The following is a 48,789-nucleotide window of genomic DNA, read 5'->3' as shown; positions in this document are numbered from 1 at the left end:
CGCGCTCCAGCTGTTCAATCTCGCGCAGCACATCTTCCACCTGACGGCTGAGTTCGCGTTCGGCTTCCGCCGGACGATAGTGCACGTCCACCGGATAGGTGCGGCCAGACACTTCAATCACCGGGGCACCGGCAAAGTGTCGAGCGAAGCGTTCGTGATCGATGGTGGCGGAGGTGATGATAACTTTCAGGTCCGGCCGCTTGGGTAGCAGTTGCCGAATATAACCAAGCAGGAAGTCGATATTCAGACTGCGTTCGTGGGCTTCGTCGATAATCAGGGTGTCGTACTGGTCCAGAAAGCGATCGGACTGGATTTCCGACAACAACATGCCGTCTGTCATCAGCTTGATCATGCAGTCTTCGCCGACGTGATCGGTAAAACGCACCCGATAGCCCACCAGATCGCCGACGGAGGAGCCGATTTCTTCGGCAATACGGCTGGATACGGCGCGAGCGGCCAGTCGGCGCGGCTGGGTGTGGCCGATCATGCCTTCTACGCCGCGTCCGAGTTCAAGGCAGATTTTCGGCAGCTGAGTGGTTTTGCCTGAGCCGGTTTCGCCGGCCAGTACCACCACCTGATGATCGCGGATGGCATTACGGATGGTGTCGAGTTGCTCCACCACCGGCAGGTTCGGCCAGCTGAGTTTTGGCTGTCTTGCCGCTTTGCGGGCACGGCGGGTGCTCGAGCGCGCTATATCAGCGGCGATTTTTTCCAGGGCGTTGTCGTTGGGCTTTTGTTGCAGTTTTTCCAGACGGCGACGCAGGCGATAGCGATCGACGCGCAGGCAGTCGTTGAGTTGTTGTTTCAGTGTGGTGATCGAGTGTTCAGTCAAAACTTATTCAGTCCGGTTACGGTAAGCGGGTGCGGCAGTGGCTTCGTCGGTCAGTGTGTCTGTCAGGGGGTGCCGGGACACGCCGTAAACCCATCCGTGGGGGCTTGAGTTCGGCATCCATGCCTCACACAGTCCCGTCACCCCCTGACAGACACACTGACCTTGCATCCTGCTTCTTGCCAGGCCGCTGGCCTTAATTAATTTTCGCGGATACACATGCGATGTCTGGCCGCGAGCGGGAGTGTTGGCGTTTCCGGGACCATCGAAGCCAGGGATGGCTGAGATGAGCTACATGGATGTACTCGTGCGTGTCCCGGAAACGCCAGCACTCCCGCTCGCCGCACGATTTCAACACCACCCCACAACCCGCGGAACCACAAACTCACTTCCCCAACCAGCTCCGACCCACTTCAGTCAAACCACCAGCAGCAACGGTCAAGTAAGCTAAAGAAGCCTCCCCAACATCAAGTCGTACTTTTACCCGCATCAACTCATCACGCCGAAACGCATGGATCTCAACATCATCACCCGGTGAAAACTGCTGCAACTGATCATCCAGCTTCCTTGCATCCGTCCGCACACCGTTCAACGCAATGATGACATCCCCCGCCGACAATCCCGCCGCCATGGCCGCACCCTGCTCAAACGCCACCTGAATGCGCGCACCCAAGACATCATCAGCAATTCGCACACCAAGATTTACCGGCGACGCACCATTACCCGGCTTGCCGCCCATGTCCGCATGGCTGGTCGGCGCACGCCAGTGCAGTTCGACACCGGCCTCTGCCAGCATTTCTGCCAGCGGCAACGGCTCTGTGCTATACAACGCCAGATCAAAGAAATCCTGCAACGATTGACCAGCCACCTCTTCGGCCAGCAGTTGAATGCCCTGCTCCGGCACACCGACGCCGATCTTGCCGTAGCGCTGCCACAGCAGGCGCATCAAGTCATCCAGCGATTTTCCGCCATCGGTAACGCGGCGCAGGGTGAAATCCAGCGCCAGCGCCACCAGTGAACCCTTGGCGTAATAGCTGACGATGGCGTTGCTGGCATTTTCATCCTGCTTGTAAAAACGGGTCCAGGCATCAAAGCTGGATTCGGTAACGGTTTGCTTGTGGGTGCCGCGACCACGGGCTACCCGGCTAATAGCAGTGCCAAGCAACTCCAGATAACTTTCTGGGCTGATTTTGCCGCAACGCACCATGCCCAAATCATCGTAGTAGCTGGTGATACCTTCGAAGGCCCACAACAGTTCGGTGTAGTTTTCCTGACTGAGGTCGTATGGGGTGAATGCCTCGGGCTTGATGCGCTTGACCATCCAGCTATGGAAATACTCATGACTGCACAGGCCAAGATAGTTGCGATAGCTGTCGCGCTGCTTGTCCGGCGCATCACTGCGCCGTGGCAGATCGGCGCGGGCGCACATCAAGCTAGTGGAGTTCCGGTGCTCAAGGCCACCATATCCATCCGCCGTTACCAGAGTCATAAACAGGTAATCCTGCATCGGCGGCTGCTCGCCGAACAGGGCAATATGCTGCTCACAGATGGGCTTCAAATCGCGCACCAGTCGATCCAGATCGGTGCCACTGTGGCCGCTGATCACCACCTTGTGGACAATCCCTCCGGCTTCGAAACGGGCATCTTCGAAGTGCCCCATCTCCACCGGATAATCGATCAGGTCGTCATAGTTTTCCGCGCGGAAACGTCCGAAATCCCATGCACCGCCGGTCAACCGCGGCATGCCGGTTGCCACACGCCAGGTGGCGTAGGCAGTGCCTTCTGGCGGCAGCATGTCCACTTCACAGGGTTGGTCTTCATGGCCGATCGGCTGCAGGAATACGCAGGTGCCGTTGAAGTAGGCATGACGGGTATCCAGATGGGCGCCGCGTACCGACAGATCCCAGCCATAGACATCGATGGACACCTGCAACGGGCCGTCACAGGGGGCAACCTGCCAACTGTCCTTGTCGAGCTTGGCCACCGCCACCGGCTGACCAGCACTCTCGGCACGCAGAGACAGCACATGACGGGCAAAGTCGCGGATCATGTAGCTGCCGGGTATCCAGGCCGGCATGCGCAGCACCTGCCCCTCCGGGGTAGGCGTCTCAATGGTCAGAACAACGGTGAATTGATGAGCTTCCGGGCGGGACGGCTGGATGCAGTAATGAATCACGGGCTTCTCCGTAAAAACGAAGCCGCAGTATAGCAAACCCGCTGGCTGGCTTAGTAAATCACACCGTTAGTGAATGGTCTGCTTCACCCAGATCAGCTCCTCGGTATCAAAGCCAAGCTCATTCGCCTGCCGCACAAAGCGATCCTTGAGCTCAGCGGACACCATGGGATTGCGCGCCAGCATCCACAGATAGTTGCGGTTGTAGCTGGTTACGAAGGCATATTCATAGCCCTCATGGTCCAGCTCGTAGATCACATAGCCGCCATAAAAGGGGCCGAAGAAAGACACCTTGAGGTGCCCCACATCCTCTGCGCCAACAAACTTTGCCTTGCCAACGGCCTCTTTCCACTCTTCCCTGGTGTCCAGATAACCCCGGTTGGTGACTTTTACCGAACCATCCTCGTTGAGCTCATAGAGGGCCGTCACCTCAGACATATCCCGCTCAAACGAGTGATCCAGTCGAGCGATTTCATGCCAGGTGCCCAGATATCGGGGCAGCTCAAAGCCGGTCACCGGGCTGATGCCCTCCGGTGCACCTGTGCAGGCGGTAAGTAAAAGAGCAAGTAGTGCTATCCCGACACGGCCCATAGCCAATCCCTCAGTTATTGGTAAAGCATGGAGAGAAGACTACAGCTAGCAGGACCAGAAAAACATGAAAACGGAGCCGTGGGCAAAAAGCAGAAACATGCTGGCTACGAATATCTGTATCAGCCCCGGCATGATTGTTCTTGGGGAGTAAAAAAGCCCCCGGTAAACCGGGGGCGATTACTGAGCAATGTGCTATTTCCAGACTAGTGACTAATCATCCATGGACGCATGGAAGGGAACATTTTCTTCCCGTCTGCGGTATAGAGAAGCATGGACTTGCCGGGTTTCGGCGAGCCACAACCGCACTGGCGGCTATGCTCCTTGTCATACTCGCGGCGATCGGCGGTAGAGAATACCGGCTCATGGCGGGAGCGTTCATTCCGTTCATGAGCCGCTTTCGTTGCCGGGTCCATGTTTACTACTTTTTTTGGCAACACAATAACCCTCGGTGACAGGGCCTCGCAGGTGGGGCAAGCCACCGGCTTATCAGCGTCATCGATGGTTGCCAATGTGTTGAACAAACCATGTTCATTGCACTTGTAGTCATACACGGGCATGGCAATTACTCCTTGTCCTTCGACAGCGGTACGTCCATACCACCAGTGACTTTCTTCTGCGGTCCTTCTGCGGATGGATTGATGTCAAAGTCGAAGATCCCGGTGGGCAACCACAAGGTGGCACAGGCATTGGGAATATCGACGACACCGCTAATATGACCCTCCACCGGCGCACAACCCAGAATGGCGTAGGCCTGTGCCTTGGTGTAACCAAACTTGGTCATATATTCGATGGCATTCAGGCAGGCCTGGCGATAGGCCACATGGACGTCGAGGTAGTGCTGACCGCCGTGCTCGTCAACTGAAATACCCTCGAAGATGACATAGTCATCGTAACGCGGCTTGATCGGGCTGGGCTTAAACACCGGGTTCTTGATTCCGTACTTTTCCACGCCGCCCTTGATCAGGTTAACCCGCAGGTGGATCCAACCGGCCATTTCGATAGCACCACAAAAAGTGATTTCGCCATCGCCCTGGCTGAAGTGCAGATCACCTACAGACAAACCGGCACCCTTCACATAAACCGGGAAGTACACCTTGGAACCACGCGACAGGTCTTTGATATCGCAGTTACCGCCATGCTCACGGGGTGGAACTGTGCGCGCGGCTTCTGCGCCTGCTGCTTTTGCCGCTTCGCCGGTCATCTTGCCCATATGGGCGGTGTCGCCGTTCGGCAGTGTGGCCAATTCCGGCACCCGGTTCGGGTCAGTCTGTACCAGCCCGGCCTCACGCTTGTTCCAGATATCCAGCAATTCCTTGGAAGGCAGGCAACCAATCAGGCCCGGGTGAATCAGGCCGGCGAACTCCACATTCGGGACGTGACGCGACTTGGTGAACATGCCATTGAAATCCCAGATGCTCTTTTGCGCTTCCGGGAAATGTTCAGTCAGGAAACCACCACCGTTTTTCTTCGAGAAGAAGCCGTTAAAGCCCCACTGGCTCTCTTCGAATGTGCCGATATCCAGAATATCGACTTCCAGAAGATCACCCGGCTCTGCGCCCTCTACGCCAACGGGCCCAGACAGAAAATGTACCTGGCTGAGATCCACATCACGCACATCGTCGGCGCAGTCATCGTTCTTGATTTGGCCGCCGGTCCAGTCATAGCACTCAATGATAAAGTCATCACCAGGCTTGACCGTGGCCACCATGGGAATGTCCGGGTGCCAGCGGTTATGGATCTTTTCATTCTCATAAGCGGACTTGCTCAGGTCGATCTTGATGATTGTTTCAGCCATGACGGTCGCTCCTTGGTGTTTGTCGCATAAACGGTTAAGTCATGGCGTTACTATCTGAAATCATGGGGTTCCGGTGTATTGGCGAAATGCCCCCCGGGCATACGTCATTCAACGTATTGAAGCCCGTAGACAGCACAATGCGCGCCCTGCCCGCTGAGCACAGGCAGCCCCTGGGGCAGATGATGGTTTGGCTGTAATAAAAGAAGAGGAGAAGCTGGGAGGGTTGGTGCCTCCCTCAGAATACGTGGTCATTAGCATCCTGAGGGAGAAGCCCGACCGGGGTTGCCGGGCTGAGTTGCCGGACTGGAGTCAGACAGCGAGGAAGCTGGCAATCTTCTCCTGGTCGGCTTCCGCCCGGTTTTCTTCATGAACGATGGCCCCCTTTTCGATCACCAGAATCCGGTCGGCGGCATCCATAACAAAGCTGAGCACCTGCTCGGACACTACAATCGACAAGCCACGCTCATCACGGATACGCCTCAAGGTGACGGCAATCTCCTTGATAATGTTGGGCTGGATGCCCTCGGTGGGCTCATCCAGTAGCAACACCTTCGGCCGTGTAGCCAACGCTCTGGCAATGGCTAACTGCTGCTGCTGGCCACCGGACAGGTTGCCACCGCGTCGATTCTGCATTTCTTTTAGAACGGGAAACAGCTCATATAGATCTTCAGGAACACTCTTTTCCCCAATAGCAGCAAGTCCTGTCTCAATGTTCTCCCGCACCGTCAGTGTGGGAAAAATCATCCTTCCCTGAGGCACGAAGCCGATTCCTGCGCGAACACGCTGAAAACTCTTGAGCGACGTAAGATCCGTGCCGTCCAGAGTCACTTTGCCACCCTTGGTGGGAGTCATGCCCACCAGCGATTTCATCAGCGTTGTCTTGCCCATGCCATTACGGCCCACTACGGCAACTATCTCGTTCTTACTAACATCGAGGTTCATACCATCAATGATGGTGCTCTGGCCGTAGGCCACGGAGTGATTTATTACGCTCAGCATAATCAGTGCCCCAGATAGACTTCGATGACTTTTGGATCTGCCTTCACGTGATCTATGGATCCCTCGGAAAGAATTTTGCCCTGATGCATAACCGTCACACGGTCGGCGATATCACCGACAAACTGCATATCATGCTCCACCACTAACACTGTGTGGTTCTTGGTGATTACGCGGAGCAATTCTGCTGTTTTCTTACGCTCTGCAACCGACATGCCTGCCACCGGCTCGTCCAGCATGAGCAAGTCAGGCTTCTGAATCAGAAGCATTCCGATCTCCAGCCACTGCTTCTGACCATGACTCAGGGACGCCGCCGGCTCATTCAGGGCATCACTCAGAAAGATGGTTGCTGCCACCTCCTCCACTGCTTCAATCACCTTTGCATCGCGTTTGAAGGCCAGCGCCCCCATCACACTGTGACCTTTGGGATAAGACAGTTCCAGGTTCTCGAATACGGTAAGATCCTCGAACACTGATGGCGTCTGGAATTTCCGGCCGACACCGCAGTGAACGATCTGGTGCTCTTTTAACTTTGTCAGTTCCTTGCCAGCAAATTTGATGGAGCCGCTGGTTGCTTTGGTCTTGCCGCAAATAAGATCTAGCACCGTGGTTTTGCCCGCACCATTGGGGCCAATGATCACGCGTATTTCTTTCGGGTCGAGATAGAAGGACAGGTTATCTACCGCCTTGAAGCCATCAAATGATACGGTCAGGCCCTCAACTGCCAGCAGAAAATCGCCACCTTTTTTCTTGGCTGCATTCATCAGGATTTCTCCGCGCTGTAGTTATCCATGCTTGAATCATATCCGTCAGATTCTTCGGCCTTGCTGGGCTGGGAAATCGGCGCGCTGGACTGCGAACTAATCTCGGCTTGCTTGCCTTTAAACAAGCGATCTTCCAGCGGCTGAATGTAACTTTGGTAAAGTCCAGCCAGGCCATTAGGAAAGGCCATTACAACGCCAATAAACAGCGCGCCCATGGCAAAAGGCCAGAGCTCCGGGAATGACTCGGAAAGACCACTTTTGGCAGCATTAACAAGTAATGCTCCATAAACCGCACCAAGGATGGACAAACGTCCGCCCAGAGCACAGAAAATGACCATCTCGATAGAGGCGACAATGCCCACGAATGATGGCGACATAAAGCCCACGATCAGAGTAAACATGGCACCACCAATGCCAGCAAAGGCGGCGGCCAGACAGAATACGAAGATCTTGAAAGCAGCCACGTCATAGCCGGAAAAGCGTACCCGTGTCTCCTGTGCATTCATTGCCATAAGAATGCGACCGAGTTTTCGGTTTTGAACCATTCTGGCAATAAAAAGGCAGCCAAAAAGCAGCGCCACACAAATGAAGTAGAGCGTCATTTTGGCTTCATCTGTCCTGATATCCCAACCCATCAGCGTGCGCAGGTCTGTGATGCCGTTGACGCCACCCGTATAGCCCTGCTGGCCAATAATCAGAATGGTAAGAATGGCAGCTACGGCCTGAGTCATGATGGAGAAATAGACTCCACCAACGCGTCGGGTGAACATGGTAAAGCCAATGATCAACGCCAGCAGAACAGGCACACCAATGATAGCCAACAGCGTAAAGGGGAAGCTGTGGAACGGCTGCCAGAACCAGGGCAGTTCGGTAAGCTGGTTCCAGTCCATGAAATCCGGAATGCCCGGAGTGGACTGAATGGCCGTGGCCTCTGGCGTAGATGCTTCAAGCTTGAGGAACATGGCCATACAGTAGCCACCAAGGCCAAAGAAAATCCCCTGACCAAGACTCAGAATGCCGGCCTTACCCCAGCACATGACCAAACCAATAGCGACAAAGGCATAGGTCAAGTACTTTCCCGTCATACTGAGACGAAAAGGGTCGAGCGTGAGCGGCAAGATCACCACCAACAACAAGGCCAACAACATGTAGTAGATTCCCTCGCGGGTCTTGAACCACTGGATTGCAGACGGTGTAGTCATGACACGGGCCTCCTAGCGGCGAATCTTCAGAGCCATCAGACCTTCTGGGCGCAGCATCAAGATGCCAACGACAACTAGAAGGGTGAGGACCTTGGCCATGGACCCACTCAGGAAGAATTCCATGGTGGACTGAGCCTGGGAAATAGCGAAAGCGGAAACAATGGTGCCGATCAGGCTTTGCGCACCGCCGAACACAACCACGAGGAATGTGTCGACGATATAGGCTTGGCCAGAAGATGGACCGGTGGAGCCGATCATGGTGAAGGCACTGCCGGCAATTCCGGCGATACCGCAACCCAGAGCGAAGGTCATACGATCAACTGCGCCGCTATTGATACCAACGGCTTCTGCCATTGGCCGGTTTTGTACTACTGCCCGTACTTTCTTGCCCCATCCAGAGCGATACATCAGCAGATAAAGTCCAAGTGCGATAAGCAGCGCAATAATCATGACGAACAAGCCATTAATCGGCAGCTCAACCATGTCAGTAACCTGAATCGCGCCCATCATCCACTCTGGCAGCTCCACACCCACCTCGCGAGGGCCAAAAATGGATCGATAAGCTTGCTGCAGAATAAGACTGAGACCCCAGGTCGCCAACAGCGTATCCAGTGGCCTTCGATAAAGTCGTCGGATCATGGCCCATTCAATAAATGCACCAAATGCGGCGCATATTAGAAAAGCCATAATCATTGCTATGAAGAAGTAGCCCCCAAATAGACTGGGCATGTACGCCTGGAAAAATCCGGACGTCAAGTACGTGGTATAGGCGCCGAGAATCATAAACTCCCCATGCGCCATATTGATCACGCCCATCTGACCGAAGATGATAGCCAGACCGAGCGCCATCAGTACGAATACCGAAAACAGGGACAGACCGGCAAACCCCTGCATGGCAAATATCGACATCAATTCACTGGTGGTATAGCCGTCAAACATGGTCCTTGCTCCCGTATTTCAAAACGCTCTCACTTAGTGCCGTAAAAGGCTTCAGCACCTGAGGAGCCCAAGATGGACTCCTCCGATGCGGAAACTTCCTGCTTATTGATAACCTTCCGGGAACGGATCTGGTTCCATCAGCTCTTCAGTTTCGTGGACCAGCTTGTACTGACCGTCAGCCATGGCAAGGCCGATACGACCTTTGGACCAGAGGTGATGGTTCTCGTGGATACGCACATAGCCTTCGGGAGCACCAGTAAATTCGATACCCGGAGAAACCTCACGAATCTTGTCGATGTCGAAAGAACCGGCTTTTTCGACGGCCATTTTCCAAAGCCATGGGCCGAGATAGGCAGCCTGGGTGACATCACCAATTACCATGTCATCGCCATACTCTTTCTTGAAAGCCGCAACGAATGCCTTGTTGTTCTCGTTATCCAGACTTTGGAAGTACTTCATGGAGGCATAGATACCTTCAACGTTCTCCCCACCGATGCCACGGATTTCGTCTTCGGTCACGGAGATAGTCAACACCATCGGCTTTTCTTTGGTCGGATCGATGCCCGCAGCTTGAAGTTGCTTGTAGAACGCAACATTGGAGCCACCGACGACGATCGCAAAGATCACATCAGGCTTCTTCAACTTGATCTTGTTGATCACCGAGTTGAACTGGGTGTGGCCCAGCGGGTAGTACTCTTCCCCGGAAACAGTCAGGCCCAGCTTCTCAATGTGCTTGCGGGCGATCTTGTTAGATGTGCGTGGCCAGATGTAATCCGAACCCAGCAGGTAGAACGACTTGGCGCCCTTCTCCTTAACTGCCCAGTCGATGGCGGCAAGAATCTGTTGGGTAGCTTCCTGGCCGGTGTAGATGACGTTCGGTGATTGCTCAAGACCTTCATAGAAGGTCGGGTAATAGAGCATGCCATTAAGCTGCTCGAATACCGGCAATACCGCTTTACGCGAGGCGGAAGTCCAGCAGCCGAATACCGCAGCAACTTTGTCCTGACGCAGCAGCTTGCGCGATTTCTCGGCGAAGGTTGGCCAGTCACTGGCGCCATCTTCCTGAACATATTTAATCTGACGTCCAAGCACACCGCCGGCTTCGTTGATCTGCTTGATGGCAAGCTTTTCAGCCTGCACCGAGCCAATCTCACTAATCGACATGGTGCCGGTAATTGAGTGGAGAATACCAACGGTTACGGTGTCATCAGTGACAGCCAAGCCAGTTGTATTGACTTGCGATGTCGGCGGCGTTGCCGCATTGGCCGTCGCCGCTAGCACCATTGAAGCTGCCAGCAGTTTAAGCTTGCCGAGGCCCCACCGCCCGTTGGCGCCTCCTTTCTTCGATTGCTTATGCATTTTCATGGTTAGTCCTCGTGTTCATACCCAGTCAGAAGATTTCTGCTCAACGCACCACCAACACTTCGCAGTACGCCCTCGCAAACAATTCTGTCCGGCTGCCACTGACTAACCCATTAGGCAAACACTCCACCGACTTACGTCATTTAACGCATGGCCTGAAGGGCTTTCGGACTATAAACCGTTGGGGATAAACCCCTTTATGGCTACAAAAGCGTGCGTGGCACGGAATTTGATTGAAATAGGGGAACGGCAACCTCCAAAAGGTCACAACATGAGTGCCCGGCAAAGCATTTTCCGTGTCAGGCGGAACTACAACCAATGGGTCGCGAACCAGACTCTGGAAGACTATGCCCTGCGCTTTACAGCAAAGAGCGCTCGTCGCTGGTCCGCCAGTCGGGTCGCCAACACTGCGCTTGGGGCGATCTCCTTCCTCGCTCTGGAAGCCATTGGCGGGGCCATCACCATCCACTATGGCTTCGATAATGCGGTAGCAGCCATTTGTGCGGTTGCGCTGATCATCTTCCTGACGGCCATTCCCATCAGCTATTACGCCGCTCGCTATGGTGTAGATATCGACTTGTTAACCCGTGGAGCGGGCTTCGGCTACATCGGCTCAACCATCACCTCGCTGATCTATGCTTCCTTCACGTTTATCTTTTTCGCCATAGAAGCGGCCATTATGGCCATGGCACTGGAGCTGCTTTTCGATATTCCTTTGGTAATTGGCTATCTGATCTGCTCTGTAGTCATCATTCCGCTGGTGACGCACGGCATAACGGCTATCAGCAAGTTTCAACTTTGGACTCAGCCCGTCTGGGTCATTCTTCAGCTAATTCCCTTTATCGCCATCATCTATCTGGATGCAGGGTCGATTTCCGACTGGACACAGTTCGATGGCATTGAGTCTGGTCAAGGCGGCAGCTTTGACCTGCTTCTTTTTGGAGCAGCCGCAGCAGTGGTCTTTTCACTGATGGCGCAGATCGGCGAGCAGGTTGATTTCCTTCGCTTTATTCCCGAGCCGAAGCCCGGGAAGAAGCTGTACTGGTGGGCTGCGGTGATGGCCGGCGGGCCAGGCTGGATCGTTATTGGTGCGTTAAAAATACTGGCTGGTTCGTTCCTTGCCGTACTGGCGCTGAAACATGGTGTATCTGCTGCAGACGCCTCTGATCCCACAAGAATGTATATGGTGGCCTTCGGCTACATTACCTCCAGACCTGAAGTAGCAATGGCCGTTGCTGGTATTTTTGTCATTATTTGCCAGCTAAAAATCAACGTAACCAATGCCTACGCCGGCTCGATCGCGTGGTCAAACTTCTTTTCACGCCTGACCCATAGCCACCCCGGCCGAGTCGTCTGGCTGGTCTTCAATGTTGCCATTGCGCTGCTGGTGATGGAGCTGGGAGTCTACCGGGCGCTTGAGGAAACGCTTGGATACTACGGCATTGTTGCCGTGGCCTGGGTCGGTGCTCTGGTAGCAGATCTGGTTATCAACAAGCCGCTGGGACTGAGCCCCAAGCATATTGAATTTAAGCGTGCACACCTCTACGACATTAATCCGGTGGGTGTCGGCGCGATGATTCTCGCATCCGTCATCGGCATGACCAGCCATGGTGGCGTACTCGGTCCTGTACCCGGTGCGCTGTCTCACTTCATTACTCTGGGTGCAGCTTTGGTGATTGCTCCACTAATCGCCTGGCGAACCAAGGGCCGCTTTTACACTGCACGTCCATTCGTGCCCATCGCCACCGACAATCAGCTGGTCGCTTGCTGTATTTGTGAACACAAGTTTGAACCTGAGGATGTCACCGGTTGCCCAGCCTATGCCGGTAATATCTGTTCGCTGTGCTGCTCTCTGGATGCCCGTTGCGGTGATTTCTGCAAGCCTGGAGCCGGCTACAGAGAACAGCTGCGAAAATTCTTCGGGCTGGTTATTCCTGCATCTGCATTTGCTCGTCTCAACTCACGTATCGGCCACTTTCTTACTCTGCTGGTCCTGATTAACGGCCTGTCCGGTCTGCTGCTTGCCCTGATTTACGGCAAGACACCAGTCGCTTCGGCTGCTGAGGCTGCGCTCCTGTCAGCCACCCTGTGGAAAGTGTTTTTTGTTCTGATCATCATCACAGGCGTCGTATGCTGGCTATTCGTTCTTGCGCATGAAAGCCGCGTGGTAGCGGAGGAGGAATCCCGACGACAAACCCGGCTGCTAACAGAAGAGATAGTCGCCCATGACCGCACCGATCAAGCACTGCAGCAAGCCAAGGAACGGGCCGAAGCCGCCAACGGCGCTAAAAGCCGCTATCTGACCGGTATCAGCCATGAGCTTCGCTCACCACTTAACGCTATTCTGGGCTATGCCCAGTTAATGGAGAACGACGCTTCAGTTCCAAGTAATCGCAAGGAGGCCCTGGGAGTCATCCGGCGTAGTGGAGAATACTTGGCTGATCTGATTGAAGGCCTGCTGGATATCTCAAAGATCGAGGCCGGAAGACTTGACCTACACCGGGATACGGTACGAATCGGCCTACTCATGGAACAACTGGTTCATATGTTTCGGCTACAGGCTGAAGAGAAAGGTCTGTCGTTTGAATATCACTGCATTGGTAATTTGCCGGAGCTGGTTAACACAGATGAAAAAAGGCTGCGCCAGATTCTCATTAACCTGCTTTCCAACGCAATCAAGTACACAGAGCGAGGTCGCGTATCTCTCACCCTGAAGTATCGCAGTCAGGTGGCAGAGTTTATCGTCGAAGACACAGGAGAAGGTATTGCGCAAGAAAACATCGAGCGTGTTTTCCGACCCTTTGAACGCGTCACGGCAGGCATCGGCAGACCACGTCAGGCGGGTACCGGACTGGGGCTAACCATTACTCGCTTGCTAACAGAGATAATGGGCGGCGACCTGTCGGTAGAGAGCGTCCCCGATAAGGGCAGCACGTTCCGCGTCAGCCTGATGCTGTCCAGCCTGCATACACCAAGACCAGAATCCATGACCTCGCCGGCGCAACGTATCTATGGCTATGAAGGCCCACGCCGCAAAATAATGGTGGTGGACGACGAGACTTCGCACCGCCAGCTTATTCGTGCCATGTTGTCGCCTCTCGGCTTTGAGATAATCGATACCGGCAATTCACTGGCAGTTCTGGACATCGTAGAAGCCGAACTACCAGACCTGCTGTTGCTCGATATTTCCATGCCCGGTTACAACGGCTGGGAAGTCCTTTCCCAGATCCGATCCAGTCATCCACTACTGCCGGTGGTGATGGTCTCTGCAGATGCCAGCGAGGGTCGCAACCGGGAGGAATCGCCAGTCCTGCATAATGGCTATGTAATCAAACCTGTGCGGCTGAACCTGCTTCTCGACCATATAGCCCGTTTGGTGGCTCTGAAGTGGCGCTTTGAAAAGACCCCGGAGCCGCTCGCTCTCTCTCCCGCGACGACTTCAGAAGGATTGGAACTACCAGCTACCCGACATCGAGTAGCACTGGTAGCACTGGCCACCATTGGCCACCGTAAAGGGCTTCTGGAGGCCCTGCATGCATTGGCCCACAACGGCGATGCCTCCCCCGTGTTTGTTGCAGAGATGGTTAGGCTGGCAAGCGACTTTCAATTCGAAAAAATCATCGATCTAATCAAGGTAACCGACCATGAACACTCCTGAGCTGCACAAGACAGTGGTGATGGTCGTCGACGACGCCATCGACTCAATACGCATGATCAGCGACGGTCTGGAGGAAGCTGGCATGACGGTTTTGGTGGCGCTGGAGGGCAGTCAGGCCCTGACCATCAGCCAGAACATTACCCCGGATATCGTGCTAATGGACGCCATCATGCCCAACATGGATGGCTTCGAGACCTGCCGGCGCTTGAAGGAAAACCCCCAATTCATTGATACGCCGATCATATTCATGACTGGTCTGAGCGACACTGAGCACGTGGTCATGGGCCTAAACTCCGGTGGCGTCGATTACGTCACAAAGCCCATCAACCCGACGGAACTGCTGGCCCGCATGCAGGTACACCTGGCTAATGCCCGTTTGGCGCGTAGCGCCCGAGCTGCTCTGGATACTGCCGGTCAAAACCTGTTTGCAGTCAATCGTGATGGCGAAATTTCGTGGGCTACCCCGCAAGTGCATCAACGCCTGATCGCTGGCTATGACAGCAAGCCAGATCAGCTCCGCAAGCTACTTGCCGAGTGGCTTGGTCATAATCCGGAGAGCGGCCATAGCCTGACTCTGGACTTTCTGCCGCAGCCTCATACCGTGGAGTTTTTGACCATCGTGGACGGCCGGGAGTACCTGCTTCGTTTGCACGAGGTCCAGCAAACCAGCGTCGCCACGGGAGTCCTGAAAGAGCGTTTCAAACTCACGGGCCGGGAGTCTGACGTGTTGCTGTGGATCGCTAAAGGCAAGACCAACCGTGAAATAGGCCAGATATTGGACGTAAGCCCGCGCACAGTGAATAAGCATCTGGAGCAAGTCTTCCGCAAACTGAATGTAGAAAACCGGACCTCAGCGGCAGCAGTGGCTATCAAGTATCTGGCACGCGCCTGAAACCAAAACCGAACAACAACAAAAAAGGCGGGGCTTGCGCCCCGCCTTTTCCTCACACCGTTAAACCTTATCGAGAGATTAAACGTTCTCGAACTGGCCCATGGTGTTGTCTTTACCGCCAGCTTTCAGAGCTGCTTCACCAGCGAAGTACTCTTTGTGGTCATCACCGATGTTGGAACCGGCCATGTCCTGGTGCTTCACAGTAGCGATGCCCTGACGGATTTCCTTGCGCTGAACGCCTGCAACGTAAGCCAGCATGCCTTCTTCACCGAAGTAACCCTTGGCAAGGTTGTCAGTGGACAGAGCGGCAGTGTGGTAGGTCGGCAGAGTGATCAGGTGGTGGAAAATACCTGCTTCACGGGATGCGTCGCGCTGGAACGATGCGGTGCGCTTATCAGCTTCAATGCCCAGCTCGGTGTTGTCGTAATCAGCGCTCATCAGCTTGGCGCGATCGTACGCAGACACGTCCTTGCCTTCTTTCTGCATGGCATCAAATACCTGCTGACGGAAGTTCAGGGTCCAGTTGAAGGACGGGCTGTTGTTGTAAACCAGCTTGGCGTCCGGCACCACTTCGCGGATGCGGTTAACCATCTCTGCGATCTGGCCAACGTGCGGCTTCTCGGTTTCGATCCACAGCAGATCTGCACCGTTTTGCAGGCTGGTGATACAGTCGAGAACAACACGGTCGATGCCGCTGCCTTCTTTGAAGCAGAACAGGCCAGAGGCCAGACGCTTCGGCTTGAGCAGCTTGCCGTTGGCCTTGATGACTACGTCGCCGTTCTGAATGTCGTCAGCGCTGCTGATGTAGTCGCCGTCGAGGAAGCTGTTGTACTGGTCGCCCAGGTCGCCCGGCTCATTGGTTACTGCGATCTGCTTGGTCAGACCAGCGCCCAGAGAGTCAGTACGGGCAACGATGACACCGTTGTCCACACCCAGCTCAAGGAACGCGTAGCGAACAGCGTTGATCTTGGCAAGGAAGTCAGCGTGCGGAACGGTAACTTTACCGTCCTGGTGACCACACTGCTTCTCATCAGATACCTGGTTTTCGATCTGGATACAGCAGGCACCGGCTTCAATCATCTGCTTGGCCATCAGGTAGGTGGCTTCAGCGTTACCGAAACCAGCATCGATGTCGGCAATGATCGGTACAACGTGAGTTTCGAAGTTGTCGATCTTGTTGATGATCTCAGCTTCAGCCTTGGCGTCGCCCTTGGCGCGTGCAGCATCCAGGTCACGGAACAGGTGGTTCAGTTCCCACGCATCAGCCTGCTTGAGGAAGGTGTACAGCTCGCGAATCAGGTCAGCAACGGTGGTCTTCTCGTGCATGGACTGATCCGGCAGCGGGCCGAACTCGCTGCGCAGCGCAGCTACCATCCAACCGGACAGGTACAGGTAGCGACGCTTGGTGGAACCGAAGTGCTTCTTGATCGAAATCAGCTTCTGCTGACCGATAAAGCCGTGCCAGCAACCCAGCGACTGGGTGTACTGGGAAGAATCCTTGTCGTAGGCAGCCATGTCTGCACGCATGATGTTTGCGTTGTACTTGGCGATGTCCAGATGGGTGTTAAAACGATTCTGGAGGCGCATACGTACGGCGGACTCAGGGTTGATCGCCTGCCAGGTTTTGTTGGCCTTGACGACCTTGGCGAGCGACTCTACGTCTTTGCTATATGACATGGTCTGATCCTTTGGTTGAGGGCGTTACTCATCTGGCCGTGCTGAAAACCGCTCGGCAGCAGAGAGGCGCGCATTTTAGGCCGGGGATTTTCATAATCGAAATTGATATTTGATATACCCGTCATTCACCACATGAATGAACATATATATCAACAAGTTACATTTTTTCCGGCCTATTTATTCTGCCTTGCAGCGCTATTACGCCAGCAAGGTAGCACCAACAACATGGGCTGGATCGGTCAAGCAGTAGCCGGATATGGCTGCTTTTGCCGGGTTACCCCATCTGCCGCCCTGCTACAATGCGCCATCAATACGGAGCGCGGTTATGCCACTTGAATATCTGAATACCGAAGACGGCCATCGAATTGCCGTAAATATGTGGCCAGCACAGGGTGAAGCAAGGGGTGCGCTGATCTGGTTACACGGTATGGCAGAGCATGGTGGCCGCTACGCTCCGCTAGCCGAAGTGCTGAATACAGCCGGCTGGCACCTGTATTGTCCTGATCATCGCGGCCATGGCGCCAGCGTTGCCAATGGCGAGTTGCGTGGCCACTTTGCCGATAAGGAAGGCTGGACGCGGGTACTGACTGACGTGGCCCAGCTTCAACACACGGTTGCCGAGCGTCATGAAAAATTACCGCTGGTGCTTGCCGGACACAGTATGGGCAGCTTTATTGCGCTGGCCTATGCACAACAGTACGGCAGCTCCCTCGACGGTCTGATTCTGTGTGGTAGCGACTACAAGGCGCCGTGGCTATGGAAGCTCGCCCTGCTGCCAGTAAAAATGGCGCGCCTGCGACGCGGTGTGCAAGGCACCAGTGCCCTGATCAGCGCCCTGACCTTTGATAGCTTCGCGAAAAAAATAGCGCACCGCCGGACCGCCTTTGACTGGCTTAGCCGGGACCCGACAGAAGTAGACAAATATATGGCCGATCCCTGGTGTGGTCATGACTGCACCACTCAGCTGTGGCATGACCTGATCGGTGCCATGGCAACCATTGATGCCCGTGCCAGTATGAAGAAACTGCCGCGCTCGCTACCGGCGCTGCTGATCGGTGGTGACAGCGATCCCATGAGCGGTAATGGCAAGGGCATGCCAGCACTGTACAAAGCATTGCACAAGGCTGGCCTTGCCGACCTGACCTTCGGACAGTTTGTCGGAGCACGGCATGAAATCCTTAATGACCTATGCCGTGATGACGTCACCGAAGAGATCAACGCCTGGCTACGCCAGCACTATTGATTGATTCCTTCAAGGAGTGGGCCCGACACAACTGGCGTGCACATTCAGCGTCGACAACGCTCCCACCAGAGAAGAAAACTCGATGCGCACCCGGTCAAAGGTGGCGCTGGTGTCGGCGCTTACAAATGCCGGTGACGGATCCGCCATCAATCCAAGCAGGTCCAGATCAAGCAAGTTGCTACCCTCAAACTTCTCCACTTCTGTAGCCCCAAGAAACAGGCTAATGGTGGTGCCCTCGAGCAACCCTAGCGACAGCAAGGAACCGGGCTCGCTGAGTACAAAGCCGACTCGGTTGTCGCCACTGAACGGAAGCGGACTAGTAACATCGAAATAGACACTGCCACCGAGTAAGGCCACTGGTGTGGCCAGGGTTGCTGCGGTGGTCAGGTCCGCGGCGTTGGCGCCATCGTCATCAATAACTCGCTGCGAATTACTGCCACTGCAAAGCAGACACAGCAGACCGCTGGTGCCACTGCTAACCTGTGCGCCATTAATGGCCAATAGCGGTGGATAAGAGCTGCTAGCAGTGCAGCTAAAAGCGGTATCACAAACATCACCGACACCATCACCGTCCACGTCCGCCTGATCAGCATTGGCTACCAGTGGGCAGTTATCTACCGCATCGCTAATACCATCACCGTCACTATCCACATCACAAGCATCGCCTACGCTGTCGGCATCGGTGTCAGTCTGCGCTTCATTGCTGACGTTGGGGCAGTTATCACCACTATCATCAACCCCATCACCGTCACGATCACTATCGCAGGCGTCGCCAATACTATCGCCATCCACATCCTGCTGGTCAGCGTTACTAATCAACGGGCAGTTATCCGCGCCGTCATCAATACCGTCCAGGTCTGTATCAACACCGATAAAACATGCATCCCCAACTCCTGAACCATTGGTAGCAGCCTGATCCGAATTAACCACCAATGGACAGTTGTCAGAATCATTATCGACACCATCGCCATCGATGTCGCTATCACAGGCATCACCAATACCATCAATATCACTATCCTGCTGATCGATATTGCCGCTCATGGGGCAGTTGTCGACGTCATTGGCAATGCTGTCGCCATCCAGATCCGGGTCGCAGGCATCGCCAATGCCATCTCCATCCACATCCTGCTGCAGGGGATTTGAAACCGCAGGACAGTTATCCGCTTCATTACCGATGCCATCACCGTCCAGATCACTATCGCAGGCGTCACCAATGCCATCATTATCGCTATCCTGCTGGTTAAAGTTGGCCACGCTGATGCAGTTGTCGGTGCCATTGTCGATGCCATCGCCATCGCTATCCGGATCGCAGGCATCACCAACCCCATCATTGTCGGCATCCGACTGGTCTGGGTTAAACAGAAGAGGACAGTTGTCGATGCCGTCATCGATGCCATCTGCGTCATTATCGGTGCCAGCGAAGCAGGCGTCGCCAATACCATCAGCATCCGTATCTGCCTGATCGGGATTGACGACACGCACGCAGTTGTCTGTGTCGTTATCTACGCCATCACCATCAATATCGTCGTCACAGACATCACCGATACCGTCAGCGTCCTGATCACCCTGCTCGGCGTTGGCCCGCGCAGGACAGTTGTCCACGTCATCGCCAACGCCGTCTTTATCAGCATCAACAAAGGGTACCGCCGGCGGCACAGGCGTCGCATCGTTCATGTCTGCGCGGCAACCGACCATAAACAAACCAAGCAGGATCAGGACCAGCAGCACTCGACGCTGGCTGATAATGCCGGAGGATAAAGACATCAGATCATTGTGCATGACATATCTCCCTGTCACTTGCTAATACGGAATTCGACCCGACGATTCATCGCTCGGCCAGAGACGGTGGCGTTATCCGCAACCGGTTGATGGGGGCCGTACCCTTTGGAGGTCAGCTGTTCTTCGGCAACCCCTTGCTCGACCAAGTAGCTGCGCACCGAGTTTGCTCGGCGTTGCGACAGATCCATATTCAGGGCATCGCTTCCCTGAGAGTCCGTATGCCCGGCGATCTCAATAGCCATATCACTCTGACTACGCAGCGATGCAGCGATATCGTCCAGCGCTTCACGGGATGATGGGGTAAGGCGGTCTGAGCCAAGCTCGAAAGCAACATTGCTTAGCGCAATGGTCTGCGACTCGATAATGCAGCCGGTAGCGTCTACCCGAGCGCCATCCAGGGTATCCGGGCATTTGTCACGGCTATCAACCACGCCATCACCATCGCTGTCCGGGTCATAGACCGTCACCATGACTGGCACTTCTCGCTCGAACTCATGGAAGCGATCGATGTACACCACGTTCTCGACCACCCTCGCACCACGCAGCGGAATCTCGATACCAACAGAGACATGCAAATCAGTCTGATCATTGGCATAGGTGTCATACAGATAGCGTGCTTCAGCGCGCAGACGAATGCCGTTATCAAACAGGCTCTTGCTAACCGCACCCACGCCCGCACCAAGAGTCAGGTCCATACCATCACGGGAGTCCGGCTGGCCATCGTTATACACGGCACCCACCATGCCAATCAGGTAAGGCGTCCAATGAGAAGGGTCGCGGTCATACAGAGACCAGGACAGCCCGGTGCTGGCACCAAGCTGGTAGAGATCAGTGATATTTGAGTTCCCTGTCTCTAAAACTCCGCCAAACAAGTCGCTCTCCCAATACCACTTCGAATCCAGCGAACGACCATAGCCGATCCGGAAACCGCCACCTTCATCCGCACCACGATCATTATCGGCATCCACATATACCGGCATGATGTTAATAAACTGCGGCACTGGAATGTCATCAGAGGAAGACTCATTAGCCATGGCCTGAAGACACAGGGAAGACAAAAATACTGAAAAAATAATTGAAAACTTCGGAAAAAAAGCACGGCGAGCGGGCTCGATTGACATGAGAAAACTCCATTTCTAAACGTGACAGTGCAATTTTTGCTGCAGAAACACGATTTTTGCGAACCAGCCAGCAGAAACGACAACCGATGCTGTTATACGCTGGCATGCACCTAATTCTCAACGTGCAAAAAAAAGAAGAAAAAAGTAACACCAATTACCTAGAGCGTATGATTGAGGGTTAGAAAAACACATATAAACCGCGCATAAAAAAGGCCCACAAAATGCGGGCCTTTTTTATGCGCGAAAGATCGATCACCAGAAAACCTGACCGCAATGCGGCCTTACCCGTCAGAACTCGTACATAAAAGTCGTCACGTATTGACTGTTAGTCTTCTCCCGGTCGATGGCAGGGATGGCCAGCAGATTCCGCGGTGGCTCACTGTCATGTCGCAGGTTGTAGCTCACCTTCATTCTCAGCGACCCGGTCAGCCGCACCAGAAACCCGGTATCTACCAGTGTCCTATAGTCCTGAAAGTCATCAACATCAGGCTGATAGTATAAAGTGCCATACCAGTTTACTTGCTCATTAAGTCGATGCTGATAGGACCAATAGTTATTCAATCGCCAAGTTTCCTGACGCTCCGTAAAGGTGCCAAGGTCGGTGCGCTCCCATTCATGAAATGCACCAAGCCCCACATAAACGCTATAGCTATCCTTCCTGGAAAGAAGCTCAAAACGGCCGCCAGCACCTGCAAGGTAGCGGGATAGCAGGCTGGCAAACTCATTCGACTGAAACTGAATAAAGCCCTCACCTGCCAAACGATCGCTGTACTGGTGAATGCCACGAAAGTGAGCAAAAGACTCATCCGCAGTTTTCACCCCCTGAGAGCGAGTTTCTGCAGCCTGCAGCACCCCGAACATAGTATTTTTGTCGGCGCGATAGGCGAGTCTTCCTCCAACAGCATAACGATCCTCTTCCACATCACCGGATTTACCGCTGGCAGAAAATTCAACATTGCCGCTCCAGCCCTCCGGAGGTGGACCTGGACGCTGACTTTCAATATTGGAAATAGCCTGAGCGGAGGAGTAGCAAAGCAAAAGAAAAAAGGAAATAGCGACTCTGAAAGACATTTATAACCCCATAAAAAACGCGCACTGTAACAAAAGTGCGCGTCATTCTCGCGTCAATGTTTAGCCAGCAAGGTAAATACTTAGCGACGATCGGCTTTAAAGGCCTGTCTGCGGGCCTTATCTGCCGCCTCCTTTTTTGCGGCCTTTTCTTCCAGCTGCTGACGAACGACGGTCTCCTCAGCAACTGCCATCTGCGGTGTTTCGAGAGAAATCTCACCAATCTTGGCTGCTCGAAACTCATTGATGAGCAAGGTAGAAACCCGCTCAAAATCTACATATCCACCACTACCAATACAGCCACGCTGACGACCGATTATTTCCAGCAGTTCAACGCCTGCATCCGGAAGCTGGTCAAGCTTGTAGCGCTGGCGCAACAAGTGCGGGTAGGCTTGCAACAGATAATCTGCAGCAAAAACAGCGACATCATCTTCCTGCATGGCAGTGGCCTTGATCGCTCCGGAAAGCGCCAGACGGTAACCGCTGTTGGGATTATCGATCCTGGGCCACAGCACACCTGGCGAATCAATCAGCACAAGCCCGTTGCGTAGATCAATGCGTTGCTGGATTTTGGTAACCGCCGGTTCATTGCCTGCCTTGGCAATCGGCCTGCCAGCCAGCGTGTTGATCAATGTGGATTTACCAACATTGGGAATGCCGGTGATCAGCGCCGTGACATTGCCGGTGGCATCCTGCCTGACACCAGGCAGCTGTCGGCAGATATCGGCAATGCGGCGCATTTTATCAGGCTGCCGTGTGCTGACAGCCAGCGCTCGCACTGCGCTATCGGATTCCAGATATTCCAGCCACTGCCGAGTAATTTCCGGGTCCGCCAGATCCGTTTTGCTGAGCACTTTGACGCAGGGCTTGGAGGCGCGCAGCTGGGCCAGCACCGGGTTAGCACTACTATAAGGCAATCGCGCATCAACGATTTCGATCACCACATCCACTTTGGGCAGGATCTCGCGAATCTCGCGGGTGGCCTTGTTCATATGGCCGGGAAACCAGTTAATACTCATGTACGCGCTATCAGGCTCAGGAGGAGGCATTGTAGCCGAAACTGCGGACAAGTAGCCGCAGGCTCCTGATGAATCGCCATGTATGCCTGCCAAGTCTGCGCCAGCAGGGTTAACATGCTCTGGCCTCACCAATCAGGGAGTAGCACCTAAATGCAGTCCGGCCTCGCCGTTATCCATGCCAATCATCTGGAAACCTTGACTGACCTGACCGTACAGTGGCTGCAGGACAATCCACTGATGCCACTGGAGGATGAAATCTTTCTGGTGCAGTCCAATGGCATGGCACAGTGGCTAAAGCTCAAGCTGGCCTCAGACGAGGCATGTGGCATCAGTGCGGCGCAGCGCTTTCAGATGCCGGCACGTTTTCTGTGGGCCGCCTATCGCAGTGTGCTTGGCGAACAGGCGGTGCCGCCCACCTCCCCTTTTGACAAGTCGCGGCTGGTCTGGCGTCTGATGGGCTTACTGCCGACATTGCTTGAACGCCCCAGCTTCCAGCCACTACGCCAGTTTTTGGCCGATGATGGCGACCAGCGCAAGCGCTTCCAGTTGGCGGAACGTCTTGCCGACCTGTTTGACCAGTATCAGGTTTACCGGGCCGACTGGCTGGCACTGTGGGAGCAGGATCAGCGCAGCCTGATAACCCCCCGGGGTGAGCACGCGCCACTGCCCGAAGATCAGCATTGGCAGGCTGAACTATGGCAGGCTCTGATTGCCGATCTGGCCGACGAGCAAAAGCTGACTAGCCGTGCCCATGTGCATCAGGCCTTTATGGCTGCACTGGAAAACGGCGCCCTGCCCAAGGGGCTGCCGCGACGGCTGGTGGTATTCGGCATCACTTCCCTGCCCAGTCAGGTGCTTGATGCGCTGCATGCTCTATCACCGCACTGTCAAATCCTGATGCTGGTGCAGAACCCCTGCCAGCATTACTGGGCTGACATCATCGAAGACAAGGCCCTACTGCGCCTGAACCAGAATCGACACAAGCACAAGGCCTCCTTGGCAGTGCCTGGCGATGATGAACTGCCCCGCCATGGCCATCCATTGTTAGCTGCCTGGGGCAAACAGGCCCGTGACTATATTGGCCTGTTATATGACTACGATATGCCTGAACGCTACCGCGACTGGTTCAACCAGATTGACCTGTTTTACCCGGTGGCCGATCACCATAAGGCACCGCATAGCCTGCTCGCCACCGTGCAACAGTCGATTCTCGATCTGGAGTCATTGCCGGATGAGGCGGCGCCGATTGAAGTGGATCAGTCGATCCAGTTCCATTGCAGCCACAGCCCGCAGCGCGAGGTGGAAATTCTCCACGACCAACTGCTGGCCGCCTTTGCTGCCAGCGCAGAACATAACGAGCCACTGCGCCCTCGTGACATCATTGTTATGGTGCCGGACATTGAGACCTATGCACCGCATATCGATGCGGTATTCGGTACGGCGCCAGCGTCCCAGAAAATTCCCTATACGATTTCCGATCGCAGTCAGCGCCATCGAATGCCCTTTGCCATTGCGCTGGAAGCATTACTGAATCTACCCCGCTGCCGCTTTACCGTCAGCGATCTGCTCGATCTGCTGGACGTGGCGCCGCTGCGCCAACGCTTTGCTATCGGGGAAGCGGACCTGCCTACCCTGCGACGCTGGGTACAGGAATCCGGCATCCGCTGGGGCCTGCATGGACGGCAACGAGGCAGTCTTGATTTGCCAGATAGCTTTAGTCAGAACAGCTGGACATTTGGTATCAAGCGCATGCTGCTTGGTTATCTCGGTGGCGGCGATATCAGTTGGCAAAATATCCAGCCCTATACCGAAGTAGCTGGTTTGCAGGCAACACTTGCCGGTCAACTGTATGAGTTGTTGAGCAAACTGGAAAAATACTGGCAGTTACTAAGTCAGCCTGGCACCCCGGAACAGTGGCTGCAGCGTTTGCGCGAACTGCTGGATGATCTATTTACCCTGCAGGCGGATCAGGATTTGCAACTACAAGCGGCCCTGCTGGAAGCCTTGGCTGACTGGCAGGAAGCCTGTGCCGAAGCCGGCTTTGCCGAACCGTTGCCGTTATCAGTAGCGCGCGAGGCCTGGCTGGGCGCCCTTGATCAGGGCGGCCTGTCGCAACGCTTCCTTGCAGGGAGGGTAAACTTTTGCACGCTTATGCCCATGCGTAGCATTCCGTTTCGTCGCGTCTGTCTGCTGGGAATGAACGATGGTGACTATCCCCGCGCGCAGATGCCGCTGGACTTTGACCTGATGGCTGGCCGCGGCCACTATCGCCCCGGTGATCGTTCCCGCCGGGATGACGACCGCTATCTCTTTCTGGAAGCATTGCTGGCTAGCCGCGAAGCACTCTATATCAGTTGGGTCGGGCGCGACGTGCGCGACAACCATGAGCGACCACCGTCTGTATTGGTGGCCCAGTTGCGCGACTATCTGGCCTCAGCATTCACTACTGAACAGGGTAAGCTGCTAGAGAAAATCACCGTGATTCACCCGCTGCAGCCATTCAGCCCAAAATACTTCGATCAACAGAACCCGGCCCTGTTTTCCTATGATCAGGAATGGCGAGCAGCACACGATCAAATCAGCCACACCGATCAGAAAATTCTGCCGCTGCCGGAAAGTACCGACGCCATTCACCTGAATGCATCACTGTTATCCCGGTTCATAAAAAATCCACCCCAGCTATTCTTTAATGAACGACTGCAAGTGCGCTTTGCCGGTGAAGATGGCAACGAGCAGGAAAACGAACCCTTTGCCCTGGATGGTTTGGACAAACACCAGATTGAAACCACTCTCCTTAGCGCAGTTATGCAGGCAGCCGCTGATGATCAGGAAAACGCATTTAGTGAAGCGCGCCGCCAACTATTGCGTAGTGGGTCGTTGCCCGTCGGTCACGCTGGCGAGTTGCTGGTAGACAACCTTGGCGAGCAAGCCTGGCAGGCCCTGTCTTGCTGGCAGGAGTATTGCGGTCGATTTGCCCAGCTCTGCAAGCTGGAGGAAATTTATCTTGAGCTAACCGTAAATCAGCAGCTGTTTGTCTTGGAAGACTGGCTAAACGATCTGCGCACTGACGACGCGGGCCAGCGGGCGCGCCTCAATGTGGTAGCTGGAACCTTAAAAGACAAACCCCATCGGCTACTGGGTGACTGGGCTTTGCACCTGCTCACCAATGCCGCCGGCATGACGGTGGATAGCGTGATTATCGGCAGCGATCAGGTCATTACCCTAACCGCTATGGATACCCGCCGTGCCAGCGAGTACCTGACCGACTTGCTGGAAGGCTGGTTGACCGGGCTATGCGAGCCATTGCCGCTGGCGTGTCGTACTGGTTCTGCCTTTGTTGTTGCAGAGCAGGCGCAGACCAACGGTACTAGCAAAAGCAATCCATTAAACAAGGCGCGCGATACCTATCAGGGCAGTAACTATGGCAACAGTAGCACCAGAGGCGAAGTCAGTTATGGCAACCATCAGGCTCTGCGCCGGGCATTTCCCGACTTTACCGCATTGACCACCGCACAGCATGGTGAGGAGCCCGCATTCTGCCATTGGGCGCGGCGACTTTATGGCCCCCTGCTTGCCAACAGCGAGGTGGCCAGCCATGAGTAATATTCTTGATCCTATTCGTTTCCCATTGCATGGCAGCAGACTGATTGAAGCCAGTGCCGGCACCGGCAAAACCTACACTCTGGCGGCGCTTTATGTGCGGCTAGTACTGGGGCATGGCAACGACGATGGCAACGGCCCAGAAAAGATGCTTTTGCCACCCGATATTCTTGTGGTGACCTTCACCGAGGCGGCTACCCGAGAGCTGCGAGAGCGGATCCGTGCTCGTCTGGCTGATGCTGCCTTATGTTTTGCCGGACGACTACCGGTGCAAGACAACGACATGTTTCTACAGCAACTGATGCGGGAATATCCGCAGCAGGACCACGCTGCCTGCGCGGCTCGTCTCGACGCCGCCGCCCAGTGGATGGATGAAGCAGCTATCTACACCATTCACGGATTCTGCAACCGTATGTTGCGACAGCACGCCTTCGATTCCGGAAGCCTGTTCACCATGGAGTTGAAAAAGGATGAACAGCAACTGCGTGAGCAGGCCACCATGGATTACTGGCGCACCTTTTTCTATGACATGGATGAGCAATGCACCGCGGCGTTGTTAAAGCAGTGGCCAACACCGACCCAGTTAATCAAGGCGGTGCGGCCAATGCTGGGCAATCAAGGGTATTTCTCTGAAGAGCTTCGCCGGCCTGAAGAAATCATCAGGCAGATAACCAGCGAACGTGAAGCGGTGCTCAATGATCTGCGTGATCGTTGGAGCCAGTGGACCGGAGACCTGCTCAGTAAGTTCGAGGCGGCCTGGGAGAGCAAACGATTGCTTAGGAGCAAGCCCAGTCGCAGCGCAGACATTGGCAAGTGGTTCAAAAAAATCATCAGCTGGTTGGAAACCCCGGAGCAGCTCAGTCCCGAACTTGAAGGTTCGGTATTTTTTGAGCGTATCAACAGCGCCTCACTGAGCGCCGCCAGCGACAAGATTCCGGAGATCGTCAGCCATCCCGCTGTTGCTGCGATTGAAGAACTACGCGGCATTGATCAGCGTTTACCAGACCTGAAAGCGGCTTTGCTACCCCATGCTGGCAAATGGATTAGTGAGCGACTGGATCAGTACAAACGCGCCCATGGAATGATCGGCTATGACGATATGCTTAGTCGGTTACGGGATGCCCTGATCGGCCCCCATGGCGCTCGCCTTGCCGCCATTATCCGGCAGCAGTTTCCAGTGGCGATGATCGATGAATTCCAGGACACCGATCCGGTGCAGTATCAGGTTTTCAGCACACTATATGCTCGTCAGCCCGGTTGCGCATGGTTGATGATTGGCGATCCGAAGCAGGCCATCTATGCTTTTCGCGGTGCCGACATTCACACCTACTTGGCTGCGCGGCGCGCCACTGAGGACAGCCTGTACACACTGGATAAAAACTTCCGTTCAGCGAAAGGTTTGGTCGAGGCCGCCAACCATCTGTTCGAATATGCCAGCAGCTACCCGGACGGGAGTTTCCTATACCGAGACATTCCCTTTACCCCGGTGCAGGCCAATGATCGCGCCGAACGACTAATGATCGACGGACAGCCCTGTGATGCCATGACTCTCTGGCAGCTCGAAAACGAAGGCGATGACCCGAGCATGGCCAAAGGTCAGTACCTGCACGAGATGGCCCAGCGCAGCGCCTCGGAAATTGTTCGTCTGCTAAATCTGGCTAGCTCCGGTCGCTGTGGCTTTGACGAAAATGGCAGCATCAGCGCGCTACGCCCGGCTGACATCGCCATCTTGGTACGCGATGGTGGTGAGGCCGCCAACATCCGCGCGGCTCTGAGCGAACGTGGCCTGCGCAGCGTTTATCTGTCAGATAAAGACAGTGTATTCGACAGCACTGAGGCGGCGGATCTGCTGTGCTGGCTGCAGGCAGCGGCGCAACCGGAGTCGGAGCAAAAAATTCGCGCCGCATTAGCCACGTCGACCCTTGCGCTGAGTTGGCAGCAACTGGACGAGCTCGGTCAGGACGAGCAGAAATGGGAAGCCAAAGTCGACCAGTTCCATCTGTACCACCATCAATGGCAGCGCCATGGTGTGCTACCGATGATTCGCGCACTGCTGCGTGATTATCAGGTGCCGGCCAGACTGCTCAATGCTGGTGATGAGCGAGGCCTGACCAACTTGCTACATCTGGCCGAACTGGCCCAGCGTGCCGCCGGACAACTGGATGGCGAGCTGGCACTGGTGCGTTGGCTGGCGGAGTCCATTGACTCAGGCGACGAAGACGCTGGTGAAGACCATATTCTTCGTCTGGAAAGTGACGCGGATCTGATTCGTATTGTCACTATTCACAAATCCAAAGGCCTGGAATACCCGCTGGTATTTCTACCCTTCATCTGTACCTTCAGGGCGCAGGATGGCAAACATCTACCACTAGCATTCCATGATGACGACAATTCCCTGCGCCTGACCCTGACACCGAGCATAAATGATATTCAGCGCGCTGAACGGGAACGTCTGGCGGAGGACCTGCGCTTGCTCTATGTTGCCGTCACCCGAGCCCGCCATGCTTGTTGGCTTGGCATCGCACCAATGCGCATTGGCAACAGCAAAAACCGCACTGACTTACCGCGCAGCGCCATTGGTTATGTGCTTACCGGTGGTAACGAGCTTCAGCCAAACCAACTGGGCAAGCCGCTGAGCGCGTTGGCTAGCGACTGTGACCATATTGCCCTGCAGCCAGCACCGGAAAGCAATCAGATTGCAGCCGTGTTTGGCAGTGATACCCCAACGCTGGCAGCCGCCCGCAGTTATCAAGCGCCAGCTACAGAGCACTGGTGGATTGCCAGCTACAGCGCGCTGGAGCCGGAAGCAATCAGCGCCGGCGAAACACCACGGCATGTGCGCGACGAAGTGATCTCTGAAGAAAAGCACCAGATCGATGTATTGCCGGTACCCGCAGCACAGGAAAACAGCATCCATACATTTGTCCGTGGTCCGCAGGCCGGCACTTTCCTGCATGGTTTACTGGAATGGGCCTGCACCCAGGACTTCACCAAGCTGGCTGAGCAGCGTCGGGATGAATTCCGCCTGCAATTGCAGCGCCGCTGCCAGGTACCAGGCTGGGAGGATTACCAGCAAATACTTGACCAGTGGTTCGGCGACTACCTGCAAACCGCCCTGCCATTCGCCGATCAGTCATTGTGTCTGGCCAATCTACCGCGCCACCAGTGCCAACCGGAAATGGAGTTCTGGATTCAGTCCACTACGGTTTCCACCACAGCACTGGATCAACTGGTACGCCGTTATGTCCTACCCGGTCAGCCAAGGCCGGCACTGCGTGAGGACATGCTTAACGGCATGCTGAAGGGCTTTATTGATCTGGTATTTGTTGATCAGGGCCGTTATTTCGTTGCTGACTACAAATCCAATTGGCTTGGCCCGGACAACAGCAGCTATAGCAATAGCGCCATGGCCGAAGCAGTACTGGAAAAACGCTACGATGTGCAGCTGTGTCTCTATCTGCTCGCTCTGCACCGCCTGTTGCGGTCACGGCTCGGCAAAAGCTATCAGCCAAAGCACCAGCTGGGCGGTGCCGCGCTATTGTTCCTGCGCGGCCTGTACAGCGAAAGTCGCGGGGTATTTTTCCAGGCGCCCATCAGTGAGCTGATCGATGCACTGGACTCCCTGTTCCGCGGTCAGCCCGTTCCGGAGAGCGCCGATGTCATCTGATTTCCTGTCCCTGCAACACCCGGCGCTGGCACGGCTTGACCAATGGATTAACGAGCGCTGGATGCGACCACTGGATCGAGCTTTGGCAGCCATGCTGATTGATGATGGCAACGAGCAGGACGAACGAGTGCTGTTACTGGCGGCACTGGCCAGCCAACAATTAGGGCAAGGCGATATCTGTGTCGATCTGCAACGCGCAGTGGCGACCCCGGCGCAACTGTTTTCCCATCCACCACGCAGCGATAGCTCCGAGTCCCCTTTACATTGGCTTAAGCAGCAAACCCTTGCTGATCTGCTTGATGCACTGCAGCACTCTGCCGTGGTTGCCAGCAGCGAGCAGGAGCATCCATCGGCGCCGCTGATTATCGATAACCATCGCCTCTATCTGCGCCGCTATTTTCGCTATGAAACAGATGTTGCCGGGCAGATTAGTGCACGTTTGGCCTATCCCTTAACCCCACCTGCTCAGCTAAAGCATCGCCTCGATACGCTGTTCCCGCCACGCCAGGATGGCCAGCCTGACTGGCAAAAAATCGCCTGCGCATTGGCCAGCCGCAGTGCATTCACTCTGATCACCGGCGGCCCGGGCACCGGCAAAACCACCACAGTGGTACGGCTGCTTGGCCTGCTGCAATCGGTGGCCATGGAGCAGGGCGCCCCATTACGTATCCGCCTTGCCGCCCCCACCGGCAAAGCCGCTGCACGACTGAAATCGTCCATCAGCAGTGCCATTGCCAGCCTGCCACTGGATGCATCGGTGCGTGATAAAATTCCGGCGGAAGTCAGCACGCTCCATAAACTTCTTGGCAGCCGTCCGGATAGCCGTAGCTTTCGCCATCATCGCCATAATCCACTGCATGCGGATTTAGTCGTTGTTGATGAAGCATCCATGATGGATCTGGATATAACCGCCAGCCTGCTCGACGCACTGCGCCCGGATACCAGACTGATTCTGATCGGCGACAAGGATCAGCTCTCCTCCGTGGAGGCGGGCGCGGTGCTCGGCAACCTGTGCTTGGGCGCTGACGGTGGCCAATACACTAGCGACACTGTCAATTGGTTGCAGCAAAACTGTGGTGAAGATGTCAGCGTCTATGCAGGCAACGGCAGTGCACTGGCTCAGCAGACCGCCATGCTGCGCGTCAGTCATCGATTCAGCGCTGACAGTGGTATCGGCGAATTGGCTCGGGCGGTCAACTGTGGGCAACCGGATCAGCTGACTGCGGTATGGCAGAAAAATCATCATGACATCGAGCAGCGCACTCTGGGCTCGCTACAGGATCATAACCTGACCAGACTAGCTGTGGACGGTTATAGCCACTACCTGAAAGTACTTGAGGAAAAGCGCCCGGCAACGGACAGCGGCATCGAGAATTGGGCCACTGAGGTACTGACTGCATTTGATGATTTTCAGCTGCTTTGCGCACTGCGCGAGGGCGATGCCGGTGTCGCTGGACTAAACCAGCGTATCGCTCGGGAGCTATACCGCTCCGGCTTGATAGGCCGCGCCGAAGGCTGGTATGAAGGGCGCCCGGTGATCATGACCCGTAACGATTACCAGCTTGGCCTGATGAACGGTGATGTAGGCGTCACCCTCAATCTGGCATCGGCGGAGCAACCTGTCATGCTGCGCGTTGCCTTCCGTTTGGCTGATGGTCACATCAGTCTGGTATTGCCCAGTCGTCTTGAAGGAGTCGACAGTGTCTACGCCATGACCGTGCACAAATCCCAGGGCTCAGAGTTTCGCCACGCTGCACTGGTGCTACCAGACAACCATCAGGGCGTCAGTCGTGAGCTGCTATATACCGCCATCACTCGGGCGCGCCAACACTTCACTGTGCTGGGCACAGCCGCCGCCCTGACCTTACCGGCTCGCCCCACCGTGCGCGCCTCTGGCCTCGCCGCCCGGCTACATGGTTAGCTATTGATACAGGTCATGATCGACTAGTCTGTACCGGGCGATGATTAGCCTTCCACACCTGAACCGCTACGCAAGGAGAAAACATTATGCGTTTTCGCCAAATCAGCGAAGTAATAGACTGGACACGCACCTTCCATGACACTCTTGCCAATGACTACGATGGCATTGCAAAGGGACACGAGAAGGACCGCGTCGGCATGTTGTTGCAGTATCTGGCTGAGCACGAACGGGCCTTGAGTTCGGCTTTGCAACATTATGAAGAAGACGCGGCGGAATCCCTGCTAGCCACCTGGTACGATCAGGCACCGGACATCAAACTGCCACCGGATCTCAACGCCCTGTGCGACACGTTGGAAAAAGTGGATACCGAAACCGTACTGGAGTTGTCGATTAAGTTTCATGACGTGCTGATTGATATGTACGCTGTATTAGCTGAAAAGGCTCCCACGCCCGCCACCAAAGCGCTGTTCGATAATCTGTGTAGCGGGGAAACTCAGGAAAAGATGCGTACAGTTCGCGACGCTCTGCGCCTCGAAGATCTCTGAACTATGGTTTTTCTATTCACATCACGCTGGCGCTGTTCGATCTGACCGGTGCGCCAGCAGAGTCCCTTTAGTCTCAGAAATAACGAATCACTTCCAGCTGAATCATGTCTTCATCAGCAACCAGGGACAGAGGCGACCTGCCCACCCGGCTGTAGAACTGCCCTTCCAGCGTAGCCCGCCATTGGCTGCCAAAGCGACGACTGGATTCCAGCGTGTAAATACGTTCGCCCGTATCCGGGTCCCAAATCAGCCCCCAAAGTAGCTCTGTGGAAGCAATATCATTGAAGGTCATTCGGTTACCCAGCAGCACATCGCTAGACAACGCTGAGGCAAACGGATCATCGCGATCTTCCCACAGATATTCGACGATCCAGCCCAGATCCATACCGGTTCCCCACAGGCCCGGCTGGGTAAATTCAAAGCCTACATCTGCGGCGCGCATGGCTCCTTCGAAACGATTGCCACTGCGGCGAATCGCTTCTGCCTTGAATAACCAGCCACCGAGCAGGTACTGCAGCTCAATTCCAGACTGTTCGATCACTGGATAGTAGGGCTCATACTGCAACTCAAAAAAATTAATAAATAAAAGTGGCTCACGGCCGGTGCCAGAGAAATGAGACAGGGCAAGTTGCAAGCGGCCAAACATGTGTTGCCAGCGTACGGCCCCATCAATCCGATTTTCCTCAGCCGATGAGGCGTAGCGCGCCGCATCGGCCTCCACCGGAAGCGGTAATGAGGGACGACCATCAACTCCCGCATAGGTACGCGGACGAAAGCCCGGCAAAACATAAAAATCCAGAGTGCCCCAGCTACGCACCGTGGACAGGTTAATCATTGGCTGGCCAAGTTTGCTTTCCAGATCCTGCTGCTCGACAGCGTCTGTCTGGTTAATAATATCGACCAGATGACGACCCTCAGTGACGCCCCAGAATACCTTGCCAATACCAATCCGAGATTCCCACTGATCGGCAACATGAATCCAGATTAGCTCGCGGATATCGCCGTGGGTACGCTCTGGGTCATTTTCATCAACGCGAAAGAACGGTGTGAACGTAAAAAGGTCGCGACGATCGTTCCACTCATGCAATAGCTGCCCCTGCAGATACGCGGAGCTATTGTGCCAGTAGCCCTCGGCACCGGGCCCTGCGGTAAAATAGCGACCTTCAAGGCCCACTTCACCGCGCCATTCCCACGCCAGAGCCGGCACGTTATATGTCAGCAGCCCCAGACCGATAGCCAATAACCGCCAGCGCATGGGTCAGCGCGCTCGCATAAGGCTGTTCTGGGTGAAATCCGACTCACTCAGGCCCGTGTTGAACTGGTAGTCACTCCACAACAACTCGGTCGTCTTGCCGGTCTGGTGATTCACCATTTCCATCCGCCCGGGCTGCCAGAAACGTTCCAGATATTGACTATGCTCACTCACCGACAGAGTCTTGAGGAGACTCTGCTTGCGGTCGTAGTAGTCAATTTTATGAACCCGGTACTCCGCCTGATCCATCCACACCACCTGACGGGTGTATCCGGAATACTTGTCTTGCGGATAACGCTCAAAAACAAAGCAGGTAAGCTCGCCACAGGGTTCATCGCGAAGATACTTATAGGTGTACTTGTCTACTTCCTGAGCACGCATATCTTCGAAGGCAAACTCGCTGCCCATAAATGCCCCCGACTGACTCCGCGAGGCAATGGTTTTAACGCGCTTCAGGGCCGGCAGGTAAAGCCACTGATCATCGTCACGATCAGCGTGGCTCCAACTCAACAGTGCGGTGCCGCGTACATCGGCTGGGGTATCAAAGATCGTCAGCCCCTTGTCCCCCTCGCCGTCTTTGCCTTCCAGCGTGCGCACACGCAGGTCCCGCTCCGAGCGATCGCCGCGACGACTGCTTAGCACCATCTTCATGCTCGCCTCATAGTCGCCAAACCCTTCGCCACGGCGGTCTGCCTCACGGGCAATCTCAAGGCCTTTTTCTTCGGCGGTTTGCGCTTGCGCAAAGCAAACATTAGAAATAAAAACAGTCAGCATTATGGCGAGTATTTTTGTCATTACTTGTCTCCTGGTACCGGCTAACACAGGCACTCACACCGTTGGAGGAAGATTGTCACGCTGATCCGCTTCCTGAATGCGGTGAAAGTTTTCGTGCACAAGATTGAAGGCATGTTCGACGGAATCAGTGACCTCAAACAGCGCCATATCCTCATCGCCGATGCAACCATGCTCCTGACTCATCACTTTCTGCATCCAGTCCACCAGACCGCCCCAGAAGTCACGTCCGATCAGAACGATTGGAAAGGGTCTGGTCTTGCCTGTCTGCACGAGTGTCAGCGCTTCAAACAGTTCATCCATGGTGCCGTAGCCACCAGGAAAAACCACAAATCCCACCGCATGCTTGACGAACATCAGCTTGCGCACAAAAAAATAGCGGAAGTCCAGGCTGAGATCCTGATACTTGTTGGCGCCCTGCTCGTGGGGAAGTTTGATATTCAAGCCGATGGAACAGCCATCGGTGCCGAAGGCACCCTCGTTGGCACCCTGCATAATGCCCGGCCCACCGCCGGTAAGGACATTCAACCCGGCATCACCAAAGCGCCGCGCCAGCTCCTTGGCCTGACCATAATAAATTGAATCTGGCCCAAGCCGGGCACTACCATAGATGGTCACTGAGGGACCGAGGGTAGAGAGATGTTCAATGCCATCTACCAATTCGGATTGAATACGTAAAACACGCCAGGCTTCCCTACTTCTGCGCTCGTCCATCACCACTCCTCGGTCAGGCTGGCCGCTTCATCCAGCAGGCGCTGGACCCGTTTCACTGTACTCGCCAAACGCTCCAGATCACCACTAGCCAAAAGCTCATCCGGGTTCTCTGCGGCAATCGCCAGTGCATTTTCCACAGGAGCCTGCGCCCGTCGCGCCATACCACTGGCAGCAAACAAAGACAGTGCTTCCTGGTCCAGCCAGCTAATAGCATCATTGCGGTCAGCGCGCGCCTCACTGATCAGCATCAGATCCGGCGAATGAATATCAGCCGCAGATTTCTCGATCTCTGCCAGACTGATCTGCCGGCCAGCCAGTAAATCCGGATGCCCACGCAGTGCCTGACGGGCCAGACCGACGACACAGCTGTAGAGATGAAAAATCACCGCCGCACGCTGAGCCAGCAATTCACCCCGGGGGGCACTAAGCTCGCAGGCGCTGTTTAACTGGCGAAGTGTCCACTGGGCGAAGAAAAGCCGCTCACGCAGACCACTAACCTGACTCTCCCGTACCATCCGCGACATAACGACCACTCCGAAACCATACGGCCGGACCTGCATGAGCAGATCCGGCCGCCGGGCTGACTTATTGCCGGTAAAGGATTACTTTTTCTCCGCCGCCTTCTTCTTGGCGGGAGCCTTCTTCTTTGCCGGCGCCTTTTTCCTGGCTGGCGATTTCTTCACTGCGGCCTTTTTAGCGGCAGGCTTCTTCTCGTTAACGCCACCCTCTTCCTGCCACTTGCCATCACGATAAAATGCATACCAACCCGTCGGCTTACCGTCGACCTCAGACTGCACGTACTGCTCTTTGCTCTTACGGCTAAAACGCAGCACAGATGGATTCCCTGCCGGGTCCTGTGCCGGCGCGTCAGCCAAATAGCGGTGCTTGTCTTCCAGTGCATCACGTACTGTCTGGACTTCAGCAACCAGTGGCGCCCGGGTTTCCCGATTTTTGGGAAACTTGCTGGCTGCCAAAAAAAGACCAGCAGCTCCATCACGCAGCAAATAAAAATCATCCACCTTCTCGCAACGCAGATGCTCCATACGAATAGGATCAGCTCGCGGTGGCGCAGCCTCGCCGTTGCGCAGTAACTTGCGGGTATTACCGCAAGCCTCATTAGTGCACTTGAAAAATTTGCCAAAACGACCCGTGCGCAACTGCATATCATTGCCGCACTTTTCACACTCAATGGTCGGGCCATCATAGCCCTTGATACGAAACTCTCCGTGTTCAATCAGATAACCGTCACAGTCCGGATTGTTGCCACAAACATGTAACTTACGGCCCTCATCCATCAAGTAACTATCCATTGCCGTACCGCACTTCTGGCAGCGCTTTTTAAGACGCTGCTCCAACGCTTCGGCTTCGTCATCATCTTCACTAACCCGTACAGCCTCTTCCCCCGGCAACAGATTTACCGTGGCGGTGCAGCGCTCCTTAGGCGGCAGGCTGTAACCTGAGCAGCCAAGGAAAACCCCGGTTGAACCTGTGCGAATCTGCATCGGCCGACCACAGGTCTGGCAGGCAATATCCGTTTCCGTAGGCAAGTTGGCGCGCATGCCGCCGCTGGCTTGCTTGCCAGCACCGTCACCCTGAGCAGCTTCCAAACGGGCGCTGAAGGTTTTGTAAAAGTCGTTTAGCACATCACGCCAGTTGCGCTCTCCGGAAGCCACCCGATCCAGGGTTTCTTCCATATTGGCGGTAAAACCATAGTCCATCAGGTCAGGAAAGTTCTCCGCCAACCGGTCAGTAACAATGTCACCCATTTTCTCAGCATAAAAACGACGGTTCTCAGTACGCACATAGCCGCGATCCTGAATCGTCGAGATAATTGCCGCATAGGTAGAAGGACGGCCAATACCCCGCTTCTCCAGCTCTTTTACCAGGCTGGCTTCGGTATAACGGGCCGGAGGCTTGGTGAAATGCTGCACCGCATCTACCGCATTGATCGGCAACACCTGACCTTTTTCCAGCGCCGGAAGCTCGGTGTCCTCAGCACTTTTACGGGACATGGGCGGCAACATTCTGGTCCAGCCGTCAAACTTGAGAATGCGGCCACGAACCTTCAACTCATAGTCCGCCGCATGAGCCGTCACTGTGGTACTCAGATACTCAGCCGGCGGCATCTGGCAAGCGATAAATTGGCGACGAATCAGGTCGTACAGACGACGAGCATCCTTTTCCATGTCATTCAGCGACTCTGCTTCCCGGCCCACATCGGAAGGACGAATCGCTTCGTGGGCTTCCTGCGCTCCTTCTCTGCTGGAGTATGAAATCGGCCCGGCCGGTAAGTATTGCTCACCGAGTTTTTTACCAATCCACTGGCGGCAGGCAGCCACCGCGTCTTCACTAAGATTGGTGGAGTCGGTACGCATATAGGTAATGTGACCAGCTTCGTAAAGTCGCTGGGCCAGCATCATGGTCTTTTTGACACCATAGCCCAGTCGAGTACTTGCAGCCTGCTGCAGTGTGGAGGTGATAAAAGGCGCAGAAGGCTTTGAACGAGTCGGTTTATCTTCTCGATCAACAATTTTTAACTGACCAGCATCACGCAGAGCCTTTTCATGCTTGCGTGCCTGCTCTTCATTAACTGGCTTGAATGCCTGACCTGCATGCCTGTGAACCTGCATACGAATGGCATCCGCATCCTTCATGCTGCCGTCGGCAAACAGCTCCCAATACTCGTCGGGAACAAATGCACGGATCTCCCGCTCGCGCTCCACCACCAACTCGACCGCCACCGACTGCACGCGTCCGGCGGAGAGACCCCGGGCAATCTTGTCCCAGAGCAGAGGCGACACCATGAAACCTACCACGCGATCAAGAAAGCGCCGCGCCTGCTGAGCTTCAACCCGATGCATGTCCAGCTTGGTGGGCTTCTGAAACGCCTCCTGAATGGCCTTCTTGGTAATCTCGTTGAACACCACCCGATTAAAACGCTGATTATCCCCGCCAATGACTTCCTTCAGGTGCCAGGCAATGGCCTCTCCCTCGCGGTCCAAGTCAGTGGCCAGATAGATGGTGTCGGCCTTGGCAGCCAACCGTTTGAGTTCATCGATGACCTTTTCTTTACCAGGCAGGATCTCGTAGCGAGCCGCCCAGCCATGCTCCGGGTCGACACCCATGCGGTTTATTAGTTGATCGCGGGCCTTGCGGGCCTTGTGCCGGGCTCGCTCCTCGGGAGGCAGCGAGCGGGTGATGGCCGCCTCGCGAGTGCGCTCTGCGGGGGTGCTCTTAGTTGCCCCCCCCACCGGCAGGTCGCGCACATGGCCGACGCTCGATTTGACGATAAAGTCGTCCCCGAGGTAGCGGTTGATGGTGCGCGCCTTGGCGGGCGACTCGACGATTACCAGATTTTTAGCCATCGTGAACGAAACCTGTCCGTGCTGTGGGCCGTTAGCGGCCGCCTATTTAGGCGGAGCGACGCGGGCCGGTCAAGGAAATGCTCTTAACTGTCCCTTTTTTAGTAGTAATCGGATTAAGGGTCCGAGGGCAACCCCCCCTTGTCAGCCATTGGCGTTATTTGTCAGAAATGAAGTAGCAGTCCACAATCAGCCATCATCGCTCTTGGGGAGTAGCAAGCATGGAAAACGACTACCGCACCTTGCTGGTGGCCATCGACTGCAGCGAAGATTCCGGCCGGGTGCTGGCCAGAGCGGCCGCGGTGGCAGGCAAAGATGCAACGCTGCACCTGATCCATGTTATCGAGCCTCTGGCGCTGGCCTACGGAGCCGATGTGCCGATGGATGTCTCGGACCTGCAGTCCAGCCTGATGGATAGAGCCAGAAAAGCGGCCCTGGAGCATGCTCAGCGCTTTGCTATCAGCCCGGATCAGGTCTATGTGGAACTGGGTTCGATTGAAAAGACCATTCAGGAGAAGTCGGACCAGTTGGGCGCGGACCTCATTGTAGTCGGCAGCCACACCCGCAGCGGCCTGGCACTACTGCTCGGCTCCACCGCCAAGGGCTTAGTGCCCGGCGCTCACTGCGACGTACTTGCGGTGAAAGTGGATCAAAGCTGAACCTGCAGACTACCCTCAGGTGGTCTGCATATTGCTGCGCACAGGCTGGGCAGATTCATTCCACAGGCAAAGAATATCCGCCAATTTGTGAGCTTGATCACACAGCGCGTTAAGCTCCTCAACGGTGCCCTTGGCGCCGGTAAAAACGGGCACGGTGCGCAGTTTTGCGACCAGCTCGTGCTGCGGGCTCTGCATCTTGTTCACTTCCAGAGTCCAGCGAATGTTGTGGACCAACATGCGATAAAAGGCCAGCTTGGTGGCCAGGCTCAAGTAGTTAAAATCCGTAATATTGCTAAAATCAGCGTAATTCAGACGGGCAACGATGGCTTCCTTGGCAGATTCATCGACCCTGATGGTGGCGCTACGCGGCGTCGCCCGGATCATCGCCAGAGCGCCAAAGACCTCGCCCGGGGAAATATAATTGAGCACCTGATTGGCATTACCGTTGGGCGACATGACCGCCAACTGCCCTTTCAGCAAGAAGTACAAAAAAGTGTCCGTGTCACCCTGACGAATCACCTCTTCGCCGGCCCGGGCCTGCATGATATCCGAGCACTCAAGCAAACGAGACAACTGTTGCTCGCTCTCCCGCGCAACTTCGTTGAAAAAAGGAATGCCCGAAAGCAAACGCTGGATGCGCTCTAACGGATAGTCCGCGCGGTTGATCTGCTCCATACGAATAACTCCGATGTTTCTGGCTGGTCCGAACAGTCGGACATCGTAGGCAACTGTCAGCCACAGGGCAACGGCGTACAGCGCAATTTGTCTACCTGGTAGGCCACTCTGGCATCTGACCATCCGACACTGGCCACAAGGACAGTATACGTGTTAGCATCCAGCGGAAGCCACATTCAGGAAGCCCGAGGAGAGCACCGATGAGCGAAATCCTGACCGACCGCCAGCGCCAGGTGCTGGAGTGTATCCGCCAGCATCTGCAGGACACAGGCATGGCCCCGACACGGGCCGAGATTGCTGATCTGATGGGCTTTCAGTCGAAAAACGCAGCCTCTGACCACCTCCGGGCACTGGAGCGAAAAGGCTTTATCCGCATCCATAACGACCGCTCGAGAGGCATTCAATTGCTTGATGCGGCTAACTGGAATGACGACGAGATGCCCCTGGTGGGGCGCGTTGCAGCGGGTCTGCCCATTGAAGCGGTGGAGAATGTGGAGCGCACTGTGCCGGTACCCCAGGGGCTGTTCAACCAGCGCCCCACCTACCTGCTACGAGTACAGGGCGACAGTATGCGAGACGCTGGCATCCTCGACGGTGACCTGATTGCAGTGCGCAAGACCAATATGGCACGCTCCGGGCAAATCGTTGTCGCCCGCCTTGACGAGGATGTGACAGTGAAAACCCTCAAAATTGACAAGTCGGCAATCTTCCTGATGCCCGCGAACGATACATTTGAACCAATTCCTGTTGCTCCTGATCAGTTAATGATTGAAGGTATCGTGGTCGGGTTAATTCGCGACGTCGGTTAATTCTGATAACAGCATACAAGGGGCCCGCAATGAAACATCGCATGTTCAGCCACGTAGTACTGATCTCAGGGCTGCTTGCAGGTGCCAGCGTGCATGCACTGGAGCTACCGGACTGCCCGCAAACCCCGAACTGCGTCAGCTCACAGGCTAGCGATGAAACTCGCCGGGTTGCCCCTCTGGTGGCGGGCGGCAACGTTGCTGAGTCCGCACAAATGCTCACAACCCTTCTCGACTCTCTGCCGCGCGTTGAATGGAGCGCCCCTGCGGACAATGTAATTCAGGCTACTTTCAAAACCCTCATATTGCGTTTCACTGACGATGTGCTGTTTCACATCGACAATGACGGCATGATTCAGGTACGTTCTGCATCACGGATTGGCTACTCCGACCTTGGCGCCAACCGTAGTCGTGTGGAGATGTTGCGGGAGAAACTCGCAGCTTCGAGAAATCTCTAACTCAAATCTTTAACTCAGAGTCCCCGTGCTTTTAGCAGATATTGGCGTCAACCTGACGGATAAACGCTTCAGTCAGGATCGTTCTGAAGTGCTCCAACGCGCTCGTGAGGCTGGTGTCGTCCTTCAGGTTCTGACCGGCACCAGCGTACCCAGCTCCGCTGCAGCGCTGCAACTTGCCGAAACCGAGCCGGACCTTTTCTGCACCGCCGGCATTCACCCTCATCAGGCATCGGAATTTTCTGCCTCATCCCTGAAAGACCTGCGCCAACTCGCCAGCCACAGCAAGGTTCGCGCCATCGGTGAAACCGGGCTGGACTTCAATCGGGATTTTTCCCCTCGGCCGCAGCAGGAAAATGCCTTTATCGAACAGCTGGCGCTGGCGGCAGAGCTGCAATTGCCCGCATTCCTCCACCAACGGGATGCGCACCATCGCTTCTTGCCAATAGTCCGTGAAGCTCGGGATCAGCTATGCGATCTGGTAGTTCACTGCTTCACTGGCAGTCGCGAAGAACTGTTCGACTACCTGGACCTCGACTGCCATATCGGCATTACCGGCTGGATCTGCGACGAACGGAGAGGCATGGAGCTGCAACGTCTAGCCGGCAACATTCCTGCTGACAGGCTGCTTATCGAAACTGACGCGCCCTGGCTTCTACCTCGTAACATGGATCACAAGCCGCCGGTCAGTGGTAGAAATGAGCCAGCACTATTGCCCTGGATAGTCCGCCAACTTGCCCAGTCGACAGGTCGCACCGAACAGAGCATCGGTCAACAGAGCTGGCAGAATGCAAAGCGGTTTTTCCGCATTTCAACCTGACTGCTGCTGCTATTCGGCTAGAAAACCTCTGACATCAAGTAGGCTAAAAGGCCAGCGCAGCTCCTTGCCGCCTGATCGCAACACCGGAATCAGCTCGCCATATTGCTGAATCAAGCCATCATCCTCAGCGATATCCACCAGCACAACCTGGGCCTGCGGCGCAGCACGGCTAATGACTTCCTGAGCCTGCTCACACAAATGGCAACCCATCGTGGTAAGTAACTCAACTTGCATCAAACCTCTCCGTGACGAATAGCGAACAGGTGGTGAATATCCTGATGACGCTGAAAGTCCGGAGGAATGCTGCTACGACTAATGTCGTCTACTTTAAACCAGCGACGGATTTCCGCATCCAGCTCAAAGCGGCGGAAATTACAGGAAAAGTACAACACGCCACCGGGCTCCAGCCGTCGCATAATACGGCGAATCAACTCGCCATGATCGCGCTGAACGACAAAGTCATCCCGACTTTTACTATTGGAAAAAGTCGGCGGATCACAAAAAACCAAGTCAAACTGTTCGCGACAATCTCCCAGCCAGGCCATGGCATCGGCACGCTCAAGCCGATGGCGCAGCGTAGAAAATCCATTCAACGCGAGGTTCTCGCCGGCCCATTGCAGATAGTTGTTGGAAGCATCTACCGTCACTGACTGCCGAGCACCGCCCACTGCGGCATGAACAGTTGCCGCCCCGGTGTAGCCAAACAGGTTAAGAAAGCGCTTACCGGCAGCCTCCTCCTCAATGCGCAAGCGCACCGGCCGATGATCAAGAAAAAGCCCGGTATCAAGGTAGGCACGCAGGTCCACCAGTAACCTTGCTCCCCCCTCATGAACCACCATAAGGTTGCGACGTTGTCCTAACTTCTGGTACTGATTGGCGCCTTTCTGCCTTTCCCGGGTGCGCAAGAACACCTGCTCCCGATGGGCTCCCAGCACTGATCGCACAGCGGAGACCGCCAGCATACGCCGTTGCTCCGCCGCTTTTTCATCAACGGTTTTCGGTGCGGCAAACTCCTGCACCAATACTCTGTCCGCGTAGACATCCACGGAAACATTAAACTCGGGAAGATCACGATCGTAGAGCCGGTAGCATTGCACCAACTCGTTTTCCAGCCAGCGCTTGAGCTGCTTGCCGTTTTTGCGCAAACGATTGGCAAAGGCCTGCGCCTCTGGCGGCACTTCGAATGCTGGCTCACCAGCCAGTAGGGGTCTGATTGGAGCGCGGCGCTGTGGGCGCATCACCCGGACAAAACCGTTCACCGCGCCATTCAGCACCTTCCACTGGGCTACGGTTTCCGCGCCGCTACGATCCAGCACCTCAACGTCGCTGCCCAGCACTGTTGCGCTCCAGCCACGAGCTTCATTGGCCAGCAAGTGGGCCAATCCATTCATCAACCAGCCGGCGCGCGCCTTATCTTCAAGACGCTCACCCCACGGAGGGTTGGTAACCAGCATACCGTCGCCGGAAAAGTCACGTTTCCTGAGCTGGCCCAGTTCTCGCCGCTCAAAATGAATAAGACTGGCCACACCAGCTCGCTCCGCATTGGCTCTGGCCTGTCGCTGTACAGAGTCATCTGCATCAAAGCCTTTCAGCGACAACTCCTGCGGACTATGGATTGCCAACTGCGCCAGATCTCGCAGCTTCTGCCACAGGGCAGGCTGGAAATCGCCCCAATAGCGCAAGGCAAACTCATCGCGTAGTAAACCAGGCGCCCTGCCAGTGGCAATCAATGCCGCTTCAATCAGCAGCGTGCCACTACCGCAAAATGGATCGACCAATGCCGGCCAAAGACCGGTCTGCGGGTCCACTTTCCACTGCGCAGCCAGCAGCATGGCTGCCGCCAACGTTTCCCGCAGCGGCGCAGCACCGCCTTGCAGCCGGTATCCCCGGCGGCTCAATGGCTCACCGCACAGGTCTACAAACAAGCGTGAGCGCTGCTCACCAATCAGCAAACGAAGGCACAGTGCGCCTCTGGTTTCGCGACTTAGTGGCAGCGGCTGGGCCAGTGAACGGGCAAACACACTTGCGCTGACCCGAGCATCACCACGCACCCCGGCTTCATGATCAGCGTGAACATTAAGTGCCAGCGCATTACACAGCTGCTGCGCAGTAAGCGCTGCAGCCAGCGCCTCTGGTGCCTGCTGAGGCGCCACTTCTTCACTAGCCAATTGCACCAGTACGCGCTCAGCAATGCGAGAATGAAGACACACCGTCAGCGCCTGCTCGACCGACATATCCGCCTGCAAAGCAGCAGCACTGCCGTCCCCCGGGGTTATGCCCAATGTGATCAGTTCCCGGCGTAGTAGCTCGCCAAGGCCGGGCATACAGGTGATCACCATTTCCACAAGCATTCTCCAAAAGCGCTTTTAATCAAATAGATACGGATAGGATCAAACAGTTGCGATGACTATCTCAAGAGCAATCAATATGAAACATACTGCTAATGGTACGCCTGTATATCGCAACTCGATATTCGACAGCCCACTCAGACGTTCCGATACTGAAGGTGCGTCGGGGGGTCAGAGGTGGCCAGTAGAGCTGCCCCCTCAGTCTCCGTGCAGAACGTTTCAGCGAACCTGATGTCACCAGTTATACGGCCCGGCTCTCCGGGTGCGATGCGACTGCCATAAACGAGAGGAACACTCGATGAAAAGACAGAAGAGAGATCGCGATACCCGTGCTTATTCCCGTGGTTACCAGGCAGGTCTGGAGGGTAAATCCCAGGATATCTGCCCTTTTGGTTCCACTACTCCCCGCTTCAATTGGATCAGCGGCTGGCGAGAAGGCCGTGTTGATCACATCAACGGTTATGTCGGCGTTGCCAGTGTGCAAAACCTGAAGGATGTTAACTGATAACGCTTGCCGAACTCCGCAAGGAGGAACCGGGCGCTTCGGCGCCTACACAGGGCCCCTCCAGGGCCCTTTCCTTTTAGCCCTGCCATGCTTTGACCGCTTCGGCCACCAGGCCCGGGCCACGGTAAATAAGCCCGCTATAGACTTGTACCAGACTGGCACCCAGACGTTGTTTATCCGCGGCATCCTGACCGCTGAGAATACCGCCAACCCCAATAACTGGCAGTTTCCCATCCAGTGTCGATACCATGGCAGTCAAAGCCTGATCAGCCAATGACTTAAGCGGCGCGCCACTGAGGCCACCGGCTTCGTTGCCATTGGCCAGCCCTTCTACTCCAACCCGGGATAGCGTTGTGTTACCAACAATCACCCCATCCATGTGGTGACGAATAAACGCATCACCCATGGCCGCCATGGCCTCTGCCTCGTTATCTGGCGCGATCTTGATAAGCAGAGGCACTCTCCGACCAGCTCGCTGGTCCAGACGGGTCTGGGCTTCACGCAAGGTTGAAAGCAACCCCTCCAGAGCATCGCCATGCTGCAACGTGCGCAGACCGGGAGTATTGGGAGAGGAGACATTGACCACCACATAACTGGCCGCCTGATGGACCCGTTCCAGGCAGTACAGATAATCATCGACTGCCCGCTCTACCGGGGTGTCGAAGTTCTTGCCGATATTGATTCCCAGCACCCCCTGAAAGGCACTGTTCTCAACGGACCGCAGCAGGTAGTCAACGCCATGATTGTTAAAGCCCATGCGGTTGATCAGTGCCTTCGCCGGCGGCAAGCGAAACAGGCGCGGCTTGCTGTTGCCCGGCTGCGCACGAGGGGTAACCGTGCCCACCTCAAGAAAGCCAAACCCCAGCGCCGCCAGACCACGAATGCAGTCACCGTTCTTGTCCAACCCGGCGGCCAAACCGACTGGATTAGGAAACTCAATACCCATCACTGTAACGGGCTTGGCCGGCACGCAAGCTGGCCACAGGTGGCCGGCGCCACGGCGCAAAAGCGCCAGTGTCAGATCGTGGGAATGCTCCGCGGAGAGGGAAAAAAGAAATGGTCTGGCAATTTCATAAAGCATGGCGGCACCTCATCAGGTGCCGCGCATTATAGGGAAATGAGGGGCTGCACTCCACGCACGTTGCGCAGAGGCAGCAAAGCGGCCGACCCTTTGGGGCCGGCCACTGGGTTTATGCCTTCACGCGGGCCTTGGCGCGGGCCCGAGCCTCATCCGGCTTGAGCAGGAATCGAGCCAGTGCCGGCAACAGCCAGAGAGCCCCAATCATGTTCCAGAGGAACATAAAGGTAAGCAAAATACCCATATCGGCCTGGAACTTGATGGACGAGAATATCCAGAAGATCACGCCCAGAGCCAGAGTAATACCAGTGAAGGCAACAGCTTTGCCTGTAGTCTTCAGGGTTTCCCGGTAGGCCGCTTCCAGATCCATACCCTCTTTCAAGTATTCCGCCAGACGGCTGTAGATATAGATGCCGTAATCCACACCGATACCAACGCCCAGTGCGATCACTGGCAGAGTTGCCACTTTCACACCAATACCCATCTGCGCCATCAATGCCTGACACAGGATCGAGGTCAAGCCCAGCGGGATGATGATACACAGGACAGCGCGAATGGAGCGGAAGGCGATCAGACAGAGCAGAATCACCACCCCATAAACCAGCGCCAACATCTGGTACTGCTTGGCATCAATGGTTTGATTGGTAGCTGCTTCCACGCCGGCATTACCGGACGCCAGCTTGAACTCGATAATGTCCTTATCGTTGTGCTTATCAATGTATTTCTGGACCACCCCGGTAACGCGATCCAGCGTCTCGGCTTTGTGATCATCAAGGAACACATAAAGAGGCGTCAGACTGCAATCAAGGTTATACATTGCCGACGGCATAAAGCGCATAGCGTTATTCAGCGCAAACTGATCACGGGACACGGTAGCCCACTTAAGGCTGCCTTCGCTCATATTGGCGCTAATCTGTTTAGTCACAGAGGCAATCGTGGTCACTTCCTGAACGCCTTCGGTGTTACGCAGCTTCCAACCCAGATCGTCCACCTGTTGCATCGCTTCGTAGCTATTGCAACCTTCCATAGGTGTGACACCCATAATCACCAATACGTCCGCGCTGACGCTGTAATTGGACACCAGCACATTTACGTCATGGTTATAACGGTAGCGCTCTTTCGGCTTGAAACCGCGCGGGCACTCTTCCTCCAGACACGGATCCGGCCAAAGCTCCGGTGCACCCACATCCAGATCACCAATCTTAAGATCCTGACTAAACCAAATGCCGGCACCATAACCAACAGCGGCAATCAGAATAGATACGGCTGCAAACCCGGGACGGGTAAAGCGGGCAAAAATGGCCGCCAGCATGCCATCCTTTTTATTATGTTCCGCAACCCTCTGAACCGAACGCTTGCCGGAACCAATATAGGACAAGATGATTGGCACAATGACCAAGTTAGTCATAATGACCACGGCAACACCGATACTGGCCGACAAGGCCAGCTCACGGATCACACCAACATCAATGATATATAGAGTGAGGAAGCCGATAGCATCACTCACCAGAGCCACAGAACCGGGTACAACCAGCGCGGTTAAAGTGCCCAGAGCAGCGTCACGGGGCCCGGCATTGCCGGAAAGCAAATTCAGGAAACTATTAACAATCTGAACGCCATGACTAACCGCAATGGCAAACACCAGAAATGGCACCAGCATGGAGTAAGGGTCGATGGTAAAACCCAGCATGGTAACCAGACCCAGCTGCCACACCACCGCGATGAAAGAACATGTCACTACAACCAGAGAACTGCGTAGTGAGCGGGTATCAAGTAGAAGCAAAACCGCCGTAAGCAACAGGATGACAAAGAAGAACATTGCCACTTCCTGCGCTGCCGCCATCACATCACCGATCTGCTTCGCCGTGCCAACGATATGGATGCGAATAAACGGGTACTGCTCCTCGTAACGGCTACGAATATCTTCAAGCGATGCCGCCAACGTGGGAATATCCACGTCTGAGCTATCAGACAGCACGTCCATCAGGTTGGCGTGGACGATACTGGAACGGAAATCATCCGCCACCAGGCGCCCTACATAACCAGAACGCAGTACATTAGTCCGAAGCATATCCAGCGAAGCCTGACCACCGTCGTAGTCGCCAGGAATAACCTCACCGCCCTGAAAGCCTTCTTCAGTTACTTCGTTCCAACGCACATCCGGCGTCCACAACGAACTGATGCCCGACGGATCTACCCCTGGCAGGGAGAAGACCTCATCGGTGATGGCTTTAAGCGCTTGCATATACTCATCGTTGAAGATGTCGTCATTACGACTATCTGCAACAATCAGACGTACATCGTTACCAAGGCTGACGTCGTCACGATGCTCAAGGAAGTTCTGAATATAGGGGTGCTGCAGCGGCACCATCTTGCGCACATCAGTATTGATGGACACCTGCATGGCCTGCATGGCAAGGAACACCGTCGCCGCGGCAAACAACAAAAGAATTACCGGCCGAACTGAAAACAGTCCCCGGGA

General features: G+C 55.3%; 37 protein-coding genes (1 of these 37 running past the window's edge). 12 read left to right on the top strand and 25 right to left on the bottom strand.

From position 1 onward, the window contains the following. The 10 genes from J1C54_RS10310 to urtA all read right to left on the bottom strand — a co-directional run. Window positions 1-832: DEAD/DEAH box helicase (locus J1C54_RS10310; protein ID WP_229147118.1), on the bottom strand; the 832-nt coding region annotated here is incomplete at its 3' end. Between the two features lie 382 nt (window positions 833-1,214). After that, complete coding sequence (locus J1C54_RS10305; RefSeq protein ID WP_229147116.1) at window positions 1,215-3,005, bottom strand: PDZ domain-containing protein; 1,791 nt, start codon at window positions 3,003-3,005, stop codon at window positions 1,215-1,217. 66 nt (window positions 3,006-3,071) lie between these two features. Then, complete coding sequence (locus J1C54_RS10300) at window positions 3,072-3,593, bottom strand: lipocalin family protein (RefSeq protein ID WP_229147114.1); 522 nt, start codon at window positions 3,591-3,593, stop codon at window positions 3,072-3,074. Between the two features lie 203 nt (window positions 3,594-3,796). After that, the gene (locus tag J1C54_RS10295) at window positions 3,797-4,150 is read right to left on the bottom strand and encodes an FmdB family zinc ribbon protein (RefSeq protein WP_229147112.1); all 354 of its coding nucleotides are present in this window, start codon (window positions 4,148-4,150) and stop codon (window positions 3,797-3,799) included. A gap of 5 nt (window positions 4,151-4,155) precedes the next feature. After that, on the bottom strand, window positions 4,156-5,388 hold the full coding sequence (gene fmdA, locus J1C54_RS10290) for a formamidase (protein WP_229147109.1): 1,233 nt from the start codon (window positions 5,386-5,388) through the stop codon (window positions 4,156-4,158). A gap of 309 nt (window positions 5,389-5,697) precedes the next feature. Then, window positions 5,698-6,387, bottom strand: a complete 690-nt coding sequence (gene urtE / locus J1C54_RS10285; RefSeq protein WP_229147107.1) for an urea ABC transporter ATP-binding subunit UrtE — start codon at window positions 6,385-6,387, stop codon at window positions 5,698-5,700. A gap of 2 nt (window positions 6,388-6,389) precedes the next feature. Then, window positions 6,390-7,148 carry an urea ABC transporter ATP-binding protein UrtD gene (urtD, locus tag J1C54_RS10280; protein WP_229147105.1) on the bottom strand — a complete coding sequence of 253 codons (759 nt, stop codon included), beginning with the start codon at window positions 7,146-7,148 and terminating at the stop codon, window positions 6,390-6,392. Continuing rightward, the gene (gene urtC, locus J1C54_RS10275; RefSeq protein ID WP_229147104.1) at window positions 7,148-8,350 is read right to left on the bottom strand and encodes an urea ABC transporter permease subunit UrtC; all 1,203 of its coding nucleotides are present in this window, start codon (window positions 8,348-8,350) and stop codon (window positions 7,148-7,150) included. Before urtC ends, urtD begins: the two co-directional genes overlap by 1 nt. Window positions 8,351-8,362: 12 nt before the next feature. After that, window positions 8,363-9,289, bottom strand: a complete 927-nt coding sequence (gene urtB, locus J1C54_RS10270) for an urea ABC transporter permease subunit UrtB (protein ID WP_229147102.1) — start codon at window positions 9,287-9,289, stop codon at window positions 8,363-8,365. Window positions 9,290-9,391: 102 nt separating this feature from the next. Beyond that, window positions 9,392-10,648: an urea ABC transporter substrate-binding protein gene (gene urtA / locus J1C54_RS10265; protein WP_370635645.1), complete on the bottom strand. Its 1,257-nt coding sequence runs from the start codon at window positions 10,646-10,648 to the stop codon at window positions 9,392-9,394. Window positions 10,649-10,922: 274 nt separating this feature from the next. Between urtA and J1C54_RS10260 the strand changes: the two genes are divergently transcribed. Together J1C54_RS10260 and J1C54_RS10255 are read left to right on the top strand one after the other, a co-directional pair. After that, window positions 10,923-14,309 (top strand): ATP-binding protein, encoded by a 3,387-nt coding sequence (locus J1C54_RS10260; protein ID WP_229147100.1) that lies wholly within the window; start codon window positions 10,923-10,925, stop codon window positions 14,307-14,309. Beyond that, on the top strand, window positions 14,296-15,201 hold the full coding sequence (locus tag J1C54_RS10255) for a DNA-binding response regulator (protein WP_229147098.1): 906 nt from the start codon (window positions 14,296-14,298) through the stop codon (window positions 15,199-15,201). Before J1C54_RS10260 ends, J1C54_RS10255 begins: the two co-directional genes overlap by 14 nt. 78 nt (window positions 15,202-15,279) lie before the next feature. Here J1C54_RS10255 and J1C54_RS10250 read toward each other — a convergent pair whose 3' ends face one another. Next, complete coding sequence (locus J1C54_RS10250; protein WP_229147096.1) at window positions 15,280-16,878, bottom strand: isocitrate lyase; 1,599 nt, start codon at window positions 16,876-16,878, stop codon at window positions 15,280-15,282. Window positions 16,879-17,203: 325 nt separating this feature from the next. On the opposite strand from J1C54_RS10250, the gene J1C54_RS10245 reads away from it, so the two are divergent. Next, window positions 17,204-18,121, top strand: a complete 918-nt coding sequence (locus J1C54_RS10245) for an alpha/beta hydrolase (RefSeq protein WP_229147094.1) — start codon at window positions 17,204-17,206, stop codon at window positions 18,119-18,121. Window positions 18,122-18,130: 9 nt separating this feature from the next. On the opposite strand, the gene J1C54_RS10240 is transcribed toward J1C54_RS10245, so the two are convergent. From J1C54_RS10240 to ylqF, 4 genes are all read right to left on the bottom strand, one after another. Further along, window positions 18,131-19,900 carry a thrombospondin type 3 repeat-containing protein gene (locus J1C54_RS10240; protein ID WP_229147091.1) on the bottom strand — a complete coding sequence of 590 codons (1,770 nt, stop codon included), beginning with the start codon at window positions 19,898-19,900 and terminating at the stop codon, window positions 18,131-18,133. A 14-nt stretch (window positions 19,901-19,914) separates the two neighbouring features. Beyond that, window positions 19,915-21,021 carry an OmpA family protein gene (locus tag J1C54_RS10235; RefSeq protein WP_229147089.1) on the bottom strand — a complete coding sequence of 369 codons (1,107 nt, stop codon included), beginning with the start codon at window positions 21,019-21,021 and terminating at the stop codon, window positions 19,915-19,917. Between the two features lie 288 nt (window positions 21,022-21,309). Next, window positions 21,310-22,092, bottom strand: coding sequence for a YdiY family protein (locus J1C54_RS10230; protein ID WP_229147088.1), 783 nt, complete (start codon window positions 22,090-22,092; stop codon window positions 21,310-21,312). An 80-nt stretch (window positions 22,093-22,172) separates the two neighbouring features. Continuing rightward, a complete protein-coding gene (gene ylqF, locus J1C54_RS10225; RefSeq protein WP_229147087.1) occupies window positions 22,173-23,108 on the bottom strand; it encodes a ribosome biogenesis GTPase YlqF in 936 nt (311 codons plus the stop codon). 150 nt (window positions 23,109-23,258) lie between these two features. Between ylqF and recC the strand changes: the two genes are divergently transcribed. The 4 genes from recC to J1C54_RS10205 all read left to right on the top strand — a co-directional run bounded on the left by recC (window position 23,259) and on the right by J1C54_RS10205 (window position 32,841). Next, a complete protein-coding gene (recC, locus tag J1C54_RS10220; protein WP_229147086.1) occupies window positions 23,259-26,711 on the top strand; it encodes an exodeoxyribonuclease V subunit gamma in 3,453 nt (1,150 codons plus the stop codon). After that, complete coding sequence (gene recB / locus J1C54_RS10215) at window positions 26,704-30,375, top strand: exodeoxyribonuclease V subunit beta (RefSeq protein ID WP_229147083.1); 3,672 nt, start codon at window positions 26,704-26,706, stop codon at window positions 30,373-30,375. The genes recC and recB overlap by 8 nt, the downstream gene beginning before the upstream one ends. Beyond that, a complete protein-coding gene (recD, locus tag J1C54_RS10210; RefSeq protein ID WP_229147082.1) occupies window positions 30,365-32,296 on the top strand; it encodes an exodeoxyribonuclease V subunit alpha in 1,932 nt (643 codons plus the stop codon). Before recB ends, recD begins: the two co-directional genes overlap by 11 nt. Before the next feature lie 86 nt (window positions 32,297-32,382). Beyond that, a complete protein-coding gene (locus tag J1C54_RS10205) occupies window positions 32,383-32,841 on the top strand; it encodes a hypothetical protein (protein WP_229147081.1) in 459 nt (152 codons plus the stop codon). Between the two features lie 73 nt (window positions 32,842-32,914). Here J1C54_RS10205 and J1C54_RS10200 read toward each other — a convergent pair whose 3' ends face one another. The 5 genes from J1C54_RS10200 to topA form a co-directional block, all read right to left on the bottom strand. Beyond that, window positions 32,915-34,096: a hypothetical protein gene (locus J1C54_RS10200; RefSeq protein WP_229147079.1), complete on the bottom strand. Its 1,182-nt coding sequence runs from the start codon at window positions 34,094-34,096 to the stop codon at window positions 32,915-32,917. A 3-nt stretch (window positions 34,097-34,099) separates the two neighbouring features. Beyond that, on the bottom strand, window positions 34,100-34,888 hold the full coding sequence (locus tag J1C54_RS10195; RefSeq protein WP_229147077.1) for an outer membrane lipoprotein-sorting protein: 789 nt from the start codon (window positions 34,886-34,888) through the stop codon (window positions 34,100-34,102). A gap of 33 nt (window positions 34,889-34,921) precedes the next feature. Next, window positions 34,922-35,599, bottom strand: a complete 678-nt coding sequence (locus J1C54_RS10190) for a TIGR00730 family Rossman fold protein (protein WP_229147076.1) — start codon at window positions 35,597-35,599, stop codon at window positions 34,922-34,924. After that, window positions 35,599-36,123: a hypothetical protein gene (locus J1C54_RS10185; RefSeq protein ID WP_229147075.1), complete on the bottom strand. Its 525-nt coding sequence runs from the start codon at window positions 36,121-36,123 to the stop codon at window positions 35,599-35,601. Before J1C54_RS10185 ends, J1C54_RS10190 begins: the two co-directional genes overlap by 1 nt. A 78-nt stretch (window positions 36,124-36,201) precedes the next feature. Further along, the gene (topA, locus tag J1C54_RS10180; RefSeq protein WP_229147072.1) at window positions 36,202-38,964 is read right to left on the bottom strand and encodes a type I DNA topoisomerase; all 2,763 of its coding nucleotides are present in this window, start codon (window positions 38,962-38,964) and stop codon (window positions 36,202-36,204) included. 218 nt (window positions 38,965-39,182) lie between these two features. Between topA and J1C54_RS10175 the strand changes: the two genes are divergently transcribed. Further along, window positions 39,183-39,620 (top strand): universal stress protein, encoded by a 438-nt coding sequence (locus J1C54_RS10175; protein ID WP_229147070.1) that lies wholly within the window; start codon window positions 39,183-39,185, stop codon window positions 39,618-39,620. A 15-nt stretch (window positions 39,621-39,635) separates the two neighbouring features. Here the strand turns inward: J1C54_RS10175 and J1C54_RS10170 are convergent, their stop codons facing one another. Further along, on the bottom strand, window positions 39,636-40,295 hold the full coding sequence (locus J1C54_RS10170) for a cyclic nucleotide-binding domain-containing protein (RefSeq protein ID WP_229147067.1): 660 nt from the start codon (window positions 40,293-40,295) through the stop codon (window positions 39,636-39,638). A gap of 200 nt (window positions 40,296-40,495) precedes the next feature. On the opposite strand from J1C54_RS10170, the gene lexA reads away from it, so the two are divergent. Genes lexA through J1C54_RS10155 form a run of 3 tightly spaced genes read left to right on the top strand, consistent with a single transcriptional unit; the run spans window position 40,496 to window position 42,376 of the window. Further along, complete coding sequence (gene lexA / locus J1C54_RS10165; RefSeq protein ID WP_229147066.1) at window positions 40,496-41,104, top strand: transcriptional repressor LexA; 609 nt, start codon at window positions 40,496-40,498, stop codon at window positions 41,102-41,104. Between the two features lie 29 nt (window positions 41,105-41,133). Further along, window positions 41,134-41,559, top strand: a complete 426-nt coding sequence (locus J1C54_RS10160) for a DUF1499 domain-containing protein (RefSeq protein WP_229147065.1) — start codon at window positions 41,134-41,136, stop codon at window positions 41,557-41,559. A gap of 25 nt (window positions 41,560-41,584) precedes the next feature. Then, entirely contained in the window at window positions 41,585-42,376 is a 792-nt protein-coding gene (locus tag J1C54_RS10155) for a TatD family hydrolase (protein ID WP_229147062.1), read from the top strand. A 9-nt stretch (window positions 42,377-42,385) separates the two neighbouring features. Here J1C54_RS10155 and J1C54_RS10150 read toward each other — a convergent pair whose 3' ends face one another. Beyond that, a complete protein-coding gene (locus tag J1C54_RS10150) occupies window positions 42,386-42,610 on the bottom strand; it encodes a glutaredoxin family protein (RefSeq protein WP_229147058.1) in 225 nt (74 codons plus the stop codon). Next, window positions 42,610-44,721: a bifunctional 23S rRNA (guanine(2069)-N(7))-methyltransferase RlmK/23S rRNA (guanine(2445)-N(2))-methyltransferase RlmL gene (rlmKL, locus tag J1C54_RS10145; protein WP_370635644.1), complete on the bottom strand. Its 2,112-nt coding sequence runs from the start codon at window positions 44,719-44,721 to the stop codon at window positions 42,610-42,612. The genes J1C54_RS10150 and rlmKL overlap by 1 nt, the downstream gene beginning before the upstream one ends. 301 nt (window positions 44,722-45,022) lie before the next feature. Between rlmKL and rmf the strand changes: the two genes are divergently transcribed. Further along, a complete protein-coding gene (rmf, locus tag J1C54_RS10140; protein ID WP_229147055.1) occupies window positions 45,023-45,229 on the top strand; it encodes a ribosome modulation factor in 207 nt (68 codons plus the stop codon). A gap of 76 nt (window positions 45,230-45,305) precedes the next feature. Here the strand turns inward: rmf and J1C54_RS10135 are convergent, their stop codons facing one another. Both J1C54_RS10135 and J1C54_RS10130 read right to left on the bottom strand, forming a co-directional pair. After that, window positions 45,306-46,310, bottom strand: coding sequence for a quinone-dependent dihydroorotate dehydrogenase (locus tag J1C54_RS10135; RefSeq protein ID WP_229147053.1), 1,005 nt, complete (start codon window positions 46,308-46,310; stop codon window positions 45,306-45,308). A 109-nt stretch (window positions 46,311-46,419) separates the two neighbouring features. Beyond that, window positions 46,420-48,789: the 3' portion of an RND family transporter gene (locus J1C54_RS10130; protein ID WP_229147051.1), read on the bottom strand. Its footprint extends 27 nt past the window's final position; the window shows 2,370 of its 2,397 coding nt (coding positions 28-2,397); the start codon falls outside the window, past its right edge — the gene reads right to left on this strand; its stop codon occupies window positions 46,420-46,422.

Source organism: Alcanivorax sp. 1008 (assembly GCF_020667895.1).
Classification (GTDB): domain Bacteria; phylum Pseudomonadota; class Gammaproteobacteria; order Pseudomonadales; family Alcanivoracaceae; genus PGZG01.
Note: the sequence above shows the minus strand (reverse complement) of the source record. Positions and strands in the feature narration are given on the sequence as shown.

What these genes read in the sequence shown, in the direction of transcription:
- J1C54_RS10300 (WP_229147114.1), bottom strand. Translation starts at nt 3,593, where the DNA reads ATGGGCCGTGTCGGGATAGCACTACTTGCTCTTTTACTTACCGCCTGC.
- J1C54_RS10295 (WP_229147112.1), bottom strand. Translation starts at nt 4,150, where the DNA reads ATGCCCGTGTATGACTACAAGTGCAATGAACATGGTTTGTTCAACACA.
- fmdA (WP_229147109.1), bottom strand. Translation starts at nt 5,388, where the DNA reads ATGGCTGAAACAATCATCAAGATCGACCTGAGCAAGTCCGCTTATGAG.
- urtE (WP_229147107.1), bottom strand. Translation starts at nt 6,387, where the DNA reads ATGCTGAGCGTAATAAATCACTCCGTGGCCTACGGCCAGAGCACCATC.
- urtD (WP_229147105.1), bottom strand. Translation starts at nt 7,148, where the DNA reads ATGAATGCAGCCAAGAAAAAAGGTGGCGATTTTCTGCTGGCAGTTGAG.
- urtC (WP_229147104.1), bottom strand. Translation starts at nt 8,350, where the DNA reads ATGACTACACCGTCTGCAATCCAGTGGTTCAAGACCCGCGAGGGAATC.
- urtB (WP_229147102.1), bottom strand. Translation starts at nt 9,289, where the DNA reads ATGTTTGACGGCTATACCACCAGTGAATTGATGTCGATATTTGCCATG.
- urtA (WP_370635645.1), bottom strand. Translation starts at nt 10,648, where the DNA reads ATGCATAAGCAATCGAAGAAAGGAGGCGCCAACGGGCGGTGGGGCCTC.
- J1C54_RS10260 (WP_229147100.1), top strand. Translation starts at nt 10,923, where the DNA reads ATGAGTGCCCGGCAAAGCATTTTCCGTGTCAGGCGGAACTACAACCAA.
- J1C54_RS10255 (WP_229147098.1), top strand. Translation starts at nt 14,296, where the DNA reads ATGAACACTCCTGAGCTGCACAAGACAGTGGTGATGGTCGTCGACGAC.
- J1C54_RS10250 (WP_229147096.1), bottom strand. Translation starts at nt 16,878, where the DNA reads ATGTCATATAGCAAAGACGTAGAGTCGCTCGCCAAGGTCGTCAAGGCC.
- J1C54_RS10245 (WP_229147094.1), top strand. Translation starts at nt 17,204, where the DNA reads ATGCCACTTGAATATCTGAATACCGAAGACGGCCATCGAATTGCCGTA.
- J1C54_RS10240 (WP_229147091.1), bottom strand. Translation starts at nt 19,900, where the DNA reads ATGCACAATGATCTGATGTCTTTATCCTCCGGCATTATCAGCCAGCGT.
- J1C54_RS10235 (WP_229147089.1), bottom strand. Translation starts at nt 21,021, where the DNA reads ATGTCAATCGAGCCCGCTCGCCGTGCTTTTTTTCCGAAGTTTTCAATT.
- J1C54_RS10230 (WP_229147088.1), bottom strand. Translation starts at nt 22,092, where the DNA reads ATGTCTTTCAGAGTCGCTATTTCCTTTTTTCTTTTGCTTTGCTACTCC.
- ylqF (WP_229147087.1), bottom strand. Translation starts at nt 23,108, where the DNA reads ATGAGTATTAACTGGTTTCCCGGCCATATGAACAAGGCCACCCGCGAG.
- recC (WP_229147086.1), top strand. Translation starts at nt 23,259, where the DNA reads ATGCAGTCCGGCCTCGCCGTTATCCATGCCAATCATCTGGAAACCTTG.
- recB (WP_229147083.1), top strand. Translation starts at nt 26,704, where the DNA reads ATGAGTAATATTCTTGATCCTATTCGTTTCCCATTGCATGGCAGCAGA.
- recD (WP_229147082.1), top strand. Translation starts at nt 30,365, where the DNA reads ATGTCATCTGATTTCCTGTCCCTGCAACACCCGGCGCTGGCACGGCTT.
- J1C54_RS10205 (WP_229147081.1), top strand. Translation starts at nt 32,383, where the DNA reads ATGCGTTTTCGCCAAATCAGCGAAGTAATAGACTGGACACGCACCTTC.
- J1C54_RS10200 (WP_229147079.1), bottom strand. Translation starts at nt 34,096, where the DNA reads ATGCGCTGGCGGTTATTGGCTATCGGTCTGGGGCTGCTGACATATAAC.
- J1C54_RS10195 (WP_229147077.1), bottom strand. Translation starts at nt 34,888, where the DNA reads ATGACAAAAATACTCGCCATAATGCTGACTGTTTTTATTTCTAATGTT.
- J1C54_RS10190 (WP_229147076.1), bottom strand. Translation starts at nt 35,599, where the DNA reads ATGGACGAGCGCAGAAGTAGGGAAGCCTGGCGTGTTTTACGTATTCAA.
- J1C54_RS10185 (WP_229147075.1), bottom strand. Translation starts at nt 36,123, where the DNA reads ATGTCGCGGATGGTACGGGAGAGTCAGGTTAGTGGTCTGCGTGAGCGG.
- topA (WP_229147072.1), bottom strand. Translation starts at nt 38,964, where the DNA reads ATGGCTAAAAATCTGGTAATCGTCGAGTCGCCCGCCAAGGCGCGCACC.
- J1C54_RS10175 (WP_229147070.1), top strand. Translation starts at nt 39,183, where the DNA reads ATGGAAAACGACTACCGCACCTTGCTGGTGGCCATCGACTGCAGCGAA.
- J1C54_RS10170 (WP_229147067.1), bottom strand. Translation starts at nt 40,295, where the DNA reads ATGGAGCAGATCAACCGCGCGGACTATCCGTTAGAGCGCATCCAGCGT.
- lexA (WP_229147066.1), top strand. Translation starts at nt 40,496, where the DNA reads ATGAGCGAAATCCTGACCGACCGCCAGCGCCAGGTGCTGGAGTGTATC.
- J1C54_RS10160 (WP_229147065.1), top strand. Translation starts at nt 41,134, where the DNA reads ATGAAACATCGCATGTTCAGCCACGTAGTACTGATCTCAGGGCTGCTT.
- J1C54_RS10150 (WP_229147058.1), bottom strand. Translation starts at nt 42,610, where the DNA reads ATGCAAGTTGAGTTACTTACCACGATGGGTTGCCATTTGTGTGAGCAG.
- rmf (WP_229147055.1), top strand. Translation starts at nt 45,023, where the DNA reads ATGAAAAGACAGAAGAGAGATCGCGATACCCGTGCTTATTCCCGTGGT.
- J1C54_RS10135 (WP_229147053.1), bottom strand. Translation starts at nt 46,310, where the DNA reads ATGCTTTATGAAATTGCCAGACCATTTCTTTTTTCCCTCTCCGCGGAG.